The 54,423-nt window shown below is 32.4% G+C and carries 46 protein-coding genes and 1 other RNA gene (1 of these 47 running past the window's edge); 23 read left to right on the plus strand and 24 right to left on the minus strand.

Translation table 11 applies throughout. The annotated features are described in order from the left end of the window. Nucleotides 1-389 carry the 3' portion of a sensor histidine kinase gene (locus tag OD917_RS07035; RefSeq protein ID WP_263522843.1) on the plus strand. 721 nt of this gene lie to the left of the window's left edge, so only the last 389 of its 1,110 coding nucleotides appear in the window; its start codon lies beyond the left edge, outside the window; it ends in the stop codon at nucleotides 387-389. Nucleotides 390-482: 93 nt separating this feature from the next. Here OD917_RS07035 and OD917_RS07040 read toward each other — a convergent pair whose 3' ends face one another. Then, complete coding sequence (locus OD917_RS07040) at nucleotides 483-1,175, minus strand: SIMPL domain-containing protein (protein ID WP_263522844.1); 693 nt, start codon at nucleotides 1,173-1,175, stop codon at nucleotides 483-485. A 51-nt stretch (nucleotides 1,176-1,226) separates the two neighbouring features. Then, nucleotides 1,227-1,865, minus strand: a complete 639-nt coding sequence (locus OD917_RS07045; RefSeq protein ID WP_263522846.1) for a rhomboid family intramembrane serine protease — start codon at nucleotides 1,863-1,865, stop codon at nucleotides 1,227-1,229. A 111-nt stretch (nucleotides 1,866-1,976) separates the two neighbouring features. Between OD917_RS07045 and OD917_RS07050 the strand changes: the two genes are divergently transcribed. Both OD917_RS07050 and OD917_RS07055 read left to right on the plus strand, forming a co-directional pair. Further along, the gene (locus OD917_RS07050) at nucleotides 1,977-2,849 is read left to right on the plus strand and encodes a lysophospholipid acyltransferase family protein (protein ID WP_263522847.1); all 873 of its coding nucleotides are present in this window, start codon (nucleotides 1,977-1,979) and stop codon (nucleotides 2,847-2,849) included. A gap of 204 nt (nucleotides 2,850-3,053) precedes the next feature. Further along, complete coding sequence (locus tag OD917_RS07055) at nucleotides 3,054-4,538, plus strand: glycosyl hydrolase (protein WP_263522848.1); 1,485 nt, start codon at nucleotides 3,054-3,056, stop codon at nucleotides 4,536-4,538. A gap of 66 nt (nucleotides 4,539-4,604) precedes the next feature. Here the strand turns inward: OD917_RS07055 and glmM are convergent, their stop codons facing one another. After that, nucleotides 4,605-5,993: a phosphoglucosamine mutase gene (gene glmM, locus OD917_RS07060; RefSeq protein WP_263522849.1), complete on the minus strand. Its 1,389-nt coding sequence runs from the start codon at nucleotides 5,991-5,993 to the stop codon at nucleotides 4,605-4,607. A gap of 207 nt (nucleotides 5,994-6,200) precedes the next feature. Between glmM and OD917_RS07065 the strand changes: the two genes are divergently transcribed. The 9 genes from OD917_RS07065 to OD917_RS07105 all read left to right on the plus strand — a co-directional run bounded on the left by OD917_RS07065 (nucleotide 6,201) and on the right by OD917_RS07105 (nucleotide 22,172). Then, the gene (locus OD917_RS07065) at nucleotides 6,201-6,785 is read left to right on the plus strand and encodes an acyl carrier protein phosphodiesterase (protein ID WP_263522850.1); all 585 of its coding nucleotides are present in this window, start codon (nucleotides 6,201-6,203) and stop codon (nucleotides 6,783-6,785) included. Between the two features lie 32 nt (nucleotides 6,786-6,817). Further along, nucleotides 6,818-8,500, plus strand: a complete 1,683-nt coding sequence (gene ggt, locus OD917_RS07070; protein WP_263522851.1) for a gamma-glutamyltransferase — start codon at nucleotides 6,818-6,820, stop codon at nucleotides 8,498-8,500. A gap of 72 nt (nucleotides 8,501-8,572) precedes the next feature. Further along, the gene (locus OD917_RS07075) at nucleotides 8,573-10,357 is read left to right on the plus strand and encodes a chloride channel protein (RefSeq protein WP_263522852.1); all 1,785 of its coding nucleotides are present in this window, start codon (nucleotides 8,573-8,575) and stop codon (nucleotides 10,355-10,357) included. Nucleotides 10,358-10,456: 99 nt separating this feature from the next. Further along, nucleotides 10,457-11,425, plus strand: a complete 969-nt coding sequence (locus tag OD917_RS07080) for a tetratricopeptide repeat protein (RefSeq protein ID WP_263522853.1) — start codon at nucleotides 10,457-10,459, stop codon at nucleotides 11,423-11,425. Between the two features lie 129 nt (nucleotides 11,426-11,554). Continuing rightward, nucleotides 11,555-14,386, plus strand: a complete 2,832-nt coding sequence (uvrA, locus tag OD917_RS07085; protein ID WP_263522854.1) for an excinuclease ABC subunit UvrA — start codon at nucleotides 11,555-11,557, stop codon at nucleotides 14,384-14,386. Nucleotides 14,387-14,398: 12 nt separating this feature from the next. After that, nucleotides 14,399-15,472 (plus strand): hypothetical protein, encoded by a 1,074-nt coding sequence (locus OD917_RS07090; protein WP_263522855.1) that lies wholly within the window; start codon nucleotides 14,399-14,401, stop codon nucleotides 15,470-15,472. Nucleotides 15,473-15,822: 350 nt separating this feature from the next. Next, nucleotides 15,823-16,551: a TIGR00730 family Rossman fold protein gene (locus tag OD917_RS07095; protein ID WP_111283468.1), complete on the plus strand. Its 729-nt coding sequence runs from the start codon at nucleotides 15,823-15,825 to the stop codon at nucleotides 16,549-16,551. 269 nt (nucleotides 16,552-16,820) lie between these two features. After that, on the plus strand, nucleotides 16,821-19,568 hold the full coding sequence (locus OD917_RS07100; protein ID WP_263522856.1) for an aminopeptidase: 2,748 nt from the start codon (nucleotides 16,821-16,823) through the stop codon (nucleotides 19,566-19,568). A gap of 189 nt (nucleotides 19,569-19,757) precedes the next feature. Then, nucleotides 19,758-22,172: a thiamine pyrophosphate-dependent enzyme gene (locus tag OD917_RS07105; RefSeq protein ID WP_263522891.1), complete on the plus strand. Its 2,415-nt coding sequence runs from the start codon at nucleotides 19,758-19,760 to the stop codon at nucleotides 22,170-22,172. A gap of 204 nt (nucleotides 22,173-22,376) precedes the next feature. On the opposite strand, the gene kdsB is transcribed toward OD917_RS07105, so the two are convergent. From kdsB to OD917_RS07125, 4 genes are all read right to left on the minus strand, one after another. Next, complete coding sequence (gene kdsB / locus OD917_RS07110) at nucleotides 22,377-23,111, minus strand: 3-deoxy-manno-octulosonate cytidylyltransferase (RefSeq protein ID WP_263522857.1); 735 nt, start codon at nucleotides 23,109-23,111, stop codon at nucleotides 22,377-22,379. A 144-nt stretch (nucleotides 23,112-23,255) separates the two neighbouring features. Next, entirely contained in the window at nucleotides 23,256-24,068 is an 813-nt protein-coding gene (locus OD917_RS07115; protein ID WP_263522858.1) for a class I SAM-dependent methyltransferase, read from the minus strand. A 303-nt stretch (nucleotides 24,069-24,371) separates the two neighbouring features. Next, nucleotides 24,372-25,202: a 4,5-DOPA dioxygenase extradiol gene (ygiD, locus tag OD917_RS07120; protein WP_263522859.1), complete on the minus strand. Its 831-nt coding sequence runs from the start codon at nucleotides 25,200-25,202 to the stop codon at nucleotides 24,372-24,374. A 210-nt stretch (nucleotides 25,203-25,412) separates the two neighbouring features. Further along, complete coding sequence (locus OD917_RS07125; protein ID WP_263522860.1) at nucleotides 25,413-26,822, minus strand: ATP-dependent RecD-like DNA helicase; 1,410 nt, start codon at nucleotides 26,820-26,822, stop codon at nucleotides 25,413-25,415. 340 nt (nucleotides 26,823-27,162) lie between these two features. On the opposite strand from OD917_RS07125, the gene OD917_RS07130 reads away from it, so the two are divergent. From OD917_RS07130 to OD917_RS07140, 3 genes are all read left to right on the plus strand, one after another. Beyond that, nucleotides 27,163-27,984: a DUF3822 family protein gene (locus OD917_RS07130; RefSeq protein ID WP_263522861.1), complete on the plus strand. Its 822-nt coding sequence runs from the start codon at nucleotides 27,163-27,165 to the stop codon at nucleotides 27,982-27,984. After that, the gene (locus tag OD917_RS07135) at nucleotides 27,981-28,586 is read left to right on the plus strand and encodes an RsmD family RNA methyltransferase (protein ID WP_263522862.1); all 606 of its coding nucleotides are present in this window, start codon (nucleotides 27,981-27,983) and stop codon (nucleotides 28,584-28,586) included. Before OD917_RS07130 ends, OD917_RS07135 begins: the two co-directional genes overlap by 4 nt. 139 nt (nucleotides 28,587-28,725) lie before the next feature. Further along, the gene (locus OD917_RS07140; protein ID WP_263522863.1) at nucleotides 28,726-29,157 is read left to right on the plus strand and encodes a hypothetical protein; all 432 of its coding nucleotides are present in this window, start codon (nucleotides 28,726-28,728) and stop codon (nucleotides 29,155-29,157) included. A 50-nt stretch (nucleotides 29,158-29,207) separates the two neighbouring features. Here OD917_RS07140 and OD917_RS07145 read toward each other — a convergent pair whose 3' ends face one another. From OD917_RS07145 to OD917_RS07160, 4 genes are all read right to left on the minus strand, one after another. Beyond that, complete coding sequence (locus OD917_RS07145; RefSeq protein WP_263522864.1) at nucleotides 29,208-29,891, minus strand: hypothetical protein; 684 nt, start codon at nucleotides 29,889-29,891, stop codon at nucleotides 29,208-29,210. Nucleotides 29,892-30,156: 265 nt separating this feature from the next. After that, a complete protein-coding gene (locus OD917_RS07150; RefSeq protein WP_263522865.1) occupies nucleotides 30,157-30,822 on the minus strand; it encodes a hypothetical protein in 666 nt (221 codons plus the stop codon). A gap of 64 nt (nucleotides 30,823-30,886) precedes the next feature. Further along, nucleotides 30,887-31,555: a hypothetical protein gene (locus tag OD917_RS07155; RefSeq protein WP_129747660.1), complete on the minus strand. Its 669-nt coding sequence runs from the start codon at nucleotides 31,553-31,555 to the stop codon at nucleotides 30,887-30,889. 72 nt (nucleotides 31,556-31,627) lie between these two features. Continuing rightward, nucleotides 31,628-33,742 (minus strand): TonB-dependent receptor domain-containing protein, encoded by a 2,115-nt coding sequence (locus tag OD917_RS07160; protein ID WP_263522866.1) that lies wholly within the window; start codon nucleotides 33,740-33,742, stop codon nucleotides 31,628-31,630. A 139-nt stretch (nucleotides 33,743-33,881) separates the two neighbouring features. Here OD917_RS07160 and OD917_RS07165 point away from each other — a divergent pair, with 139 nt between their 5' ends. Further along, nucleotides 33,882-35,240 carry a sensor histidine kinase gene (locus OD917_RS07165; RefSeq protein WP_263522867.1) on the plus strand — a complete coding sequence of 453 codons (1,359 nt, stop codon included), beginning with the start codon at nucleotides 33,882-33,884 and terminating at the stop codon, nucleotides 35,238-35,240. A gap of 10 nt (nucleotides 35,241-35,250) precedes the next feature. Then, nucleotides 35,251-35,940: a response regulator transcription factor gene (locus OD917_RS07170; RefSeq protein ID WP_263522868.1), complete on the plus strand. Its 690-nt coding sequence runs from the start codon at nucleotides 35,251-35,253 to the stop codon at nucleotides 35,938-35,940. Nucleotides 35,941-35,972: 32 nt separating this feature from the next. Here OD917_RS07170 and OD917_RS07175 read toward each other — a convergent pair whose 3' ends face one another. Continuing rightward, complete coding sequence (locus OD917_RS07175; protein WP_263522869.1) at nucleotides 35,973-36,521, minus strand: hypothetical protein; 549 nt, start codon at nucleotides 36,519-36,521, stop codon at nucleotides 35,973-35,975. A 176-nt stretch (nucleotides 36,522-36,697) separates the two neighbouring features. Between OD917_RS07175 and OD917_RS07180 the strand changes: the two genes are divergently transcribed. After that, nucleotides 36,698-36,892, plus strand: coding sequence for a hypothetical protein (locus OD917_RS07180; protein WP_223680352.1), 195 nt, complete (start codon nucleotides 36,698-36,700; stop codon nucleotides 36,890-36,892). A gap of 140 nt (nucleotides 36,893-37,032) precedes the next feature. On the opposite strand, the gene OD917_RS07185 is transcribed toward OD917_RS07180, so the two are convergent. The 3 genes from OD917_RS07185 to rnpB all read right to left on the minus strand — a co-directional run bounded on the left by OD917_RS07185 (nucleotide 37,033) and on the right by rnpB (nucleotide 39,687). Then, entirely contained in the window at nucleotides 37,033-37,953 is a 921-nt protein-coding gene (locus OD917_RS07185; protein ID WP_263522870.1) for a ketopantoate reductase family protein, read from the minus strand. A gap of 122 nt (nucleotides 37,954-38,075) precedes the next feature. Continuing rightward, nucleotides 38,076-39,326, minus strand: a complete 1,251-nt coding sequence (locus tag OD917_RS07190; protein ID WP_263522871.1) for a cation:dicarboxylate symporter family transporter — start codon at nucleotides 39,324-39,326, stop codon at nucleotides 38,076-38,078. A gap of 32 nt (nucleotides 39,327-39,358) precedes the next feature. Then, nucleotides 39,359-39,687, minus strand: an RNA gene (gene rnpB, locus OD917_RS07195) — RNase P RNA component class A. Between the two features lie 126 nt (nucleotides 39,688-39,813). On the opposite strand from rnpB, the gene OD917_RS07200 reads away from it, so the two are divergent. Next, entirely contained in the window at nucleotides 39,814-40,107 is a 294-nt protein-coding gene (locus OD917_RS07200) for a hypothetical protein (protein ID WP_008467915.1), read from the plus strand. Between the two features lie 107 nt (nucleotides 40,108-40,214). Here OD917_RS07200 and OD917_RS07205 read toward each other — a convergent pair whose 3' ends face one another. The 3 genes from OD917_RS07205 to OD917_RS07215 all read right to left on the minus strand — a co-directional run bounded on the left by OD917_RS07205 (nucleotide 40,215) and on the right by OD917_RS07215 (nucleotide 42,374). Next, nucleotides 40,215-40,583, minus strand: coding sequence for a LysM peptidoglycan-binding domain-containing protein (locus OD917_RS07205; RefSeq protein WP_263522872.1), 369 nt, complete (start codon nucleotides 40,581-40,583; stop codon nucleotides 40,215-40,217). Nucleotides 40,584-40,590: 7 nt separating this feature from the next. Beyond that, on the minus strand, nucleotides 40,591-41,070 hold the full coding sequence (locus OD917_RS07210; RefSeq protein WP_263522873.1) for a BON domain-containing protein: 480 nt from the start codon (nucleotides 41,068-41,070) through the stop codon (nucleotides 40,591-40,593). A gap of 116 nt (nucleotides 41,071-41,186) precedes the next feature. Beyond that, nucleotides 41,187-42,374, minus strand: coding sequence for a YwqG family protein (locus OD917_RS07215; protein WP_263522874.1), 1,188 nt, complete (start codon nucleotides 42,372-42,374; stop codon nucleotides 41,187-41,189). A gap of 220 nt (nucleotides 42,375-42,594) precedes the next feature. On the opposite strand from OD917_RS07215, the gene dnaX reads away from it, so the two are divergent. After that, nucleotides 42,595-43,680 (plus strand): DNA polymerase III subunit gamma/tau, encoded by a 1,086-nt coding sequence (gene dnaX, locus OD917_RS07220; RefSeq protein ID WP_263522875.1) that lies wholly within the window; start codon nucleotides 42,595-42,597, stop codon nucleotides 43,678-43,680. A gap of 326 nt (nucleotides 43,681-44,006) precedes the next feature. After that, nucleotides 44,007-44,351, plus strand: coding sequence for a DNA polymerase III (locus tag OD917_RS07225; RefSeq protein WP_263522876.1), 345 nt, complete (start codon nucleotides 44,007-44,009; stop codon nucleotides 44,349-44,351). Between the two features lie 3 nt (nucleotides 44,352-44,354). Here the strand turns inward: OD917_RS07225 and OD917_RS07230 are convergent, their stop codons facing one another. The 6 genes from OD917_RS07230 to OD917_RS07255 all read right to left on the minus strand — a co-directional run bounded on the left by OD917_RS07230 (nucleotide 44,355) and on the right by OD917_RS07255 (nucleotide 49,777). Continuing rightward, a complete protein-coding gene (locus tag OD917_RS07230; protein WP_263522877.1) occupies nucleotides 44,355-44,933 on the minus strand; it encodes an NAD(P)H-dependent oxidoreductase in 579 nt (192 codons plus the stop codon). Nucleotides 44,934-45,123: 190 nt separating this feature from the next. Continuing rightward, nucleotides 45,124-45,684 (minus strand): Crp/Fnr family transcriptional regulator, encoded by a 561-nt coding sequence (locus OD917_RS07235; RefSeq protein ID WP_263522878.1) that lies wholly within the window; start codon nucleotides 45,682-45,684, stop codon nucleotides 45,124-45,126. A gap of 3 nt (nucleotides 45,685-45,687) precedes the next feature. Continuing rightward, nucleotides 45,688-46,263 (minus strand): TMEM175 family protein, encoded by a 576-nt coding sequence (locus OD917_RS07240; RefSeq protein ID WP_263522879.1) that lies wholly within the window; start codon nucleotides 46,261-46,263, stop codon nucleotides 45,688-45,690. A 19-nt stretch (nucleotides 46,264-46,282) separates the two neighbouring features. Beyond that, nucleotides 46,283-47,173, minus strand: a complete 891-nt coding sequence (locus tag OD917_RS07245) for a Ppx/GppA phosphatase family protein (protein WP_263522880.1) — start codon at nucleotides 47,171-47,173, stop codon at nucleotides 46,283-46,285. Between the two features lie 34 nt (nucleotides 47,174-47,207). After that, nucleotides 47,208-49,286, minus strand: a complete 2,079-nt coding sequence (ppk1, locus tag OD917_RS07250) for a polyphosphate kinase 1 (protein ID WP_263522881.1) — start codon at nucleotides 49,284-49,286, stop codon at nucleotides 47,208-47,210. A gap of 5 nt (nucleotides 49,287-49,291) precedes the next feature. Next, on the minus strand, nucleotides 49,292-49,777 hold the full coding sequence (locus OD917_RS07255) for a SixA phosphatase family protein (RefSeq protein WP_263522882.1): 486 nt from the start codon (nucleotides 49,775-49,777) through the stop codon (nucleotides 49,292-49,294). A gap of 499 nt (nucleotides 49,778-50,276) precedes the next feature. Here OD917_RS07255 and OD917_RS07260 point away from each other — a divergent pair, with 499 nt between their 5' ends. Together OD917_RS07260 and OD917_RS07265 are read left to right on the plus strand one after the other, a co-directional pair. Beyond that, complete coding sequence (locus OD917_RS07260; protein ID WP_263522883.1) at nucleotides 50,277-50,828, plus strand: hypothetical protein; 552 nt, start codon at nucleotides 50,277-50,279, stop codon at nucleotides 50,826-50,828. A 16-nt stretch (nucleotides 50,829-50,844) separates the two neighbouring features. Next, a partial coding sequence (locus OD917_RS07265; protein ID WP_263522884.1) for a SprB repeat-containing protein occupies nucleotides 50,845-54,423 on the plus strand: 3,579 nt, incomplete at its 3' end.

Genomic DNA, 54,423 nt, shown 5'->3' on the forward strand with positions numbered 1-54,423 from the left:
GAATCTTATTCGAATCTTCTGATCTTATTGAAGCTGAAGTTGACCAAAACATGATTAGTACCATTTTACGTAATTTACTAAGTAACGCTATTAAATTTACCGACAAGAATGGCGAAGTTAAAATTAAGCTTCAAAAAATAAACCATAAAATAGAAATCTCTATTAGAGATAACGGAATTGGAGTTCCTGAAAATATAAAAGAAAAATTATTCAAAATCAACGGAAAAGTTCTTCAAAAAGGAACAGAAAACGAGCTCGGAAGCGGACTCGGATTATTACTTTGCAAAGAGTTTGTAAATATTCATGAAGGCGAAATCTGGGTAGAAAGCAAAATAGGAAAAGGAAGTGTTTTTAAATTTACGCTTCCGATAAAAGTTATTAAATTATAAAATTCTAAATTCAAATCTAAAACATAAAAAAAAATCCAAATCCCAACATAAAATTGGAATTTGGATTTTTAAATATTGGTATTTTATAAACGTTTAGTCTAATACAAAACTTACACTAACATTTGCTGTTATTTCGATTTCGCCAATTGCAAGAGTTTCGTTTGAAGCTCCTCCCATTGAATCTGCTTCTTTCATTCTCATTGCAGCGTACATTGGCTGTGGGTGATAAACTTGAGAATTATCAGAAATTGTAAAAGCTTTACCCACTTTTTGTCCTAATACAGACACATATTCTTCTGCTTTTGTTTTAGCATCTTTCATTGCTAATTTTCTAGCTTCAGATTCATATTGAGCCATTTTAGATGATTCGAAAGAAACTCTGTCAATTCTATTAATTCCTTGCTGAACAAGACCTTCCATCAACTCATCGTATTTAGCTAAATCTTTAACTACAATTTCTACAGTTTGAGTAGCGTTATAAGATGTTTTCTTTTTCTCATAATCATACTGTGGATTTAAAGCAACTTGTTTTGTTTTAAAATCTGCTGTTGGAATATTCATTTTTTTAATGAATTTCAAAACAGCATCCATCTTTTCGTCGTTTTGTTTTTTAACGTCTTTAGCATTATTCCCTTTTGTTTCAACAGAAGCTGAAATACAAACCTGATCAGGGGCTACTTTTACTTTTCCTTCTCCATTAACGTTAATTAGAGGTACTTGTTTGATTTCTTGGCCGTAAGACATAGTCATAAACATGATTGTTAAAAATAATACTAGTTTTTTCATTTTTGTTAAATTTTAATATTTAATAAAAGCTTTTCAAAAGTTATGCCAGCATTACAATTTTCCCAATTTTGCCATTCCAAAAAGTATGACAATCGGGATTGCAAGCAAAATTACCATCATTGTATGGTCTGTAAACAATGATGGCATTTTTATTAAAGTAATTAAATAACCGCCTATAGCACCTCCAAAGTGCGCCGTGTGTCCAATATTATCATTTTTAGCTTTCATTCCGTAAATTGAGTATAATAAATACACAATTCCAAAAATGTAAGCTGGCATCGGAATTACAAAAAATATTCCGAGCATCATATTAGGTTCAAGTAAGATTGCCGAATATAAAACTCCAGTTACAGCACCAGAAGCGCCAACTGCACGATAACTATAATCGTTTTTATGGAATAACATCGTAAGAAGACTTCCAAAAATTAAGCTTCCGAAATAGACCAAAACAAAAGAAAACGTCCCGAGCCAATCTAAAACAACTGGCGCAAAAAAGTAGAGTGTTAGCATATTGAATATTAAATGCATCATGTCTACATGTAAAAATCCTGAAGACAACATTCGTAATTGCTCGCCAGAACGAATACTTCCTACATGAAATTCATATTTTCGAAAAAAAGAAAGATCATTAAATCCTTTGTAACTAATAACAGCGTTTGCAACGATAATACCTGCTAAAATGATATTCATAAATAATAATTATTGTGAATTGTAAATATAATCATTCTTAAAGATAAGTTAGCAAGAAAGCAAAATATCCCTCCCTAATCATTTTTCATTTATATTTGTAAAAAAAATTACATGCAATTTCTTGTTTATATTTTAGCCTATCCTATACTCTGGCTTATCTCTATATTACCTTTTCGTTTATTTTACTTATTCTCAAATTTTGTATATCTCTTGGTGTACAGAGTAATAGGATATCGTAAAAAAGTGGTTCGTGAGAATCTGGCACTTACATTACCTCATTTAAGTGATTCTGAAAGAAAAGATATCGAAAAGAAATTCTATAAGCATATGTGCGATATGTTTTTAGAAATGATCAAGACGATGAGTATGTCTCCTGCGGAAATGGAAAGAAGATTTCACGTAACCAACATAGATCTTGTGCTTGACTATGCTAAAAAAGGTAAAAGTGTAATTCTTGTAGCTTCGCATTATGCAAGTTATGAATGGCTTTTGACAATTAACCCTAAAATTGGTTTCAAAGGAATTGCGGTTTATAAAAAATTAGCCAATTTGTATTTTGATAAATTGGTTCGAAAAATCCGTTCAAAATACAATACAGAAATGATAGAGACCAGAAAAGCAATTCCAACAATGGCGCAAAATCAACGTAACGGGGTTTTAGCGATGTATGGTTTAGCAAGTGATCAATCTCCAAAATTGGACAGAATTTTTCACTCTATGGAATTTATGGGAGTTGAAGTTCCTGTGCATACGGGAGCCGAAATGCTGGCAAAAAAATACGACTTAGCCGTTATTATGGTAAAAGTAAAAAAGGTAAAAAGAGGATTTTATGAGGCTACTTTTCTTTCGCTTGCCGATAATCCGAAAGAATATCCAGATTTTCAGATTACCGAAATGTATTTAAAAGAGGTCGAAAAACAAATTCTTGAAGCTCCAGAATTTTATTTATGGACACACAAAAGATGGAAACATCGTATTCAATAATTTTAAAATAATACAACAAAAAGTCCGAAAAACAACTTGTGTTTTTCGGACTTTTTGCTTTATAATGATCTAAATCAGCATTTCTAAGCCTTCAATAGCAGATTTGATGTGTTTTTGTAAAGATTTTTTTGAATGGATAAAAAAAAGAAACAATTTAAATTTGGAATTCTCTAATTATCTTAAAAAAACAAAAAATCATTAACCATGATCAAAAACTTACGATTAACAATTCTATTATTGTTTCTGTTTTTTACTGTTTCTGCTCAAAGTCCAAAACGAGGAATTGCTTATGGAGGTCATTCTAAAGCAGATCTTCTTGCATTAAAACCTGGACTTACTTGGTGGTACAATTGGTCGCCAGAACCTGAAGCGGCTGTAAATCCTGATTACGAATCATTAGGAGTTGAATTTGTTCCGATGGCGTGGGGAAAAGTCAATGATGTCGATGTTCAAGCTTTTATCAATAAAATAAAACCTGGAGCAAAATATCTTCTTGCATTTAACGAACCAAATTTTAATGACGGTGCAAGATTAACGCCTCAGGAAGCTGTAAATGCTTGGGTAAATATTGAGAAAATTGCTGCTGCTAAAAATCTCGAAATCATAAGTGCTTCACCAGCATATAATGGTCCAAGTAATTATGGCGGAATTTCAGATCCCGTCGTTTGGCACAACCAGTTTTTTCAATTGTGTCCAACTTGCAAAGTAGATTATATTGCTTTTCATACTTATGATGCTACTTCGGGTTCTGTGATTGGCGTTACCAGTCTTCTGAAAAAATTCAATAGACCACTTTGGATCACTGAATTTGCAAATAGAGTTATTCAAAGTGCAGCGGATAAAACAGCTTTTATGAAAGATATTGTAACCAATTTTGAAAACGATCCTGATATCTTTCGTTATTCTTGGTTTTCTGGCAGAGTAAATCCAACTTGGACAGATATGTTAGAAGGACAATTACTAAGTCCTACAAGCGGTGTTTTAAGACCAATTGGTACAGAATATATTAATGTTCCTTATACCACGAAAAAAATGAATGTTCCGGGTCGCGTTACAGCAAACAAACATTACAGAAGAAAAGGTACTGGTCTACAAGCAACAACAGACTCTAACACTGGACAAAATGTTTGTTACATCAATGAAGGAGATTGGAATGAATTTATGCTGAATGTCGCGAATGCAGGAACCTACAATCTAACTTTTAGAGTCGCTTCTCCTGTTCTTGATGGAAAGTTTGATATTCTAGTAAACGATGTTGTGGTAAAAGCAGACGAAACTTTTCCGCCAACAGGAGACTGGCAGACTTTTGCTGATAAAGTAGTAAATGGAGTTGCATTGCCAAAAGGAGAAGTTTATCTGAAAATCAAATTCAAATCAAATGATTTCAATTTTAATTTTATAGATATCGCTGTTGCTAATCTGGGCGTTAAAGATAATGATTTAGAAAAAGAGAGTTTTACAATTTATCCAAATCCTGTAAAAACACAATCAACTTTGCATATTAAGTCAAGCACAACAGAACCTTTAACCATCAAAATAATTGACATGAAAGGCGATGTTTGTTTTTCTTCTTCAGATTATTCAACAAATGAAGATATTAAAATTGGAGAAAAATTAGCAAAAGGAGTTTACATTGTAAATGCGTCATACGGAAATATTAAGAAGTCAGTCAAAATAATTAAGAACTAACTTTAAAAAAAATGCCTCTTTCGAAATTTCAAAAGAGGCATTTTTTATTTTTAAATGCTGAAAATCTTAAATTCCAGCAATTACTTTAATTTCCTCAATAATTCGAAGAGCTAATTTATCTGCCGCATCTTGAGAAGGCGCTTCAGTATAAATACGAATAATTGGTTCTGTGTTTGATTTTCTTAAATGGACCCATTCTGTAGCAAAATCAATTTTTACACCGTCAATTGTCGAAATATCTTCGTTTTTATATTTCTCTGTCATTTGAGTTAAAATGGCATCAACATCAATTTGAGGTGTTAATTCAATTTTATTTTTACTCATGTAATATTCTGGATAAGAAGCTCTCAAAGCAGAAACTGACATTTTTTTATTCGCTAAATGCGTTAAAAACAAAGCAACTCCTACTAAACTGTCTCTTCCGTAGTGTAATTCAGGATAGATAATTCCACCATTTCCTTCACCACCAATAATAGCATTGTTTTTCTTCATTAATTCTACCACATTCACTTCTCCTACCGCACTTGCTTCGTAGCTTCCGCCGTGCGCTTGAGTCACATCTCTTAAAGCACGAGAAGATGACATATTAGAAACTGTATTTCCTGGAGTTTTGCTCAAAACGTAATCTGCGCAAGCAACCAAAGTATATTCTTCACCAAACATTTCTCCGTCTTCGCTAATAAAAGCCAAGCGATCAACATCTGGATCTACTACGATACCAAAATCTGCTTTTTCTTTTACAACAAGCTCAGAAATATCAGTCAAATGCTCTTTTAATGGCTCTGGGTTATGAGGGAAATGTCCGTTTGGTTCACAATACAATTCTACCACTTCAACTCCCATTAATTTTAGAAGTTTAGGAATAATAATTCCTCCTGAAGAATTTACACCGTCAACAACCACTTTAAATTTAGCTTCTTTAACAGCTTCGATATCAACTAAAGGCAAGTTTAAAACTTCGTCAATATGAATATCCATGTAAGCGTCATTCGAAATAATTTCGCCTAAACTATCTACATCAGAAAAATCGAAAGCTTCAGCTTCAGCAATTTCAAGAATCTTTGCTCCGTCTGCACCGCTTAAAAATTCGCCTCTTGCATTTAATAATTTTAAAGCATTCCATTGTTTTGGATTGTGAGATGCTGTTAAGATGATTCCTCCGTCAGCTTTTTCCAAAGGAACAGCAACTTCTACAGTTGGTGTTGTAGAAAGTCCAAGATCAATAACATCGATTCCTAAACCAATTAAAGTATTCACAACTAAATTATGAATCATTGGTCCTGAGATTCTTGCATCACGGCCAATTACAACAGTCAATTTATCTTTAGCAATATTATTTTTTAAGAAAGTTCCATAAGCCGATGCAAACTTTACTGCATCAACAGGAGTTAGATTATCTCCTACTTTTCCTCCGATCGTTCCGCGGATTCCAGAAATAGATTTTATTAGAGTCATTTTTGTGAGTTAGGGTTATTTTTTTACAAATATAAAAAAGTTACTGAGTTCCTAAGGTGCTATGTTTCTAAGATTTTAATTTTTACCTATAAGAAACTACTTGCAACTCGTGATTTTTATAACAAAATGATTTAAAAAAGTTTTTATACATTTACTAAAATAACTTAGAAACTTATCTGTTAAGTATCTTAGAAATAATAAAAAAAAATGAATTTCTTAGCCCATATATACCTTTCTGGAGAAAATGATTTAATTAAAATCGGGAATTTTATGGCAGATGGAATTCGCGGAAAACAATTTGAACATTTTCCTGAAGATGTGCAAAAAGGAATTTTACTGCATCGATTTATTGACACTTATACCGACTCTCACGATATTTTTAGAACCAGTACAAAACGTTTACACGAAAGATACCATCACTACGCCGGAGTTATTGTAGACATTGTTTATGATCATTTTTTGGCAAAAAACTGGACCAATTATTCCGATGAGAAATTAGAAAGTTTTATCAACCGATTTTACAATTCGCTTCATGATAATTACGATATTCTAACTGAAAAAACTCAAGGTTTAATGCCGTATATGATCGAAAGAAACTGGCTTTTGAGTTATCGTACAACGGAAGGAATTCATCAAATTCTTACTCAAATGGATCGAAGGTCTAAAAATATTTCTCAAATGCAGTACGCAATTGAAGAGTTGAATGAATTTTACGACGAATTTGAACAAGAATTTACTTCATTCTTTGAAGACATAAAAATACATGCCAAAGAAAAATTACTTTCTCTTTAACTGTTTTTGTTTTCACTTAAATCTATTTGCTTATGAAAAAAATTACGCTTTTAATAGCACTTGTATACATAAATATTTCTCAAGCGCAACAGACAAATCCGACTGGTTTGGTTGTTACAAAAGCAATGGTAGTTTCTGCTCGAGAAGAAGCTTCAAAAATTGGATCTGACATTATGAAAAAAGGCGGAAATGCTTTTGATGCAATGGTTGGAACCGAATTAGCGCTTGCAGTTGCTTTTCCGTTTGCGGGAAATATTGGCGGCGGCGGATTTATGGTTTACAGAAAAGCCAATGGTGAAGTTGGATCTATAGATTATAGAGAAAAAGCGCCATTGGCAGCCACAAAAGACATGTTTTTGGATAAAGATGGAAATGTTATAAAAGGAAAAAGCACCGAAACGGCTCTTGCTATTGGCGTTCCTGGAACTATTGCAGGTATTTTTGCTGTACATAAAAAATACGGAACAATGCCTATTTCTAAAATTTTGGAGCCTGTTATTGCTTTAGCAGAAAGAGGTGTCGTTGTAACGAAAAAACAAGAAAAAAGTTTAAAAGATTACCACGAAAGCATTGTAAAAATAAACGGTGAAAATTCGCTTTTATCTGGAAATTTCAAAGAAAGTGATACGATCAAATATCCTGCTCTTGCCAAAACTTTAAGAAGAATTCAGAAAAAAGGAAGAAATGAATTCTACAAAGGTGAAACTGCAAAAATCTTAGTTGATTATCTTCAGAAAAAAGGCGGTATTATCACTATGCAAGATTTAGCTAAATATGAGGCAAAATGGAGAAAACCGCTTCAATTTACTTATAAAGGTTTAAAAATAACTTCGATGTCTCCTCCAAGCAGTGGCGGAATTTGTTTAGCACAGATTTTAAAGATGCTTGAACCATACGATTTAGCAAAAATGGGACATAATTCTCCAGATGCCATTCAAGTTATTGTTGAGGCAGAAAGAAGAGCTTACGCAGACAGAAGTTTCTTTTTGGGCGATCCAGATTTTGTCAAAATTCCGATAAAAGAATTATTAGCAGAAGATTATTTACGAAACAGAATGGCAAGTTTTAATCCTGAAAAAGCAACTCTTTCTTCAGAAATAAAAGAAGGAAAAGTAAATTATGCAGAAAGCACCGAAACGACGCATTATTCTATTGTAGATCAATTCGGAAATGCAATTGCAGCAACTACAACCTTAAATGATGGTTATGGTTCTAAATATTATTGCGACGAATTAGGTTTCTTTTTAAATAACGAAATGGACGATTTCAGCGCTAAACCAGGCTCGCCAAATATGTTTGGCTTGGTTGGAAATGAAGCCAACAGCATTGCTCCGCAAAAACGAATGCTAAGTTCGATGACGCCAACTATTGTAGAGAAAGATGGTAAATTATTTATGGTTGTTGGAACTCCAGGCGGATCAACGATTATAACTTCGGTTTTACAGACGATCTTAAATGTTTACGAATACAATTTAAGTATGCAAGAAGCTGTAAACGCGCCTCGCTTTCATCATCAATGGTTACCTGATTTAATTACATTCGAACCAAACACTTTCGAAACCAAAACAATCGATCAGCTAAAAGCTAAAAGCTATTTAATTAACGAAAAGCCAACTCCAATTATTGGAAAAGTAGATGCTATTTTGGTTTTACCAGATAAAAAATTAGAAGGAGGAGCCGATTTTCGAGGAGATGATACCGCTGTTGGGTTTTAATCCTTTTTGGTTTTTATTTTTTTTATCTAAGATTATAACCTAATTTTGTAAGTCAGATAATTTTAAAACGGAATGCTAAAAAAATATTTCAGAAGACTAGAAAGCATAATTGCCTTGGCTCAATCATTAATGACTCCAAAGCAGTTTCTTTTTTTATCAAGCGTTTTAATAGGAATATCTTGTTCGCTAGCAGTAATCGTTCTTAAAACATTCGCACACAGCGTCTTCTCTTTTGCCACATACATCAACGGAATCCTAAAATTGAGTTTCATTAACAGTATTCTTCCAATTATTGGTATTTTATTGACCGTATTTGTTGTAAAAAAAGTACTTAACGGAACCATTCAAAAAGGAACTTCACAAATACTTTATGCGGTTGCAAAAAAAGCAAGTATTATTCCGAAAAAGCAAATGTATGCGCAGATTGTCACAAGTTCATTAACGGTTGGTTTAGGGGGATCTGCCGGTTTAGAGAGTCCGATCGTGATAACTGGAGCTGCATTTGGCTCTAATTTTGCTCAAAATTATAAACTGCAATACAAAGACAGAACTTTATTAATTGGCTGCGGTGTTGCAGCGGGAATTGCGGCTGCATTTAACGCTCCCATTGCAGGAGTTCTTTTTGCAATTGAAGTTTTATTGGTAGATGTCAGTATTTCTGCCTTTACTCCTATTATGATTTCTGCTGCTACAGGCGCTTTGGTTTCTGCTATTGTTTTAGATGAAAGCATCCTTTTGAGTTTTAAACAGCAAGAAACTTTTAATTTTCATAATATTCCTTTCTATGTTATATTAGGAGTTCTTACTGGCTTGGTTGCGATTTATTATTCGAGAAATTTTCAGAGAGTCGAACACTATTTTGCCAAACAGCAAATTAATCCATACAGAAAAGCTTTAATAGGTTCGTCACTTTTAGCATTATTAATATTTATTTTCCCGACATTGTTTGGTGAAGGTTACGAAAGCATTAGAACACTTGCAGAAACAGATCCTGGAAAATTGCTAGACAATACTTTGTTTGCTGATTTTAGAAACAGCCAATGGGTTTTACTTTTATTTGTTGGAGCTACAGCGATGGTTAAAGTTTTTGCTTCAGGATTAACAATCGGAAGCGGTGGAAACGGAGGAAACTTTGCTCCTTCTCTATTCTTAGGATCCTATTTGGGATATTTCTTTTCTAAGCTAGTAACGCTTATTGGTTTATCTAAACTTCCAATTACCAATTTTACAATGGTCGGAATGGCTGGAATTTTGAGCGGTTTATTTCATGCTCCTTTGACAGCGATATTCTTAATTGCTGAAATTACTGGAGGTTACGGATTAATGATTCCGCTTATGATTGTTTCTTCAATCAGTTTTGCGATTTCTAAACGTTACGAAAAATATTCGCTTGACGTAAAAGGATTAGCAAAAAAAGGACATGCATTTACTAGCAATAAAGATTCTAATATTTTATCGACTTTAGATATTGACTCTATTATTCAATGCGATTATTTAACAGTGCATCCTGAAGAAAATTTAAGCAAATTGGTTGATCTTATTTCGCATTCTAACCAAGTTGTTTTTGCCGTTGTAAATAACGATAAAGATTTAGTTGGGGTCGTTCATTTTAATGATATTCGAGAAATTATTTTCAATGCTTACCGCGTAAAATACACACAGATAAAAGACGTAATGAAAGCACCATCAGCAACAATTTCTTCTCTTGACAGCATGGAAATTGTGATGAAGAAATTTGAAAATTCGAAATCTGCTTTTCTTCCTGTTTTAAGAGACGGAAAATATCATGGCTTTATTTCCAAATCGATCGCATTAGAAGCTTATAGAACAAAACTGCGTTCTATGACTATTGAATAAAATTCTTTTGAAATAAATTTTATAAATATATTCATACTAAATATTATATTTGGTTTACTGTATAGAACCCAAAAACTATAACTAAAACCACAAAACAGTATGAAAAACTATCTATTCCTATTTTTATTTCTAGCTGGACTCAAAAATGTATCCGCACAAGATACTGCCAAACTTAATACAAAAGAAATCTTCAAGGAAATTAGCGATGAAGCTTGTAAATGTATCGATTCAATTCCAACCTCAGACAGAGTTAGAGATTCCATAACTGCAGACATTCATTCCTGTATCTATGCAAAAGTTGGAGCTTATCAAATAGGACAAAAACTCTCAAGTTTAGATTTATCAAAGGCTTTAGAAGATCCGCAAGGGAATAAAAATATAAATGTTTCTATGGATTATGATCCAAATTCACAAGAATTTCAAGAAACTTATTATGAAATTGAGCGATATTTAATGGAGAATTGCAATTCTTTAAAAGACAAAATAACAACAAGTGATAAAGTAAATAAAAATTCAATTTCTGAAAACAAAGAAGCGCTAAAGTACTATTATTTAGGAATTGAGGAATCGAAAAAAGAAAATTATAAAGAAGCTATCGAATATTATAAAAAAGCAGTAAAAATAGATCCTAATTTTGCATTCGCTTATGACAATATGGGAATTTCTTACCGAAAATTAGAAAAATATGACTTAGCAATTGATGCTTATGAAAAATCGCTAAAAATAGATCCCAACGGAATGATGCCACTTCAAAACATTGCAGTAGCGTACTCCTATAAAAAAGACTATAAAAATGCCGTAAAAGCATATGAAAGAATAGCCAAAATAGAACCAAACAATCCTGAAGTTTACTACGGAATTGGTCAAATATATGCCTTTAATTTAAGTGACACAGAAAAAGGATTAGACAATATGTGTAAAGCTTATAATATTTATGTAGAACAAAAATCAGCATATAGAAGTGATGCCGAAAAAATAATTCAAATGATTTATGCTCAAATGAAAAAAGACGGTAAAGAAGCTGCATTTGAGAAAATATTAGAAGCAAATAATATTAGTTCAAAGTAATTTTAACTTTAAAATGAAAACGCTAGTTTAAAACTAGCGTTTTTTTTGTTACTATTTGTAACATAAACTTTTGCTATCGAGCACTAAAAGAACAAATCAAAGTGGTAACTTTGCGTTTTGCTCAAAATTATGTTAGATAAAGACAATACTATTGAAGTTCTTGGTGCAAGAGTTCATAATCTAAAAAATATCGATATCTCTATTCCGCGTGAAAAACTGGTCGTAATTACTGGTTTATCAGGTTCTGGAAAATCATCTTTGGCATTTGATACGATTTATGCAGAAGGTCAGCGTCGTTATGTTGAAACTTTTTCAGCTTACGCAAGACAATTCCTTGGAGGATTAGAACGTCCGGATGTTGATAAAATCGATGGGCTTTCTCCTGTAATCGCGATTGAACAAAAAACGACAAGTAAAAGTCCTCGTTCGACAGTTGGGACTATTACAGAGATTTACGATTTCCTAAGACTTTTATACGCGCGTGGCGCTGATGCATACAGCTATAACACTGGAGAAAAAATGGTTTCTTATTCTGATGAACAAATCAAAGATTTGATTATTGAGGATTACAAGGGAAAACGAATCAATATTTTAGCTCCAGTTATTAAAGCCAGAAAAGGTCATTATGCTGAACTTTTCCAGCAAATTACCAAACAAGGCTTTTTGAAAGTTCGCGTAAACGGAGAAGTTCAGGATTTGGTTTCTGGAATGAAATTAGACCGTTATAAAACCCACGATATTGAGATTGTTGTCGATAGAATGGTAATTGAAGATAATCCTGATACTCAAAAAAGATTATCTGAAAGCATCAATACAGCAATGCATCATGGTGAAGATGTTTTGATGATTTTAGATCAAGATTCTAATGAAGTGCGTTATTTCAGTAGAAATTTAATGTGTCCAACAACTGGAATCTCGTACCAAAATCCAGAACCGAATTTATTTTCTTTTAACTCCCCAAAAGGAGCTTGTCCGCATTGTAATGGATTGGGAACGGTTCACGAAATTAACGTTAAAAAGATTATTCCGAATCCGAAATTATCTATAAAAGCTGGTGGTTTTGCTCCGCTTGGCGAATACAAATCGTCTTGGATTTTCAAACAATTGGAAACCATTGGAGAAAAATTCGGATTTAAAATAACTGATCCGATTGAGAAAATTCCAGAAGAAGCAATGCAAATGATTTTGTATGGCGGAAAAGATAAATTTTCTATCAACTCAAAAGATCTTGGCGTTACAAGAGAATATAAAATCGATTTTGAAGGAATTTCTAATTTCATCAAAAATCAATATGACGAAAGCGCTACAACAAGCATAAAACGTTGGGCAAAAGATTTCATGGACGAAATTAACTGTCCTGTTTGCGATGGTTCTCGTCTTAAAAAAGAAGCTTTATTTTTTAGAGTAAATGAAAAAAATATCACCGAATTGTGTGATATGGATATTTCTGACTTAACAGCTTGGTTTTTAGATTTAAATAATCATTTAACTGATAAACAGCTTTTAATTGCTTCTGAAGTTGTAAAAGAAATTAAAGACCGATTGAACTTCCTGATGAATGTTGGTTTGAATTATTTGGCTTTAAGCCGAAGCTCAAAATCTCTTTCTGGTGGTGAGGCACAACGTATTCGTCTGGCAACACAAATTGGTTCTCAATTAGTTGGAGTTTTATATATTTTAGACGAACCAAGTATTGGTTTACACCAAAGAGACAATGAAAAATTGATTCAGTCTTTAGAGCAATTACGTGACATTGGAAACTCTGTAATTGTGGTAGAACATGATAAAGACATGATCGAAACTGCCGATTATGTGATTGATATTGGTCCAAAAGCTGGAAAATACGGAGGAGAAATCATTAGCATTGGAACTCCAAAAGAAACTTTGGCTTCAAATACAATTACCGCTCAATATTTGAATGGTAAAATGAAATTTGACATTCCGAAGAAAAGAAGAAAAGGAAATGGTAAATTCTTGAAACTAACTGGAGCAACAGGAAACAATCTTAAAAACGTTTCGATTGAAATTCCGTTAGGGCAATTAACTTGCGTTACAGGAGTTTCTGGAAGCGGGAAATCAACTTTGATTAATGAAACGTTGTATCCAATCTTAAATGCGTATTATTTCAATGGCGTAAAAAAACCGCAGCCTTATAAAAAGATTGAAGGTTTAGAGCATATCGACAAAGTAATTGATATTGACCAAAGTCCGATTGGTAGAACGCCTCGTTCGAATCCAGCAACTTATACTGAGGTTTTCACCGAAATCAGAAATCTATTTACGATGACTTCCGAAAGTATGATTCGTGGTTATAAAGCGGGTCGTTTCAGTTTTAACGTAAAAGGAGGACGTTGCGAAACCTGTGAAGGTTCTGGTGTAAGAACTATCGAAATGAACTTTTTACCAGATGTTTATGTAGAATGTGAAACTTGTCAAGGAAAACGTTTCAACAGAGAAACTTTAGAAATCAGATATAAAGGAAAATCTATTTCTGATGTTTTGGATATGACGGTTGATGAAGCAGTTCCTTTCTTTGAAAATATTCCGAAGATTTACAGAAAAATCAAAACGATTCAAGATGTTGGGTTGGGATATATTACGCTTGGACAACAAAGTACAACCCTTTCTGGTGGTGAAGCGCAGCGTATAAAACTAGCGGGAGAATTGTCTAAAAAAGATACAGGAAATACATTTTATATTCTGGATGAACCAACTACGGGATTGCATTTCGAAGACATTCGCGTTTTGATGGAAGTAATCAATAAACTGGTTGATAAAGGAAATACAATTCTTGTGATCGAGCATAATATGGACGTTATAAAACTTGCCGATTATATTATTGATATTGGCCCTGAAGGCGGAAAAGGCGGTGGACAATTGGTTGCTAAAGGAACTCCAGAAGAAGTGGCTCAGAATAAAAAGAGCTATACGGCTAAGTTTTTGAAAAAAGAGTTAGAGTAATATTTTAAATATATGAAGAAAATCATTTTCCTTTTGTTATTGGTAAATCACGCTATATTTAGTCAGCAAATAGAAACTTTTAATGACCCTAAAAATTATTATCAAGTTGCAATCAGTGATTTTAAAATTAATCCAACACTACATGTTTTTCCAACTAACCAAAAAGATCTTGATTTAAAAAAAGGAAAACCTATTAAAAATATTAGCTGCTATTATTATGATAATACTGCAAAAACATATTATATCGAATTTACGCCTGATGGTAAAATAACGAAGAATGAAGATTTTTATCGAAACCACAAAATCATATTTAATTACTCTAAAGAAGTCATTACTAGACAGCACTATGAAATTAGAAACGACAAATCAGAAAGATTATCTTCTATAGATAGTATTGTTTATGATCACAACAATAATATTATAAGAAAATCATTAACTAATTATGATTTAAAACAAAAAATTTATGAAATAAATGTTACTGATTATGAATATTTAGAAAAAAATAAATTAGCAAAAATGTATCAATATAGCATCGCAGAAAATATGCCATACCTTGCTGGAAATTTATCTATTTATGAGTACAAAATGAGTATCATTACAGAAAAAAAATATCATTTTGAAAATAATAATCATAGCTCGAAAAAATTTAAAAAGGATTCAATAACAATTAATCCCAATTTCAGTAAAAATGTTTATTACCTAAACAAAAAAGGGGAAATTTCAAAATTTGATCATTTTTACACAGATAAAAGTATAGACAAATCAACTAATCTAAAATATGACGATTTCAGTAAAATCATTTCAATTACTTCTACTTATTTTGATGAACCTGATACTCAAACTTTTAAATTTGATATTAATAATAATCTTACGGAATTGACTTATGATGGAGCAATTCGAAAATGCAAATACGATAAAAATAATAATCTCATATCTGATATATTAACCGATAAGGAGACTAATCAAAATATTTTCGCTATACAGCAAAAATATCAATATGACACAAACAATAACTGGACTTCAATTGTAATTTTTAAAAATGGATCTTTTGATACCAAAATGACTCGAAAAATAAATTATTATTAAAACAGTGTTTTTTCATCGCACAGATCACTGATATTCAGAACAAATCGATAAAACAAACTTTATCTCTCCACTTTTACAATCTAATAATTTCGTATTTCTATAACAATTCTAGAAAAAAGCGTTAATTTAGTATCCGCTTTTTTTTTAAAATTCAAGCTTTTTAAAGAAAACATGTTTCAATTAAACCAATTGTTTATTTGAGACCAACTGCTCTAGCCCTGATGGGAGCGGCATCCTTTTGTGCTGGGGTTCAGCACAAAAGATATAGCGGACAGCAGGAACTAGCTCCTTCAACTACGCTCAGGATGACAAAAAAGACATAAATAAAATAATAAATTAAAATACCTAAAATGAGATTAGAAGATTTTGATAATGATGAAGATAAAGTAATTCAGGACCGTTTGAAACAAAAAACGTGGAATGAAATTAGAACCAATGATAGCTGGGCAATTTTTAAAATTATGTCGGAGTTTGTAAATGGTTATGAAGCAATGGGGCGTATTGGTCCTTGCGTTTCGATTTTTGGATCTGCAAGAACAAAACCAGATGATAAGTATTATAAATTAGCTGAAAAAATCGCTTATAAAATCAGTAAAGCAGGTTACGGTGTGATTACAGGAGGTGGTCCCGGAATTATGGAAGCTGGAAATAAAGGCGCGCATTTGGGCGGCGGGACTTCAGTTGGTTTAAATATCGAGCTTCCGTTTGAGCAGCATTTTAACCCATATATTGATCACGATAAAAACTTGAATTTCGATTATTTCTTTGTGAGAAAAGTAATGTTCGTTAAATATTCGCAAGGTTTTGTGGTTATGCCAGGTGGTTTTGGAACTTTAGACGAAATGTTTGAAGCCATTACTTTGATTCAGACTAAGAAAATTGGAAAATTCCCAATTATTTTGGTAGGAGTTGAATTCTGGTCTGGATTGATTGACTGGGTTAAAACAGTTTTGGTTGAAAAAATGCATACAGTAAGCCCAGAAGATTTGAATTTATTTAAAATCGTTGACACTGAAGATGAAGTTGTAGATGTATTAGATAAATTCTATAAAAAATACGATTTAAGTCCGAATTTCTAAATTTAATTATCTCAGGTGAGATTGTATTTCGCTATGAACATAATACCATTTATCGTTAAATTACGTAAAGTATCGTAAAAATTGAAAGCTGTTTTTTAAAACAGCTTTTTTTATGCTATTTTTACAGAAAACCGAAGTCACAATATGTCCGTAAATTAAGTATCTCTACTAATTTTTTAAGCCATTATTTGAAAGCACTTTATAAAATTATTTGCCTCATTTTAGTTTTATTCTGTTCGATAAAACTTTCTGCACAACATCTTTCTAAGATGGAAGTGGCGGTAAATCTTGAGCTTAAAACACTGAATATAAAACAGGACATTACGTATCATAACACTTCTAACGATTCCTTAATTTCCATTACTTTAAACGATTGGAATAACGCCTTTGCTGATAAAAATACGCCTCTAGCTAAACGTTTTTCTGACGAATTTTATAGGGGTTTTCATTTAGCAAAAGCTGTAGATAGAGGAAAAACTACCATAATAAATCTGACAGATTCCAATTTTATGGCTCTTGAATGGGAAAGAAGTGCCGAAAATCCAGATTATATTATTGTGAGATTGAATCGTAAACTTCCTCCAGGTGAAAAAATCGATTTACATCTCAATTATATCTCAAAAATTCCAAATGACAAATTCACTCGTTTTGGTTTTGGTCAAAATGGCGGTATGGCTTTAAAAAACTGGTTTTTAACTCCAGCTAGATTTGAAAATCATCGTTTCATAAAGTATAATAATTTTAATTTAGATGATATAGCTAATGCTATAACTGACTATGAAGTTGAAATTAAAATTCCGAATCAATATTCTATTGTAACTGATTTAAATTCGGTTTCAAAAGATATCACAAACCAAGATTACAGCATTTATTCTTTCGAAGGCAAAAATAGAACCGATTTTAGTCTTTACATTGAAAAAGAAAATACTTTTAGAACTTATGATAACGGATTATTGGAAGTTTCGACCAATTTGAAAAATAAAAAAATTGACGAAATTCAGAAAGCCATAATTATAGACCGAGTAGTTTCTTTTGCAAACAATTTTATTGGTAAATATCCACATCAAAAAATAACCGTTTCACAAGCTGATTACGATCGAAATCCATTTTACGGACTAAATCAGCTTCCTTCATTTATTAGTCCGTTTTCAGATGATTTTATCTTTGAGATTCAGTTTTTAAAAACATTTTTGAATAATTATCTCAAAAATAGCTTGACTTTAGACCCTAGAAAAGACAATTGGGTTTATGATGGAATCCAGATTTATACTATGATGAAATACATGGAAGAACATCATAAGGATGAAAAAATGCTGGGAAAACTTTCAAATATGAAACTCTTTAAAAGATACAACATCACCAATTTGACTTTTAATGAGCAATATAGTTATTATTATATGCTGATGGCACGTAAAAATTTAGATCAGCCTCTTGGAGATCCAAAAAATACGTTAATAAAATTTAACGAACAGATTGCCAGTAAATATCGAGCAGGTTTAAGTTTGAGTTATTTAGATGATTATCTTAATCATGATATTGTGCCCAAAAGCGTAAAAGAATTTTACAATCTCAATCAGTTTGGACAGTCAAATCGATATGACTTTGAAAAAATCTTAACTCAAAAAAGCCCGAAAAATATTGATTGGTTCTTTAAAACTATCATCAATTCGAGAGATATTATTGATTATAAATTTTCAAACGTTTCAAGAACTGCAGACAGCGTTACATTTTCAGTCAAAAATAAAACTGGCATCTATGCTCCTATTCCAATTTACGGAATTAAAAAGAAAGAGGTTGTATTTAAAGAATGGATTGAGCCTACTAAAAAAGACTCTGTTTATGAATTCAACAGGAAAAATGCAGACAAAATTGTAATTAATTACGATAACGAAGTTCCAGAATATAACCAGAGAAACAACTGGAGATCTTTAAAACATCTTGCGCTGAATCGTGCTGTGAAATTTAATTTTGCTAAAGATTTGGAAGACCCGGATTACAATCAGATTTTATACATTCCAACATTAAATTACAATTACTATGACGGTTTTACACCTGGAATTCGTTTTCATAATAAAACTATTTTAGACAAACCTTTTAATTTTGACATTAATCCTGCATATTCTATAAAAGCTGGTACAATTTCTGGTTCATCGGCATTTTCATGGAATCAATATTACAGAAACAGCACCTTATTTAATGTTCGATATTCCATCAGTCAGAATTATTTTCATTATGCGCCAGATGCTACTTATTTGAGATTAAACCCAATGGTAGTATTTCGCATTCGCGAAAAAGATTTTAGAGACAATAGAAAACAGACTTTTCTATTTCGCCAAGTAATAGTAAACCGTGAGGCCAGTTCATATATTACTGATAATTCTGAACCAAATTATTCTGTTTTTAATGCTAGATATGTTAATAGCAAAACAGAATTGATTGATCATTTTAGCTATATGAATGATTTACAATTTTCAAGCGGATTCGGAAAAATTTCAGGTGAAGTTGAATACAGAAGATTATTTCAAAATAATCGAAAGCTAAATTTACGCTTATACGCTGGTGCTTTCGTGTATAATAAGACAAATTCAGATTATTTCAGTTTTGCTTTAGACCGCCCAACCGATTACTTATTTGATTATAATTTATTTGGAAGATCTGAAACAACCGGCTTTTTCAGCCAGCAATATGTAATTGCTGAGGGAGGCTTTAAATCACAATTAGAACCATCTTATGCTAACCAATGGATGACAACTTTAAATGTTAGTTATGCCGTTTGGAACTGGGTTGAACTTTATGGAGACGTTGGTTTTTTAAAGAATAAACATCAAAGCGAGTTTTTTGCTTACGATAGCGGAGTGCGTTTAAACTTAGTTCCAGATTACTTTGAACTCTACTTTCCGGTATATTCTAATAACGGATGGGAAATATCACAACCTAGATACAATGAAAAAATACGATTTATAATCACTTTTTCGCCAAAAACTTTAGTCACACTTTTTACCCGAAAATGGTTTTAATCAAATAAATTTTAAACAAAAACTTGCGAAATTATCAATAAAATTAAATTTTACATAAAAATCACTTAAAAAAAATACGTAGTTTTTTGAATTTGAATACAAATAATTAAATTATATTTAGTTTAAAGAATTATGATTATTGATTGTTTTTAAGTAATTTCGCGACATAAACAATGACCTTTCAAAATGATGATAAAAGAAAAAAGCAATACTACACTGACATTTGAAGATTTCAAAACTGAGGTATTGAATGACTATAGAATCGCTGTAACAAGCCGTGAATGTAGCCTTTTAGGTCGAAAAGAAGTATTAACAGGAAAAGCTAAATTTGGAATTTTTGGCGATGGAAAAGAAGTTCCACAGCTAGCAATGGCAAAAGCTTTTAAGAATGGAGACTTCCGTTCTGGATACTATCGCGATCAAACTTTTATGATGGCTATTGGCGAATTGGATGCAAAACAATTTTTCGCTGGTTTGTACGGTCATACTGATTTAGCTTTCGATCCTATGTCTGCGGGAAGACAAATGGGCGGACACTTTGTAACGCACAGTTTAAACGAAGACGGTTCTTGGAAAGACTTAACAAAACAAAAAAATTCTAGTTCAGATATATCTCCAACTGCTGGGCAAATGCCTAGATTATTAGGTTTAGCACAAGCATCAAAAATATATAGAGAAGTTGACGGAATCACAATCAAAGACAAGTTTTCTGTTAACGGAAATGAAGTAGCTTGGGGAACTATTGGTAACGCAAGCACTTCTGAAGGTTTATTTTTTGAAACTATAAACGCTGCAGGTGTTCTACAGGTTCCAATGGTTATGAGTGTTTGGGATGATGAATACGGAATTTCTGTTCATGCTAAACATCAAACAACTAAAGAAAACATCTCTGAAATTTTAAAAGGATATCAACGCGATGAAGATTCTAAAGGTTATGAAATCTTTAGAGTTAAAGGCTGGGACTATGCCGAATTGGTTTCGACATACGAAAGAGCTGGAGCAATTGCACGCGAAGAGCATATTCCTGTTTTAATTCACGTTAACGAATTAACTCAACCACAAGGTCACTCTACTTCTGGTTCTCACGAACGTTATAAAAGTGCAGAAAGACTGGCTTGGGAAAAAGATTTTGACTGTATTCGCCAAATGCGTCTTTGGATGATTGCAATTAATATTGCTTCGCCAGAAGAATTAGCAGAACTTGATTTCCAATTAAAGAAAGAAGTTCTAGAAGCTAAAAAATATGCTTGGGATGCTTTCATTAATCCAATTATAGAAGAACAAAAAAAACTTCTTAATTTATTAGAACAAATTGCTGAAGCAAGCATTGATCATAAAGATAGAATCAAAAAATTAATCTCTGAATTGGCTGCAATTAAAGCGCCTTTAAAAAAGGAATTATTGGTTTATGCTAGAAAGATTCTTCGTTTTATTGAAGTTCCAAATAGCAAAGTTATTTTATCAAACTGGATAACTGGATTCCTGAATGAAACTCAAGAAAAATTCAGCAGCAATCAGCATTCAGAATCGGCTAAAAATGTATTTTCAGTAGAAAAAGTACTTCCAAAATATTCAGAAAATGCAAAACCAGATTTGGATGGAAGAATGATTTTGCGTGATAATTTTGATGCTTTATTCGCGAAATATCCTGAAACTTTAATTTTCGGTGAAGATGTTGGAAACATCGGAGACGTAAATCAAGGTCTTGAAGGTATGCAGGAAAAATACGGAGAACTTCGTGTTGCCGATGTGGGAATTCGTGAAGCGACTATTATTGGTCAAGGAATCGGAATGGCTTTAAGAGGTTTACGTCCGATTGCTGAAATCCAGTATTTAGATTATCTATTGTACGCTATTCAAATCATGAGTGATGATTTAGCCACTTTACAATATAGAACTGTTGGAAAACAGAAAGCGCCATTAATCATTAGAACCCGCGGACACCGTTTAGAAGGAATCTGGCATTCTGGTTCTCCAATGGGAATGATTATCAACGCAATTCGCGGAATTCACGTTTTGGTTCCAAGAGACATGACACAAGCTGCTGGTTTTTATAACACTTTGTTAGAATGTGACGAACCTGCTTTGGTGATCGAATGCTTGAACGGATATCGTTTAAAAGAGAAAACGCCTCTAAATTTTGGTGAATTTAAAACGCCAATTGGAGTTGTAGAAACTTTAAGAGAAGGTTCTGATATTACTTTAGTTTCTTACGGATCAACTTTAAGATTGGTTATCCAAGCGGCTAATGAATTAGCAGAAAAAGGAATTGAGTGTGAAGTTATCGATGTTCAATCTTTACTTCCTTTTGATATTAGCAAAGACATCGTAAAAAGTATTGCTAAAACAAACCGTCTTTTAGTAATTGATGAAGATGTTCCTGGAGGAGCTTCAGCATTTATTTTGCAACAGATTTTAGAAGAACAAGATGCATACAAACATTTGGATAGCAAGCCACAGACTTTAGCTGCTAAAGCACACAGACCTGCTTACGGAACTGATGGTGATTATTTCTCTAAACCTTCTGCAGAAGATATTTACGAGAAAATTTACGATATGATGAACGAAGTTAATCCTTCAAAATATCCTGCTTTATACCAGTAAAATAAGATTTTTAGATATTAAAAAAGCTCCAAGAATTTGGAGCTTTTTTTGTTTTTACCCAAAGTGTTCACACAGTTTTGTCATTTCGACGAAGGAGAAATCTCCATAAGCAGCTCGACAAAGATTGATCAGCATTGTGGAGTTTCTCGCGGAGATTTCTCCTTCGTCGAAATGACAAGATTGTGGATAATGTTATTCAAATAATTAAATATCCTTCAACATCGCTCTCGCTCTTTCCAAGTCCTCAGCCGTATCAATACCAATTCCAACATGAGATGTCTCAACCATTTTGATGCGTTTTCCGAACTCTAAATAACGTAATTGCTCTAACTTCTCAGAAGCTTCTAAAGATTTCATTGGAAGGCTATAAAAGTCTAATAAAGCCTGTTTTCTGAAAGCATAAATTCCGATATGCTGAAAATATCGTACTCCAACATTTTTCTCTCTAGGATACGGAATTACAGAGCGTGAAAAGTATAATGCAAACTGTGACTGATCTACCACAACTTTTACATTATTTGGATTATTGATTTCGTCTTCATTTGTAATTTCGCGCATTAACGAAGCCAAATCAATTTTCTTATCAGGATCATTTTTAAAGACCGATAAAACTTGCGCCAAAGGTTCTGCTTCTGTAAAAGGTTCATCACCTTGAACATTTACTACAATGTCAACATCAAGATTCGCAACTGCTTCTGCAATACGGTCGCTTCCAGATTCGTGCTCTTTGATGCTCATAATTGCTTTTCCGCCATTAGAAACAATTTCATCGAAAATCAGATCAGAATCGGTTACTACAAAAACATCATCAAACAATTTTGTAGAAACTGCTGCTTCGTAGGTTCTTAGAATTACTGTTTTTCCACCTAAATCCTGCATTAGTTTTGCAGGAAAACGTGTTGAAGCATATCTGGCTGGAATTACCGCTATTATTTTCATTTTTATATTTTACTGAGTTTAAAAAACTTAAAATTTAGTAATTTAATTTTCACTGGTTTTTAAGTGTTTGCAAATATGCAAAAATTACTTTTAAATTTTCTGTTTTTCTATTTCTGTAAAGGATGAAAATCATGTTCAAGAATATTAAACCAAAACTGTAACACGAAGATAAGTTGCTGGAATTAATGTAGAATTTTGATCATTACTTTGGTTTTGGCTATTAACTAATCCTTCAAGTTTAGCATACAAATCTGAAGTTTTACCATTTTGTTCAGCAGCTTCAAAAGCATTCATAGTTGGACCATAGTACGTTTTTAATCGATTTAGCCACTCCGAAGGTGGGAATGCTGCTTTAAATGTAAAGGTATCTTTCTCAAAAGAAATATTTTCTTTAGGAACACCCGCATTTGTAAATCTTTCGATGACGTTATCCTCAATACCCCAAAGCATTGGACTTACAAAACCCTCAGGAGGCGGAGGAGTAAATTCAGCACTAATTTTCAAGATTTGTGCAATCAACGTTGGATCTCCCGGTATCCAATTACCCATAATAATTTTACCTCCAGGCCGTGTGACACGAACCATTTCTTTGGCAACATCAAAAGGTTTTGGAGCAAACATTGCTCCGAAAATGCTCATTGTAACATCGTAAGATTGATTCTTCAATTCATTCAAATCGGTTGCGTCACCTTCTTGAAATACAACATTATCCAACCCTTCTTTTTTTGCTCGAAGATTACCAGCTTCAACTAAATTTCTTGCTATATCAACACCTAAAACATTGGCTCCTAATTTTGCCGAAGGTATTGCGGTAGTACCATCGCCACAGCCGAGATCTAAAACGTTACTATTTTCTTTAATTCCAATTTTGGCAACCAATTCCGCACCACTTTCTCTCATAGATTCTGCAACACGCGTAAAATCGCCTTTTTCCCATAATGCTTTGTTTGGATTCATCTTAGTTTTATCAGTGATTATAGTGCTGATGCCGCACTCTTACTTAATTTGTAAACATCTTCTATCGTTTTTTAAATTATCACCAGTTAATCCACAAAAGGCATTTAAAAAACTACTTAAAAAGAAGAAAGAAACCAAACAATCAACTGATAAACAATTACTTATGTAAAAATAAACAAATTTAAATGAAACATTTTACTATCGCATCAATTTATTTTTCAAACAAATTGTGTAGATTATAACTTTTAGGCCATTATCAAATAAATTGGAAACGATTGGGAAACGATTTAAAAACAAATACTATTACAATATTTTTACCGAAGTCATACTCAACGAACCTGCCAAAAGTTTATCGTTAAACAATTCCAATTCATCCTTTTGATCTTTTAAACCTAAAGTATATAATAATGGCAGATAATGTTCTGGTGTTGGAACTGCTAATTGAATGGCTTTATTCATTTTTTCGAAATCAATTAATGGCTGGAAATTCCCATCTAATAAATAATTATTTACGGTTTCTCTTGCTTCAATTGCCCAGTCGTAACCATAATTGTCTTTGTCAAAATTTCTAAAATCGACCATTCTAAGATTATGGACAATATTACCGCTTCCGATAATTAAAACGCCTTTGTAGCGAAGTGCTTGCAGTTTCTGAGCCAATTCGAAATGATATTGTCCCGATTTGGTGTAATCTATACTCAGCTGAATAACAGGAACATCAGCATTTGGATATAAATGTTTAATTACGCTCCAAGCGCCATGATCTAATCCCCAATGTTCGTCTAATTCGACCATGACTGGATCTAAAATCTTCTTAGTTTCAGCTGCCAATTCTGGACTTCCTTTTGCGGGATATTGCACATCAAAAAGTGCTTGCGGAAAACCTCCAAAATCATGAATCGTTCTTGGCATTTCCATCGAAGTAACTTTTGTTCCTTTTGTAAACCAATGCGCAGAAACACATAAAATAGCATTTGGCTGCGGAAGTGTTTTTGCCAAATCTCGAAATCCAGTCACAAATTGATTTTCTTCAATAGCATTCATGGGACTGCCGTGTCCTAAAAACAGAACTGGCATTTTATCGGTATTCGAAAACTTAGATGAGATCGAATGTAAATCGTTTAGTGTTGTCATTGTTTAGATTTTTTTTTGCCACAGATTAGAATGATTAAAAAGATTTTTATTGCACTTTAAAATTTTTCACGCAGATTTTGCAGATTGAGCTGATATCAATTTAAAAAACGATTTCAAAAAATCTGCTCAATCTGCAAAATCTGCGTGAAACAAAAATGCGTTTTACTTTGTAATAAATCTGTGGAAATCATTTTAATCTGTGGCTAAAATTTATTCCTCAAAACTCTCGTCTTTAAATCCTATCAAATATAGCTTATTTTTGGCACGTGTCATGGCGGTATAAAGCCATCTAATATAATCAGTATCAATGCCGTTGGGCAGAAATGGCTGTTCGATAAAAACCGTATTCCACTGCCCGCCTTGCGATTTATGACAGGTTATCGCGTAAGAGAATTTCACCTGCAAACCGTTAAAATATTCGTTTTCTTTTACCTTCTGAAATCTTTTATATTTAGTCGGTTCATCTTCATAATCTTTCATCACCTCTTCATACAAACGATTAGATTCTTCATAGGTTAATGAAGGCGATTCGCTTGTTAAAGTATCTAAAATTAAAACCGTTTCAAAAGGCTTTTGCTCTGGATAATCGACCATTCTGATTTTTACTTTCGCAAACTTAAATCCGTACAATTCTCTTATTCCGAAAAGTTCTAAAACCTCAATAATATCTCCGTTGGCAATAAATCCAGCTTCATCAGTTTCTTTCAGCCAGAAATAATTGTTTTTTACGACCATTAAAAAATCACCAACTGAAAGTTCACTTTCTTTAAATAAAATTCGGCTTCTTATTTGTTCATTGTATTGATTCGCTCTTTTATTTGAACGAACAATAAATGCGGTATCTTCAATACTATAATTGCTATACGCGGTATTAATCGCGTCCTGAATATCATAACCATCAGTCAATCGAACGATATCTTTAAACTTCTTTACATTGAATTTAAATTCGGTTATAAAACTTTCTTTCAGCAATTCACGCAATTCTGTAGCATTGTATAAAATCCCTGAACTTTCTTCCTGACGCATTACTTCGTCCAACTCGATATGTTCGATTTCTTTATCGTAATGCACACCAAGAGTCTGAATATCAAGCGCTGGACTAATATCTAAATTCACAGGAGGCAACTGTGCCGTATCTCCCAAAAGTATCATTTTACAATTTTGGCCTGAATATACATAATTAATCAAGTCGTCCAAAAGCGAACCGCTGTCCAATGTGCTGTCTGAAATCATCGAAGCCTCGTCGACGATAAAAATGGTATTTTTATGCTTGTTTACTTGTTTGGTAAAAGCGACTCCTCCGCCAGAAGATTTCTTTGGAAAATAAATCTTTTTATGAATTGTAAATGCTGGATTATTCGAATAATTGGCAATTACTTTTGCGGCGCGTCCCGTTGGTGCAAGCAAAACGTATTTTTTGTTGATGTCGGCTAAATTATTCACAATAGTCGAAATAACGGTCGTTTTTCCAGTTCCAGCATATCCTTTCAAAACGAAAATTGTATCATTTTGAGGTTCGGTTAAAAAAATCGCAATTTTCTGAAAAAAAATATCCTGTTTGTAAGTTGGGGCAAAAGGAAATCGTTTTTGTAAGATACCGTAAAACTGTGCAGAATTCATAAAGTAATATTGAAACACAAAGGTCGTTTTTTTTAATGGCAATGACAAAATTCAATTTCAATGGCAATTTGAATGACAATCTCAATGACAAAAGCAATTTCAATTTCAAAATTAAAAGCAAGTTTTAAAACTCAAATTCATCTACAACCTTAAACAGCTCATAATAAACAAAATGATAATATTCTGCTAACTTTCTTGTAATATTAAATTTTGAAATTGCAACTTAATTAAGTCCTTTTCATTGATATTGAAATTGACATTGTTATTTTTTTTATTTGTAAGTTTGTGGTCGCTTAAATTCTTTCTTGATTTAAAACAGGTAACGAATTGTAAATCAACTATGTCATTACAAAATACTAACATTACTTCAAAAAATTACAGAAAACTTTCTATTCAGGTTTCACTGACTGGATTTTCATATTGCTGTTTTGATACTTTAAACAATATTATAATTTCTTTCAAAGAAATAAAATTTGACACGTCAACTAAAACTGCAAAAATTGAAGATTTATTCAACGAAGCATTCAAGAATAATCCTGAATTGAAAGAGACTTACGACGAAGTAATGGTTATTCATAATAACAATCTTTCGACTTTTGTACCAACTGCTTTGTTTGATGAAAACTATTTAGGAAGTTATCTGCAATACACTACAAAAGTATTTGAAACGGATTTTTTCACTTTCGATCAAATTCCAAATTATCAAATGAATTCTGTTTATATTCCATACATAAACATCAATAATTTTTTGATTGACAATGTGGGATCGTTTGATTATAAACATGCTAATACTATTTTGGTGGAAAAAATTCTGGACAATTCTCGTAATAATGACGATAAAAAAATGATAGTGAATTTTAACCCTGATAATTTCGAAATTATTGTGGTGCAAAATCAAAAGCTTCTGTTATTCAATTCTTTTGAATATCAAACACCAGAAGATTTCATTTATTATATTTTGTTTACAGCAGAACAATTAAGTTTAAATCCAGAAAGTTTTAAATTAGAATTATTGGGAACAATTACAGAAAATGACCCTTATTTTGAAATTGCTTACAAATATGTTCGCCATATTTCTTTTCTAGACGTTGCTAAACTTAAGGAAAAGAATAATTTTACAACTGCTCAAAATCAAAAACATTATATCTTATTTCAATCATGAGAATCATTTCAGGAAAATACAAAGGACGCAGAATTTTTCCGCCAAAAAATCTACCTGTGAGGCCAACAACTGATATGAGTAAAGAAGCATTATTTAATGTTTTGAATAACCATTTTAGTTTTGACAGCTTAAAGGTTTTAGATTTATTTTCGGGAACAGGAAACATTAGTTACGAATTCGCTTCACGCGGAAGCGCACCAATTACCTCTGTTGATGGCGATTTTGGATGCGTTAAATTCATTAAACAAGTTTCATCAGAATACGATTTTGATATTGCTGCAACTAAAAGCGATGTTTTTAAATTCTTAGAAAATTCTAAAACGACTTACGATATTATTTTCGCAGATCCGCCTTACGGATTAGATCAGGCAACTTTTGAAAAAATTGTTTCGACCGTTTTTGAAAGAGGTTTACTTGAAGATGATGGAATGATGATTATTGAGCATTCAAAATATACAAAACTTGAGCACATGAGTAATTTCTCGTTTCAGAAAAGTTACGGCGGCTCTTATTTTAGTTTTTTTGAACTAAATTCAACCGACGATGATGAAGAATTGCCTCATGATAATTCTATAAAAGAATCTGAAGAAGACGAAGGATAGTCTTCCCATATAATAAAAAAAAGCCCTTGTAAATTACAAGGGCTTTTTGCATAATTAAATTGTCTTAAACTATCATAAATAAATCTTTTAGAGACTCTTTGAGAAAGTCTATTCTGCTTTTTTTGTAAAAAATTTTTTTATGAAAAAACTAATTTTACTTTTTACATTTATTTCTTTGGCTTCATGTTCGCATGATGCGGATGTTCATGATTACAAAGAAGAAAAAAATTATCAGGGTCCAAGATACATGGATCCTCCGGCTTGGATTCAGGGAACTTGGATGGATGATAAACAAAGAGCATTTAAATTCACTCAAGACGATTTATTGTACAAATATCCTATGCAGAATTTTATTTCTACAAGTGATGAAATCTATGATTATGAAAGTAAATATTGGAAAGAATATGAACAATATCAAAATCCAAATGTACAAGAGGTCGAATTAATTGATTATTATAGTCTAAAATATAATTGTTATGGAGCTCCTAGCAAAAAATTCATGTTTACAAGAATCTCAGAGAATCAAATTGAATCAACCGGTTTTATGCCAGGAATTTATACTAAACAATAAAATAAAAAAAACAGAATCCTCTCGAAAAGTCAAGAGGATTCTGTTTTTTTTTACTTCTTTCTATTAAACTTATTGAGATCTAGAAAGAAATAAACTCCCAATCCAAAATTATCATGTTCACTGTAATCGAAATTATTATATGGAAGTTTTGACAATGGTTTTCCTAAATTTAGTCTGTTGTAGTTGACACTTACAGCGATTGAGTTATAACTCCTTTCAGAAAGAAAAAATTCATATCCAAATTCAATTCCGAAATATACCTGCCAATTCGTAATTGAAATGTCTTGGGTAAAAGAACTTGAAGGATTGAAATAATTTGAGCTGCTAAAATTACCAGTTGCATTTATTCGTGCTACATTCAATTTTGGCATTATATAATATTCTAAACCAGAAGAGCTATACTCTTCATTATTTGAAAATACATTGTAAAATTTTAATCCTATAGCCGAATTGATAGCAGATGATCTTGTCGTCAATTTTTCAAGGACGTAATTATCATAATCATAGTTCTCTTGAAATCTATTTCTATTATTAAAATAACTAAAAGAAATTTGAAATGCAATTGGGAGATCATTATAATCTAAACCACCTTGGATCTCTTTGATTTTTTCTTGATTTTCATTGAAATAGATCGAATAATTTCCAAATCCTCTTATTGCCTGTGCATTTACTCCAAAAAATGCAAATATGCATAAAACTAAGAACATATATGGTTTTAGCTGAAAAAGAAGCATATTTAATAAATTAAATTTATTAGTAATATTTTTTATTTATTTCCATTATTTTTTATTCTGAAGTAATACGATACACCAAGTCCGACATTAATCTTATTAGCATTGAAACTAAATGCAATGGCATCTGAACTAAAAAGTAGAAATTCTACCTCCAAAGTAAGACCAAAAAGAATGCTGCCGATCGGCAACTCTCCCTTTTCGTTTATACTATTTACCATTTGTAATAATTACACTTGTATTACCCCTTTATATAATTTTATAGAATTTACTCATTTTGAGATTGTTTTTTTTTGAATGCGAAATAATATACTATTCCTCCTCCAAAACCAATTCTACCATAATCAATCTGATTAGTTGGAAGTTTATTCAATGACTTGTTCAATTGTATATTGCAGAAATCAAAATGTAATGCTATAGAGTCGAATTCAGACACTGGAATCTCTATACCTGCGCCAATGCCAAAACTATGTTGCCATCGAGCCGCTTTACCTTTGTCATAAATATTATTTGACGAATTACTTGTATCAATAAAACGATATTCCCCACTGCCAAAAACCTTAGACATATTGAGTTTTGGAGTAATATAAAAGCAAGACCAGTCACCGTTGCCATTTATTTTGGTTCCAAAACTGATATTTAAGGCTGATGCAGAAGCTTTAATTATTTCAGAATTTTGAACATCATTCTCATAATAATAACTCAAATCATCCTTTATTCTCATCATATAGTAGCTTAATGCTACTTCTTGCCTAATTAAGGGGTGAATTCTAAATTCTACACCACCTCCAAAATTTAAAACCGTTTTTGTATTAATTTTTTCGCCGGCATGATACCCCATTAAACTCCCAAAACCTCTTATTTCCTGTGCATTTAAAGAAAAAGATGAGATTATCATTAAAATGAAAAAAGACTTACTTTTTAAAAATTTCATATTGATGCATTTAATTTTTTCAAGCCAAATACACAAATACCATTCCGAAAAAGAAAGAATTAACCTACTTTTTTATTCCAAAATAATAACTAATTCCTGCTCCAGCTAATAAAGTGCCATAATCTGTATTGTTGTAAGGAAGTCTATTTAAAGTTTTTCCCATATTAATTTTATTTACTGTAACACTTAGAGCTATAGCATCTGAATTAAATATTGGAAATTCCATTCCAAGAGTTAAACCAAAAGAATGCTGCCAATCTGCTCTGTGTCCTTTTTGAATTAAATTATTCTGTGGATCGTCATAATCTATAAATTGATAATTCCCATTCGCAACAATTCTTGACATGTTTAATTTTGGGATTATGTAATATGAGCAGGCAGCGGTATCAAAAGTTTCTCCGCTGTACCAAAAGTATATTTTAGGCCCTACAGTAAAGTTTAGCATATAAACATCTCCATATAGTTTTTCTAAAGTATTAGTGTCAAAATCATAAAACTCTTGATCGTTGAGTCCCATAAGAGAATAACTAAGGCTTACTTCTGGTTTAAATAAAGGATGGAACTCAAATTCTGCTCCTCCACCAATATCGACAATTGCACCTTTTTTAAAATCATTGTTAACACTATAAGCTGTAACATTTCCAAATCCTCTAATAGCTTGCGCGTTTACAATTGAAAATGACAACATTACTAAAACTGAAAAAATTTCCTTTTTAAATTTATAAAACTTCATTATTTGTGTATTTAATTTTTTAAATTAAATACACAAATACTATTCCAAAAAAGAAAGAATTAACCTACTTTTTTATTTGATTCTATTTTCACTTTCATTAACGCTTTTTTCTTTAAACTCGGAATCCTTTACTTTCCCAAAAGAATAACGAATTGCAATTGAAATCTCATTTGCATCGACCCAATATTTAAACTTCGCATTTATATCGTTCACTGTAAAACCATCGGTGTAACTCGTGGTTTTAAAAATATCATTATAATTTAAAGTACAATTCCAGTTTTTGCCAAATGCTTTTACCATCGACAAATCGACTATAAAATTGGCTTTTCGTTCAAAAATTCCATCATTTTGTTTGGTCAATCCCCAAAAAGATAAAACGAAAGTAAAATCTTTAGGCAGTTTGAATGTATTGTTAGAGTAATAATATAAATATGGTTTCGAAGGATGCAAAACCGCTGTGTCGTCTTCAACCTTACTTTTTACAAAAACAAAATTATTGGTTGTTGTCCAGAATTTATAGGTAAATGGAAGTGCTAAATCTATTGTAAAACCAGTTTCTCGTTTAAAATTTACATCGTTAATAGTTAGCACATTTGTTTCTTCATTAAAGATAAAACTTGGATTGGTCACGTTTTTGGTTTGAAAATAACTCAATTTTAAAGTTTTGTCGCGGTATTGAAATGAACTCGAAACTTCATCGACAAATGCTGGACCTAAATTTAAACTGCTTCCGTACAAAAAATACGGATTGATATAAGTTGCAATTTGGCTTAATGAAGAATATTTTGGCCTCACAATGCTTTTCGCATAATTTACATTGATGCTTTTTGTACTGTCTATAGAAAATGTAAGATCGGCTTTAGGAAATAAATTAGTGTAATTCTTATCGATTGAAGTTGAAACTTCTGTTCTAAACTTTGAATACACATCGGTATTCTCTGTCCTTAATCCTAATGAGAAGTCTATTTTTTTGAGTTTTCCCGAAAACTGAATATATGCTGCCAAGTTTTCTTCTTTAAAATCATAATTTGAAACTTCATTTTCCTTTTTTTCAAAATCCAAAATCGTTGCATCAGATTTTGATTTCGCTTTCAAATACAATCCGCCGTATTCCAGATTCATTTCATTTTTAAACTTTTTCTCCACATCAATTCTTCCCGAAAAGACATCAACATTAAATTTCTGATCACGGTTTTGCGATAATTCAAAATTGGTTTCATTATAATTATTGGAAACTAAACTTTCTAAGTGCTGATTAAAATTTGAATATTGAAAACCAGTAAAAAACTGTGTATCAATCGATTTAATCTTTTTAGAATAATTCATAAAAGCATTTACAAAATTCTTTTTACTTGCATTATCACTTAGAGTAAAAACATTGTTTTCCTGATTTTGATTTTTATTATAAGTAAAAGTATTGATGTCGAAAGTATCATTTTGCAGTTTTCCATTTACATTAATTGAAAAATAATCTTCCTCTTTCATTTTGTAAAAGATGCCACCGCCAAAAACATATTGATTGCGTTTTGTATTTGCCATTACATCATAATTAGAAACAATCGAAGCTTTTGGAATCTCATATTCTAAAGTATGATTTTCCCAAGGATTCAATTTATTATAATTGAAATTGGCTTTCCACTCTAATTTACCTTTTTTAAAACTGGAATTAAAACCTAAATAATTATTATAGTTTCTTTTAAAAGATGCTACTTCAGAAATTTCTGTTCTAAAGCTGTCTTTTTTACTCAATTTTCTTGTAATTAAAATCACTGCACGGCCTTCAGCTTCATATTTTGAAGATGGGTTTTTAATAATTTCGACTGTTTTAATATCGGCAACTGTCAAAGCATTCAAATCGTTTATGGTTGCTTTTTGTCCGTCGATATAAATCAGCGGATTTCCTTTTCCAACAATCGAAATACTTTCACGATCTGTACTTACCTGAACCGATGGAAGTTTTGAAAGCAAATCAACAGGATTTGGAATTGTGCTGTAAACCGAATTGGCAACATCTACTTTTATATTTCCATTTGAGTTCGTAAATGTTTTTTTCTCCTGGCTGATTACAACTTCATTTAATTGATTTGAAATCGAATCTTTTGGAGTTTCATTTTGAGCATTTGCCATAAATGAAAGTAAAAAAAGTAAAATTGCAACGAGCAGTTTTAATGGCAGATAAATATTCATTTTAAAATTAATAATGGTTAGCATTGCTGCAAAAATGCTTTGAAAACCTACTTCTGAAAGTTAATCGTAGGTTAATGCAAGGTTAATCTGCTATTTGTTTCCTAAAAGCTGTATTTTTGAAACAGATTTTCTGACGGATATGAAACAAAAAATCAATTTACTAATCGCATTTTCTATTGTCGCATTAATTGTGCTAATGACTGTTCAATGTTATTTGGTAAAAACCACTTATGACTACAAAGTGGCTCAGTTTCATACACAAATCAAAAACGAAATTGCTCAGATCACCAATGATTACAGTGATATCGATTCTGTTTTAGTTTCTAAAAAAGAAGCGTTATACAAAAGCCTTTCTGAAAATTATATGAAAGGTAAAAACACTAAATTGAACGTAAAAAATGGTGTTTTAAAAAATGATTTTCAAAGCGCTTTAACGAAGGAAATTCAGCGAAGATTTGAAAGAGATTTACCAAATTTCAAAATTGATTTTGCAATTGTACTCAACAAATTTATTCTTTACAAAAGCACTCAAAGAGTAGATACTATTTTCTCTGAAAAGCCATTTATAAAAAACAAACTATATGGAAATCTAGCTTCGTTAAATCATGCTTTTTTAGTTCGAAATTATGTTGGAACAACAAACGGAACTTTTGAAAATCAGGAATATCAATTATTGACAGAAGATTCGATGTACGTTTCGGTTATCGATTGGGAAATAATCATTTTAAGACGAATGACAATTATTTTGATTTTATCCCTTATCTCCATTACAACCTTGATTAGTCTTTTTATAATTGCGATAAAGGGATTAATAAAACAAAAAAAAGTGAGTGACGTTAAAACCGATTTTATCAATAATATAACGCACGAACTTAAAACGCCTTTGGCAACTTTAGGAATTTCGACAAAGATTTTAGAGCAAAAAAAAATTCGTGATAACGATGAAAATTTCAATGCAATTGTCAATACCATTTCACGCCAAAACAATCGCCTTCAAAATTTGATTGATCAAGTTATGGCAAATTCTTTGGCTGAAAATGAAATTGAATTGCAAAAAGAAAAAATCGAAATAGAAAATTTTATGATTTCTATTATAAATGATTTTAAAATTACTTTTCCTAAAATCGTTCTAAAAACCGATTTTCAAACAGAGAAAACTATTTTGATTTTAGACAAATTTCATTTGACAACAGCTTTTTTAAATGTCTTAGAAAATGCTGTAAAATACGGTTCAAATACGATTACAGTGAAAACAAAAATCGTAGAAAATCAATTTTCTATTAGCATTGAAGATGACGGAATTGGTATTGCTAAAAACAAACAATCTCTTCTTTTTGAGAAATTTTATCGTGTAGAACAAGGAAATCTTCATAATACAAAAGGCTTAGGATTAGGATTGTACTATGTTAACCAAATCGTAAAAGCGCATCAGGGTTCTGTTAGCGTTATTAGCGATTTAGGAAAAGGAACTCAGTTTACTATTTTATTAAAAGTTTAATTCCCTTATTTTGAAAAGATTACTTTTAGCCGAAGACGATTTTGATTTTGCTGCAATTTTAAAACAATATTTAGAACTGCATCAATTTGAAGTAATCTGGGCAGAAAATGGCGAAATAGCTTTAGACTATTTTAAAAACCAGACTTTTGATATTTGTATTTTTGATGTAATGATGCCCAAAGTGGACGGATTTTCATTAGCAGAAAAAATAATTACCATCAATCCCGAAATTCCATTTATTTTTCTAACTGCAAGAAAGTTAAAAGAAGACAAAATCATTGGCTTGAAATTAGGCGCAGACGATTATATTGCGAAACCTTTTGAAGTTGATGAACTGGTTCTTCGTTTACAGAATATTCTAAAAAGAATTGAGCAAAAAAGAAGTTTAGAAGGAAATAATATAATTGAAATTGGCTCGTATATTTTCGACAACGAACGTTTGACGCTTAATAATAAAAATCACGTTCAACAGCTAACAGAGAAAGAAGCTACACTTATTGAGTATTTATATCTCAACCATAATCAATTATTAAAAAGAGATCAAATTTTAATGTCTGTATGGAAAAAAGATGATTATTTCTCAGGCCGAAGTATGGATGTTTTTATCAGCAGGCTCAGAAAATATTTTAATTCTGATCCAAATATTAAAATTGAAAGTGTTCGAAATATTGGATTGGAATTTAAAATAGAAAAACCTTGACGAATCAAGGTTTTTCTATTTTTATAGGAGAATTATTTTCCAATTACCCAGCCTAAAGTGAAGTTAAATGGAAGTGCTAATTTTGTTTCGCATTTACTGAAATTTACGCCTGCGCCAATATTAAATTCTAAATTAAATCGTCCTTTATACGTGCGTTGTAATCCCCAAACAGCAGCTACTGTAGATGAGGGAACATATGAAAAATACTCTGTATCACCTGAAAGAGGTTTGAAAAAATAAGAAGCATTTAATGCTAAATAATTTCCAGAGTTACGTTCTGTTCTTTTGTCTTTATTTGCTCTTTTTTCTAAGTTATAATAATGACGAAACTGCTCCGTAATTATGGGAACAACATATACATCTGATTTATCATAATAGTCGCTATATTTATATCCAAAACCCAGACTTGCTTCAGAATAAAGTGTGTTTTTTTCTGAAAATCCATGTTCATAAACAAAACCAGGAAATAGTAAGTTGATTTTAAATTGATTCTTAGCAACAGAAACAGGAGCTTCTTCTTGCGCTTGAGCTACGCTAAATGGAACAATAAATAAGAGTAATAAAAAGTAGTTTTTTGTCATTATATCAATTGGTTAGTTGAGGCAAAAATAACAATTAAACCATGCGAAAATCTTAAACGCAGTTTTATTTTCCTACAATTATCTCCTTGAAATCATATAATCTTCATAAACAATTGTATAACAACACATAAGCCTTTAGAGTATAACTTTGTTAGAAACTTTTAAATCTAACAATCATGAACCTAAAAAGATTTTTCGGAGGATTACTGACGATTCTCGGAATTGTAGGACTTATTTATACGGCCGTGATTTTTGCTGACACATCAGGCGGAACCAGAGATATAAAATCATTAATTATTTATGGAATATTAGGAATCGTATTTTTTACTTCTGGAATTAGTTTGGTACGTACAACAAAAGACGAATCTTAGACCTAAATATTAGAAACACATAGAGATGTAAACTTAAATTTGAAAAGTCGTTTCACTTAAATTGGTAATCAAATTGCCAAGCCTGAAAGCAAGCTTTTCAACTAATTTAGTTTTATGTTTCTATGTGTTTTGAATTTGTATTATTTCATTAAAATTGCAGCAATTTTTTCGTAAAGCGGTGTTTTTAATCCGTACTTTTTTCCTTCGTTTACTACAAATTGCGTAAGCGAAATTACTTCGGTATTCTTTCCTGCAAGCAAATCCCTGTGCATAGATGATGTTGCTTCTTTTGGAGATTTTTCCAATTTTACGACAGATTGAGCGACAATATCATGCGGAAGTTTTAGGCCTTTTGCTCTCGCTACATCTTCAATTTCGTGAAGCAGTTCTATGTATGTCACTTTTGATTCAGAATTGCTTAAAATCTGTCCAATATTCTGATTCAGGTAAGAAGTTGCTGAAGCTAATGCTGAAATAAAAATGAACTTTTCCCAAACAGTTTCTTCTATATTCTCGACCAGATAACTTTCTATTTTTGCTTTTTCAAAAATAATATGCAATTCTTCTAATACGGCAAAAGGAGTCGTTTTTGATCCAAAAAATACTTTTTCGTAAAAACCAATCTTACGGATTGTTCCTGGCGAAAAAATCATCGAAACAATATAAACACAACCCTGAAGCACTTCGTTTTTAGGAAATATTCTTTTAATTCTTTCTTGGGCATCAACACCATTATATAATGGCAGAAATACTGTTTCCGTTTTTACACAATTTTTTAAAGAAGTTAAACTTTCTTCAATATCGTATGTTTTGGTAGCGCAGATCAAATAATCTAAAATTCCAATCTCTTCTGGATTATTAGAAACCAAATCTGGAAAAACAACTGTTTCTGTTTCGTCCGTAACAATTTTCAATCCGCTTTCTGTAATGGCTTTTTGTGTTTCGCCTCGTGCAATAAAAATAATCTCGACATTATCATTTTTTTGATATGCTTTCGCTAAAAGTCCACCAAAGTAGCCTCCAACACCACCAAGCCCTAAAATTCCTATTCTTGTTTTCATGATAATTTAATTAATGCCACGAAGGCGCTAAGTCGTAAAGTTTTTTTTTTAAATCTAGTGAGGTAATTTTAAGTCTAAAGGAAAAACAAAAACGTACCGCCTTTATGTCTTCGCGACTAAATTTATTCCTCCAAAACTGGATTCAAGTTTAATTCTGTAAAATCTCTTTCTGTTTTCGAAATGATGATTGTCGCCACAGTATTTCCAATCAAATTGGTAATTGCTCTGGCTTCGCTCATAAATTTATCAACTCCCAATAAGAACGCCAAACCTTCAACTGGTATTTTATGCAACGCTGTTAAAGTCGAAGCTAAAACAATAAATCCACTTCCTGTAACTCCAGCCGCACCTTTCGAAGTAATCATCAAAATTCCGATTACAGTTAGAATTTCGAAAAAACTTAAATGCACATCATACAATTGCGCAATGAAAAGCACAGACATCGAAAGATAAATTGAAGTTCCATCGAGATTAAAAGAATAACCCGTTGGAATCACCAATCCCACAACCGATTTACTACAGCCCATTCTTTCCAGTTTGACCATTATACTTGGCAAAGCCGCTTCAGAAGATGAAGTTCCTAAAACCAATAAAAGTTCTTCTTTTATATATTTTAAAATCGAAAGAATACTGATTTTATAATATCTCAAAATACTTCCCAAAACAAAAAATACAAAAAGTGCCATCGTCAAATAAACGCAAAGCATCAATTTTCCAAGCGGAATTAAAGTTGCTAAACCAAATTTACCAATTGTATAAGCCATTCCGCCAAAAGCTCCAATTGGCGCTAGATACATTACATATTTTAAAGCCGTAAAAACAACTTTTGAAAATCGCTCTAAAACCAAAATGGTCTGTTCTCTTTTTTGATAAAAATTCAAGGCAATTCCGCAGACAATTGCAGCGAGCAAAACCTGTAGTGTAAAATTAGACAAGAAAAATTGCAACCATGAAAAATGTTCGGAAGCGCCTTTTGTATATTGGCTAGCATCCCCAAAAGTTAAACCTGATTTGTCAATTTTTCCTGGTTTAAAAATATAAGCAACTGCAACACCAATTGCTAGTGCAACTGTTGAAACAACTTCAAAATAAGCCAAAGCTTTAACGCCTATTCTTCCCACTTTCTTTAGATTTCCCATTCCAGAAATTCCTAAAACAATAGTCAAGAAAATAATTGGGCCAATAAAAAGCGAAATCAGCTGAATGAACTTCTTCCCTAGAAATTCCATTTTTACCCCATTTTCTGGCGAAAAATGTCCAAGTAAAATACCAGCAATAATGGCAATTAAAACCCAAAAAGTAAGATTGGTCAATACCGAATGGGAAAGACTTTTCTTGGTTTTAGAAGAAGGATTTGGAGTGATTATATTCATGAAAAAATGGTTAGATAGTTTCACAAATATATAAAAAATGCAGACCTGTAAGCCGGATTCTGTTCTTGTCTGGTTTTGCAACAAAACAATACCTTATCATTTATCTAGATCCACCATTACTGATGGACTCAATCTACCTACCCTTCGGCAACGAACGAGAAGCCCTTAAATGCCGATATACTTGGTATTTCACCGCATAGAGTTTACCTGGTTTCACTACAGCATTACCTGTACATACTTTCTGCTGCACTTGTCCTAATCCCTTTCGGAACCGACGGGCGTTACCCGCTATGCTTCTCTATGGTGTCCGGACTTTCCTCCCCTCCGATAAAATCGGAGCGACGATAAGGCGGTCTGCGCTGCAAAAGTAGCGATTTATGAACTAACAATAATGATTTTAAATTTCAGATTTTATGACTTTCACTCTAACTTTTTAATTTTAAAATAGTTATCTTTAGAAATCTATTATTAATAAATTCAGTTTATCATGAAAAGAATGTATCATTACGCAACTGTTTCAAAAGCTTTAGATCAATTGAATGAAAAAGGATTTACGTGCGATTTTAATCGAAATGCTGATGCGATTAAAAAGAATCCTGAGAAATTTGAAATTGTACATGTGTATCGATACGAGGGCGAGTCAGACCCGGCAGATGAGGCAGTTGTATACGGAATTAAATCGACTTCTGGTAAAAAAGGAGTTTATGTTGCTGGCTTTTCAGCCGATTCAGATCAGGAGACAGCAAAATTTTTATTTGATTTAAGTATTAGAGGACGTTAGAGATCAAGTAAAAAAATGAGGACAAAAAAATTATTCAATAATCTATGCCATTCCTAGAAACGGAATTCAAACCTTTCTAGGAATGACATAAAATAAGAATAAAAACCTCACGAAGGTATTTTCAACTTCCAACCTGGCTGAATCAAATCAGGATTTGAAATAATATCTTTATTCGCTTCGAAGATATCCTGCCAAGAAACTCCGTAAGCTTTTCCAATTTTCGAAAGAGAATCACCAATTTCAACAGTATATTCTCTAGAAACACCTTCTTCAACTTCAATATTCATTACCACATCTGCCGATCTGTATTCAGGATCTATTTTTTCGTAAGCATTCCACAACTTTTCTTTATCCGTTGCCGATTTTGCTATACCATCGATATACAATACATTATCTTGTTCTCTAATCTGCAAATTTTCAATTCCTAATTCAGAAGCCAAATTTGCTACCTCTCTATATTTATCTTGTAAACTCATAATGCGCTTATTTAATGATCAATTGATTATCTACTTTTTTCGGCTTCAACTCCTGAATACTTTGCATCAAAGACTGTAATTTATCTTTCTTGATTTCTCCAGAAAGCGTAACAACTCCGCCCACAACAGTCGCGCTCACACCATCATAAGCATCAACTACTTTGCTAACCGATTTATCTAAATCTGTATCTGAATTAATTACAACGGTGGCTGCCGCTGGTTCTTGATTTGCCCTTTTAATTTCGCAGGTATTCACAACAGATTTTACACCTTTTGTTGCTCGTACACTTTTTTCGATATTTTTTTTGAAGTTTTCATCATCACAAGTTCCAGTGATTGTGGCAACACCTTCATGAACCGTAACTTGAATTTCTGGAGTATCGCTTAATTTTTCGCTGATTGCTTTTTCAATGTCTGCATCTTTTGGAGCACAAGCCATTAAAGAAATCGCAAGCCCCATTCCTAATAAAACCGATCTTATTTTCATAACAATATGTTTAATAATTAACTATTTTAAAATTAAATAGATTAACTATCAAAAGATTATATGATGTTGTTGTGGGTTTTATATGTTTTCCAGTAAAAGAATAAATAATTTTGGCATTAAGAACAATCCCAATAACTTTCAATACTTTTTTCTCCACAATGAAGACATATGTAATAATAAATATTCCCAGCGTCTCCAATCATTATTCCATGATCTGACCAGTGAATAGCACCATTTTTATATTTTAACTCTTCATCTGTATCGTCACTTGAGAGCTGAAATAAAAACTCTTTAATTCTGCCGCAGCTACATTTTGGATAAACCACGTTTTGAATAAAACTAGGATATCCGTCAAGTTTTGTATGAGGTTTGGTAACATATTTTTCTATCTGGTTATCACCTAACTTAAATCTAAAATTTGCATCGAGTTTTGCTAAATCCCGACTATCATATTCATCGTAATAAGGATAATCAAAAGTTTTTGTTGGTTTCAAATAGCAATCTGGAACTTCTAGTTCGATATTACTTGAACTGTTTTTATTTTTCACAAAAAGTCTATTTTTCTCACAATCAACTTTTGAATAATAATGGAACATTTTATGATCCGAAATATCATTTGTACGCGTACTTTTACAATCTTCATTTGGACAGCGGAAAAGCTGAAAAATATTTGTATCTCTGGGAAAATAAAATTCAGGAAAATCTTTTCTATAAAGTTGGAAAACAAAGTTTAAAGAGCTTTTACAAACATCACATTTCGGATATTCAGAAAAAGATTCCATGTTAGGATATCCACCAAATTTACTTTCTTTCCAGCTTATTTCATGTACTGATTTATGAGGTTGTAATAAAGTCGTACTCCTTTTATATTTTTCAATAACTGATAAAAAAGAAGAATCTTCAATCGAAAAATTTTGCGGCTCCATAATTTCATTTTCTTTTTGAGAATCCTGATAAAGTGACTTCTCAGGAAAGTTCAACAATTCAGCTTCAAAATTTGAGTAATAATTAGTCCCATACAGAAATACCGCAAGCAAAGGAAAAATTAGAATTATACTAATATATCTCACTCTTTCTTTATTTACATTTTTCTTATGTGTTTCGAAGATAGAAGTCTGATTCTTAAAAATTAGTTGCACCAATATTCCAATCATTACAACCAAAATTGCAAAAATGACATAATAAAAAATTTTTGTTATGCCAAGACCGTGATTTATCTGAAAATCATAAATCCAAAATAGCAGTAATAATATCGATACAATTCTAATTGTCTCCATTAGTCTTACTATATGTTTTCCTTTCATAAATTTTTAAAAATTTCTTTCGATACAAAAATAGTAAACTTTTTACTACAAATTATACAATACAGGAATTTTAGAATAAAATTTAAAAAGCCTTTTTATATAAAATATAACGTTAATAACTCAAACTCAAACCACTCAAAAATCAACCGAAAGATTTATGATTTTCAGATTTGTGATTTGGTAATTTTCAGCCTATATTTGCTATCGAATAAAAAAGAATATGGAACAATTTGTAGTATCGGCACGTAAATATCGCCCGCAGACCTTTAAGGATGTTGTGGGGCAAAAAGCCATTACAAACACTTTGTTGAATGCTATTGAAACCAATCACTTAGCTTCTGCTCTTTTATTTACAGGACCACGTGGAGTTGGTAAAACTACTTGCGCTCGTATTTTGGCTCGAAAAATAAATCAGCCTGGATATGACGATCCTACTGAAGATTTTGCATTTAACGTTTTTGAGCTGGATGCTGCTTCAAACAACTCGGTTGATGATATTCGTAACCTTATCGATCAGGTTAGAATCCCGCCACAAACTGGACAATACAAAGTATATATCATTGACGAGGTCCACATGTTGTCTTCGGCTGCTTTTAATGCTTTTCTTAAAACGTTAGAAGAACCGCCAAAACATGCTATTTTTATTTTAGCAACAACAGAAAAACACAAAATCCTCCCAACGATTTTATCTCGCTGTCAGATTTTTGATTTCAAAAGAATTACAGTAAAAGATGCTAAAGAACATTTAGCTGATGTTGCTGAAAGTCAAGGAATCAATTTTGAAGATGATGCACTGCACATTATTGCTCAAAAAGCAGATGGTGCAATGCGTGATGCGTTATCAATTTTTGACCGTGTCGTTTCTTATTGCGGAACAAACTTAACTCGTCAAGCCGTAACCGAAAACCTAAACGTTTTAGATTACGAAACTTACATTACTGTTACCGATTTAATTCTAGAAAATAAAATTCCAGATCTTTTAGTAGCATACAATGATATTCTTGCTAAAGGTTTTGACGGACATCATTTTATTGCTGGTCTTGCATCGCATTTTAGAGATTTGTTAGTGAGTAAAACTCCTTCGACTATTGCTTTATTAGAAGTTGGAGAACAAGCTCAGCAAATGTATGCGGTTCAATCTCAAAAATGTTCTCAGGAATTTTTATTGAAAGGAATTGATCTTGCAAATGACTGCGATTTAAAATACAAATTAAGTCAGAATCAACGACTTTTAGTAGAATTATGCTTGATGCAATTGGCCTCTATCAATTTTGATGGAGAAAAAAAAAAGCTGAGCAATTCATAATTCCGCCGACTTATTATAAAAATGGAAGCTTTTCTATTGTTGAAGTTGTAAGTCCAAGCAAAGAAAATCCAAATACAAAATCAGAAACAAGTTCGGAAGAAAATACAAATAGCAATGCTAATGCTGCTGTTGCAAATACTCCAAACACAGTTCAAACTCCAATAGTTCAGACTCAGGAGACTCCTAAAGTAGATACTAGTGGCGCTCCAAAAGTTTCTGCTTTTTCTCTTGCCAGTATCCGTAAGAAAAAAGAATTAGAAGCAAGCAGTAAATCGTATGTTAAGCCATCTTCTGTTTTACCGACCGAAGAATTTAACGAAACCGATATGCGTCTTCATTGGAATAAATATGCGGAACGTTTAGGTCAAAAAGGCTTTAAGATTATGGAATCGATTCTATTAATTAGTGATCCTATTCTGAACGGAACAACAATTTCTTATGAACTGCCGAACGAAGGATCGAAACTAGAATTCGAAAGTCAGATGAATGGTTTATTGGGGCATTTAAAAGGGCATTTACATAATCATGATATTACAATTGAAGTAATTGTAAATGAACAGGCTGAAACGAAACGAACTTACAATAATCAAGATCGATATAATCGTTTCTTAGAAATCAATCCAAATATCGAGCTTTTGCGTTCAACATTTGGATTGGATTTAAAAGACTAATTTCTATTTGTTTTTGAACCCGAAATTATAAACTTTATCTAGCCATTTTTTTCGTTGTTCTTCATTAGAACCTTTTATAATTCCGATATAACTTACTTTAACTGGCTTTACTCCGCAGAATTCTAAAGTAGATTTCTTTAATTGATTGACACTAGGTCTTCCAAAGAACAGGCGATAATACCAGCTTGGCTGATCTAAAGTTGTAATAATGTGTGCTGTTTTACCTTTTAGCAATTTGTCCCACCAAACAGAGTTTTCACGGTATTGAAATGCCATTCCAGGAAGAAATAAACGATCGATAAAACCTTTTGCAATTGCAGGAAGTCCGCCCCACCATACGGGATGAATCCAAACTAGATGTTCTGCATTTTGTATTTTTTGCCAAGCATCTAGAAGATCTGGCTCTAAATCTGTACGTTTTTGATATCCAAATTGAAGATTTGGATTGAATTTTAAATCGGCAATTGTAATGGTTTCCACTTGTGAACCTGAAGCAATGGCTCCATTTTTATAAGATTCTGCAATTCCGAAATTGAAGCTTTCAACGTTTGGATGTCCGTTTATAATCAGTATTTTTTTCATATCAATGTTTTTCCAAAAATACTATTAGTACATTTTCTTTTACTAGACAAATGTCCTGAAAAAATGTTTAGATTTATTTCTCTCGCTCCCGATAGCTATCGGGATTGCAGATTACGCAGATTCTTTTCTTAATTAAAAAGTTTAAAAAACAAATCTGCGTAATCTGCAAAATCTGCGGGAAACAAAAAAATTAAACAACCGCTTTCCTTATCCTGCTTAAATGTCTTGGAGTAATTCCTAAATAAGATGCCAAATACTGCAACGGGATTAACTGAATATACTTTTGATGATTCATACAAAGTTCTTCGTAACGTTGTGCTCCTGATAATTTCTGAAAAGAAATCATCCTTTTATGCAGATTTACAAATTCTAGCTCGGTCAATTTTCGGCCCGTTTCCTGCCAATTGAATCCCGATTTATAAAGCTTCTCCAATGCTTTTCTATCCAGAATCTGCAATTCTGTATCGGTTAAAGCTTGAATGTTTTCTTCTGCTTTTTCTTCAGTAATAAAGCTGGCAAAAGAAGCCATAAATTCATTTTCAAAAGCAAAACAATTGGTGATTTCGTCACCTTTATGATTTACAAAAAAGGAACGAAGAATTCCTTTTTTTATAAATACTATTTCATTACAAATTTGGTTTTCAGTCAACAAAAGTTCTCCTTTTTTTAAAGTACGAAATGTAATTAAATCATCTAAAAGACTTAATTCATCAGCAGAAAAATCTTGAATGGACTGAAAAACAGATTTCATAAATTATTCGTTAAAAACTCTTTCGATTCTTTTATCTGGAATGAGCCATAACATCGCTACAATAAAATATGCTGCGCCAGAAATCCATTCATTATAAAATGCAGAAACAATTCCAATTAAATATAATACTAAAGAAATTTTTCCTTTAAAATCTTTCTTAAGCACTTTTCTTAAAGCTGAATCGTCTCTTTCACTGCACATAATAGTGTATTGCAGAATAATATATGAAATAGCGCAAAGCAATAAAATAATACCATACATTGTCATAGCGGGCTTCTCAAAATTGTGTTCTCCCATCCATCCAGTAGAAACAGGAATTAGCGAAAGCCAAAACAAAAAGTGCAGGTTACTCCATAATACTTTTCCGTTAACTTTTGATAATCCATGAAGTAAATAGTGGTGATTATTCCAGTAAATTCCAACATAAATAAAACTCAAAACATAACTTAAAAACTTTGGAATTAGCGGTTTTAAATCGGCAAATTGATGCCCCTCAGGCACTTTAATTTCCAAAATCATAATCGTGATAATGATTGCCAAAACGCCATCACTAAAAGCTTCAAGTCTCCCTTTATTCATTTATAAAAAAATATGAAAATTAAATTTTACCGTAATACATCGCTTTTACAATACCATCAGAAAGTCCAATTTTTGGAACATAAATCTGGCGTGCTCCGCTCCATTTCATCGCATTTAAATAGATGCGAGTTGCATGGATAATTACGTCGGCGCGGTCAGAATTCAGACCTAATTCGGCAATTCTTTGTTCGTAAGTCAAAGAGTTTAAAAATGCGTACTGCGAGTTAACATAAATATACGAAAGCGGTTTTTCCTGCTGTTTTCCAGACATTTTAAACAATTTGTTGATGTTTCCTCCAGAACCTATTAACGTTACCTCATCGTAATCTGATGTGTTGGTTTTAATCCATTTTTCGATTTCATCCCAAACTACATCGTGAACCATATTATTCAACAAACGAACCGTTCCCGCTTTGAAAGATCTTGAAGTAATCATTTTTCCGTCAGAGAACAAAGTAAATTCAGTACTACCACCACCAACGTCAACAAAAAGATAAGTTTCGTCAGATTTAATTAAATGATGTAAGTCTGTTGAAGCGATAATTGCGGCTTCTTTTTTACCATCAATAATCTCGATTTTTATGTCGGCTTTTTTCTTAATTAAAGCCACAACTTCTTTAGCATTATAGGCTTCGCGCATTGCAGAAGTTGCAAATGCCATATAACGCTCTACTTTATGTACTTTCATCAAAAGATTGAATGCTTTCATTGCATCAACCATTCGATCGATATTTTCTTGTGAAATTTCTCCAACTGTAAAGGCGTCTTGCCCTAAACGAATTGGCACACGAACAAGGGAACTTTTATTAAACTGTGGTTCTTTCCCTTCTTGTTCTACAACGTTAGCTATCAAAAGCCTCATGGCATTCGAACCGATATCTATTGCTGCAAACTTCCTTATATTAATCATGCTCACTTTATGATTTGAAATTGGTTTTAAATTATTAATTTACTTTTTGAGGAACCTCTTCTAGTACTGCTATTTTATTCTGATAATATTTATAGGTTTCAAATTGTGCTCTAAAAGGGGCATGATTGTTCTTTGGCTTATATTTATTATCTAATTTATATGAATGGTATCTTACTTTTACATTTCCTTTCCAGGCAATGTTGAAATTATCAATTAATTCTTTTTTAATTTCAAGGTCATAAATTGGACAGGTTACCTCAACTCTTCCATCTAAATTTCTTGTCATGAAATCGGCAGACGAGATATAAACTTCGGTTAAACCGGCATTTCCAAAAATATAAACTCTTGAATGCTCTAAATAATTATCGACGATACTTATCGCTTCGATATTTTCGCTCATTCCTGGAATTCCCGGAATTAAAGAGCATATTCCTCTTACTTGAAGTTGGATTTTTACTCCTGCGTTACTTGCTTCATATAATTTATCGATCATTTTAAAATCGGATAAACTATTCATTTTTAATTTTATGTGCGTTTTTCTACCAGCCAAAGCATGAAGAATTTCGCGGTCAATCAGCTTTATAAATTTGCTTCTTGTATAATGTGGTGATACAATTAAATGTTTGTATCTGTGAACTCTATAATTGATATCAAAAAATTCGAATATTTTTGATGTATCTTTTAAAATACCTTGATGACAAGTTAAAAGTGTTACATCGGTATAAATTTTAGCTGTCGATTCGTTGAAGTTTCCAGTAGAAATAAATCCATAACGACGATTTTTACCTTCTTCCAATCTTTCTATAACACAAATTTTACTGTGTACTTTAAGGCCTTTTATTCCAAAAATAAGTTCAATCCCTTCGGTCTGCATTTGTTCTGCGTACGAAATATTTGAAGCTTCATCAAAACGGGCTTGAAGTTCGATTTGAACCACTACTCTTTTTCCGTTTTTGGCAGCATTAATAAGCGAGCTGATAATTTGCGAATTCTTTGCCAAACGATATAAAGTAATTTTAATACTAGTTACTTTTGGATCTAAAGCGGCTTCTCGCAAAAATTTTGTCAGATATGAAAATGATTGGTATGGTGCGTGAACTAAATAATCTTTTTTAGAGATTTTTTCTAAAATACTTCCATCAAGACTTAAACCTGGAACTGGCAAGGGTTCATTTGGTTTATATAATAAATCATAACGTCCTAAATTTGGAAACCCCATATAATCACGGCGGTTATGATATCTTCCACCTGGTATTATACTATCTGTTTCTACAATTTTCATTTTATCTAGGAAGAAATGTAGCGTATCGTCTTCAATTAAACTATCATAAATAAAACGAACAGGCTCTCCAATTCTACGGTCTTTTACCGATGAAGCAATTTTTTCGAGCATACTTTTACTCAAATCACTATCGATGTCTAATTGAGCATCACGAGTAATTTTGATCATGTGGGCAGAAACGCTTTTATAATCAAAAATATTAAAGATGTTTTTGAGTTTGAAACGGATAACATCGTCAATTAAAATCACATATTGTTTTTCGTCTTCTGAAGGAAGAACTACAAAACGATTTATGGTTTTTGGAATTTCGATTAAAGCATAACGAACTTCTTCATTTGCCAATTCTAAACGAACTGCTAAATATCCTAGAGTATCCTTTAATACTGGAAAAACTGCTAGATCATTCAAAATGATAGTAACCAATTCTGGACTTAATTTTTGATTGTAAAAATCCTTTAAAAAACATTCCTGTTTTGGTGTTATCTGAGTTTCGTTTATAATAAAGATATTTTCGGCTTCAAGTTCTGCTTCAATATTTCCTAGAATACGTAAACTTTCAGATTGTTGCTGAATTACAATTTCGGTAATATCCTTAATTAATTGATGAGCAGAAATACCGCCCAAATATTTTTCACCAGAAATACCAGAGAGACTCAATCGTCGAATGGCTGCGTACCGAACTCTAAAAAATTCATCTAAATTGTTTGAAAAAATTCCAACAAAACGCAGTCTGTCTAAAAGAGGAACCGTATTATCTCCAGCTTCCTGAAGAACTCTTGCATTAAACGCTAACCAGCTTTTTTCTCTATCGATATATTTCTGTTCGTACACTGTTATTATTTTAAATCTTTGGGGAAAATAGTTTTATGTGTTTTGCCTTTATTGATAGCATCCCAACTGTCAGAGTCAAATTGCAATGACACAAACCCCGAAGTTGGAACATTTTCTATAAAAACATCCCCAAATTTATTAACAAAATTTGTAATAGCCTCGTTATGTCCGAAAAGAATAACGCTTTCAAAACTATTATCACACGATTTGATAACTTTTTCCAATTGTTTTTCGTCAAAAGTGTAAAGATCGTCTCTGTAAACGATACTTTCTATGGGGTAAGAAATGTTTTGAGCAAAAATCAAAGCCGTTTCTGAAGCTCTTGCGGCAGTACTGCTCCATATAATATAAGTCTTTGGAAGATATTTAGAGATATTTAATGAAACATCATGCGCATCTAAAATTCCTCTCTTCATTAAAGGACGATCGAAATCTTTTAAAGGTGCTTCCCAACTTGATTTGGCATGACGTATTAAAATGAGATTTTTCATAAGCATCAAATTTTTAAAACCCTGATTTGGAGGTTCATTTTTTAAATAAGTTCTAATTTACAAAAGATATTTTAAACCTTTTCTATTTTTTATTTCTGTTAACATTATATATAAATTTTAACAAGAATTAATTATTCGTAAAACATAAAAAGTTAAAAAAAAATTAATCTTAAAAATTTGTGTTTTATGTACTTCATCTATGAAATGAGCATTTGATCGATATTTTACAATTTCGTAAAATTTTAACCAAATACTTGATTATTAATTATTTAGCCTATTTAAAAAGTTTCCAATATCGCTAAAAAGTCAAAATTTTAAGACGATAATTTTTGCATTTCAAAGTTAAAAAAAATCGTTTTCGACGGAAATTTTAATAAAAAACGAACACTTTAACGAGTTTTTAGGTTAGTTACAGATAAAAAAATATAATTAGAAAAACTCTAATATAACTTTGATTCTGTTAAAATTTCATAAATACTTTAAAACAAAATCTTAAGTTATGAAAACTAAATCTACTCTTGAAAAAGCAGTAAAATTTGTAAACAATTGTAAGTATATTTTTTTCTCGAAAAGAAATATTTTCAAAAAAAGCATTTTTTTCCTGCTGTTTTTTTTGATAACAACTTTTTCATTTGCTCAAAGTGAAAATGTGGATTCGTACTTAACAAACTTAGAAAACTCTGGTCAGAATTCTAAGCTTAGCCACGTCAAGCATCTTCTGTATGATTTACAGTCGGCAGTTTATTCTTCGTCGGGGGAAATAAACGTTTATGGCGATCAGCCTACTGTCTTATTTACAGATATGAACTCAATCAATACCCTAAATACTTCTGTGTCTTTAAAAAACGATATTGAAATTGCCACGATTAAAATAGAGAAATCATCAGATTTAAATAAATCTATCGATCTAAATTCTTTCTCTGGCTTTGAAAAGCTACAATACATTTTCATCATTTCAGAAATTGAAACCAGTCCTTCTGTGATTAATAATCTGATTAAAAATGACTCTTCAAAATATATTCTTATTTATAAAATCTCTATAGGCGGATAATTTAAAACCCATTACTATGAAAAAATTCTACTCTCAACATTTTGCGGTTTTTTATTTCTTTTTGATGCTTGTTATGGGCATTACTGAAGGAAACTCGCAAGTTATAAAACCGTTTAAAGAAAGAACTTCTTCTTATTCTCCTACAAAAACAATCTATAAAATTAAAGGGAATTTTACGATGATGGGGAATACTAACTTGACTTTACAGAATTATGCTGTTGACAGAACCAATGGAACAAATGCAATGGTTTATGTTGATAAGGATAGTGATAATCAAACGCATAACTCTTCTTCTGCAACTTTAGATTTGCTAAACGATAGCGGAACAAAATTAACAAACTGCTACAATATCGTTTATGCTGGATTGTATTGGACAGGAAGGGTTTCTGATGCAAATAATAGTCCTAACTCTTTTTCTGTTACTAAGAATGGGGTAACCAAAACTTTAGATAAACGAAAAATTTTATTTAAAGGTCCGCTTGATAGCAGTTATGATGAATTTACAGCTACGGATATTTATTTTCCAACAAATGCCGATAACAATATGTTTACTGCCTATGCAGAAGTTACAGACTATGTAAGAACAAACGGAGTTGGTGAATACTTTGCTGCTAATATTGCAGCGACTGAAGGATCTGATGGCGGTTCAATTGGAAAATATGCAGGATGGGGTTTGGTAGTTGTTTATGAAAACTCTAATATGAAAAACAGAGATATTACTGTTTTTGATGGTCATGCCTTTGTACAAAATTCAGTAACTGCAAATTACAGCATTCCAGTTTCTGGATTTAACTCTGTAGCATCTGGACCAGTTGGAATTAAACTTGGGGTTATGGCTGGTGAAGGTGATGTGAATTATGACGGAGATTATTTTCAAATTCAAAAATTAAATACCAACAATTATCTTAGTTTAAGCCGAACAGGAAATACCACAAATAATTTCTTTAATTCATCGATCAGTACTGGAGGAAATTCCCGAAACCCTAATTTGGTTAATAATTCAGGAATTGATATTAGTATGTTTGATCTCCCAAACAGTGCTAAAGATATTATTGGAAACAATCAAACTTCGACCACTTTTAAGTACGGATCAACAATTGACACCTATACCATCTTCTCTATTGTCATGGCAGTCGATGCTTATGTTCCAGAAATAGAAGGTGTCCTTACTGCCACAACAATTAACGGAAGTGCTGCTGGTGCAGGTCCATATACCGTTTTGCCTGGTCAGGAACTTGGTTATAAAATTCAAATAAAAAACAGAGGATCCGAAGCAATACAAAATAGTAAAATTGTTATTCCGATTCCGTACAACGCTACATTTGTAAGTGGAAGTTTAGCAAAAACAGTAAATTTCAGTCCTGCTCCTACTCCAAATGCTTTGACGTATGAACCTACAATTGGTGCAAATGGGTCTATTGTTTGGGATATAGGAACATTACCACTTCCTTCTGATCCAAATACTGTTTTAGCAGAATTGACATTCAAATTAAAATCTACAGAAAACTGTGCTTTACTTAAAAATTCAAATTGCAGCAATGTGATTCAAGTAAACGGTTCGTTGAGTGGAAAAGGCGTTAATTCTGGCGTAACCGTAACTGATAAAGCTTTAATCTTAGGCTATACATCATCTGGAAGCTGCACAGGAACTGCGATTTCTGCTCCACTTCAGACCACAATAAATTCTACGAATTATACTAATGCGAATTGTCAGGCTACTTCGCCTACTATTGCTTTTACTTTTTGTAATGGTGCATCTTCAATACCAATTACAGATGTGACAGGTTCGTTTCCTCCTGGCTCTACATTTTACAATGCATACCCTGTAGTTGCTGGAACAACAACACAATATACAATTAACAATCCGTTCCCTGCTACAGTTGGTACATCTACATATTATGCAATTCCTCCTGGAGCTACCGGCGGATGTTATTTCCAATTTACTATAACTATTGAAAGCATTACAACAATGCCGACAGTTACTACTCCTTTAAATTATTGTGTGGGTGATACTGCAGTTCCATTAACTGCTGTACCAAGTAAACCGGAATATACATTATATTATTATCTAACTGCGAATTCAACAGGACAGCAAACGTTAACTCCTTCCACTGATACTGCAGGGCAATTTACATATTATGTAGCCGAAGGAAAAACAAATGCTTGCATTGGTCCTAAAAAAGCTATTGTAGTTAATATAAATGCAAAACCTACAGTAACAATAACTAATCCGCTTCCTATTTGTGCACCAGCTACTTCGTTAGATTTGACTGCTGCAAGCGTTACTGCTGGAAGTTCATCAGGATTAACTTATACCTATTGGACAGATTCGGCAGCGACAATTCCGTATGCAAATTATGCGACTGCTATTCCTGGTACATATTACATTAAAGGAACAAACGCTTCTAATTGTTACGATATAAAACCAGTTGTTGTTACAAAAAGTACTGTAACTGTAACCGAAGTAATAGCTTCTCATCTAGATGTAACTTGTTTTAATCAATCTACAGGGGCTATTACAGTAAACAATGCTTCTGGTGGCGTTGCTCCTTATAGCTATTCATGGAAAAAAAATGGATCTGCTTATGCTGGCACTTCTCAAACTTTAAGCAATTTAGGATTTGGAAGTTACGAGGTTACTGCAACTGATGCAAATGGATGTCAAGGAAAATTGACAATCAATATTTCACAGCCCTCCGCTGCTCTGGCTTTAGGAGCTTCATCTAAAACAGATGCTTCATGCTATGGAGCAAGCACTGGAACTGTGACTGCGGGAACTGTAACAAACTCTGTTGGAACTGTATCTTATTCTTGGAAAAACAGCGCAAACGCAGAAGTCGGAACAACTGCTTCTGTTTCAAACCTTCCTGCCGGAACCTATACTTTAACCGTGACGGATTCATGCTCTTCTCAGACAAATTCTGTTACAGTTGGACAGCCTTCTGCAGCTTTAGCTTTGGGAGCTTCCTCTAAAACAGACGCTTCATGCTACGGCGCAAGCACTGGAACTGTGACTGCGGGGACTGTAACAAACTCTGTTGGAACTGTTATTTACTCTTGGAAAAACAGCGCTAATGCAGAAGTTGGAAACACAGCTTCAGTTTCAAACCTTCCTGCCGGAACCTATACTTTAACTGTGACGGATTCATGCTCTTCTCAGACAAATTCTGTTACTATTGGACAGCCTTCTGCTGCTCTGGCTTTGGGAGCTTCCTCTAAAACGGATGCTTCATGCTACGGAGCAAGCACCGGAACTGTGACTGCGGGGACTGTAACAAACTCTGTGGGAACTGTAGCCTATTCTTGGAAAAACAGCGCTAATATTGAAGTCGGAACAGCAGCTTCCGTTTCAAACCTGCCTGCCGGAACATATACTTTAACCGTAACGGATTCATGCTCTTCTCAGACAAATTCTGTGACTGTTGGACAGCCTTCTGCAGCTTTAGCTTTAGGGGCTTCATCTAAAACGGATGCTTCATGCTACGGAGCAAGCACTGGAACTGTGACTGCAGGGACTGTAACAAACTCTGTGGGAACTGTAGCCTATTCTTGGAAAAACAGCGCTAACGCAGAAGTGGGAACAACTGCTTCTGTT

The sequence above is a fragment of the Flavobacterium sp. SH_e genome, from assembly GCF_025717045.1.
Classification (GTDB): Bacteria; Bacteroidota; Bacteroidia; order Flavobacteriales; family Flavobacteriaceae; genus Flavobacterium.

Bases quoted from the DNA above. Each gene is read 5' to 3' on its own strand.
- OD917_RS07235 (WP_263522878.1), bottom strand. From the start codon at position 45,684: ATGAAATCTGTTTTTCAGTCCATTCAAGATTTTTCTGCTGATGAATTA.
- OD917_RS07075 (WP_263522852.1), top strand. From the start codon at position 8,573: ATGCTAAAAAAATATTTCAGAAGACTAGAAAGCATAATTGCCTTGGCT.
- OD917_RS07050 (WP_263522847.1), top strand. From the start codon at position 1,977: ATGCAATTTCTTGTTTATATTTTAGCCTATCCTATACTCTGGCTTATC.
- OD917_RS07205 (WP_263522872.1), bottom strand. From the start codon at position 40,583: ATGAGTTTACAAGATAAATATAGAGAGGTAGCAAATTTGGCTTCTGAA.
- uvrA (WP_263522854.1), top strand. From the start codon at position 11,555: ATGTTAGATAAAGACAATACTATTGAAGTTCTTGGTGCAAGAGTTCAT.
- OD917_RS07100 (WP_263522856.1), top strand. From the start codon at position 16,821: ATGGAAGTGGCGGTAAATCTTGAGCTTAAAACACTGAATATAAAACAG.
- OD917_RS07175 (WP_263522869.1), bottom strand. From the start codon at position 36,521: ATGACAAAAAACTACTTTTTATTACTCTTATTTATTGTTCCATTTAGC.
- OD917_RS07230 (WP_263522877.1), bottom strand. From the start codon at position 44,933: ATGAAAAAAATACTGATTATAAACGGACATCCAAACGTTGAAAGCTTC.
- OD917_RS07095 (WP_111283468.1), top strand. From the start codon at position 15,823: ATGAGATTAGAAGATTTTGATAATGATGAAGATAAAGTAATTCAGGAC.
- OD917_RS07150 (WP_263522865.1), bottom strand. From the start codon at position 30,822: ATGAAATTTTTAAAAAGTAAGTCTTTTTTCATTTTAATGATAATCTCA.
- OD917_RS07055 (WP_263522848.1), top strand. From the start codon at position 3,054: ATGATCAAAAACTTACGATTAACAATTCTATTATTGTTTCTGTTTTTT.
- dnaX (WP_263522875.1), top strand. From the start codon at position 42,595: ATGGAACAATTTGTAGTATCGGCACGTAAATATCGCCCGCAGACCTTT.
- OD917_RS07115 (WP_263522858.1), bottom strand. From the start codon at position 24,068: ATGAATCCAAACAAAGCATTATGGGAAAAAGGCGATTTTACGCGTGTT.
- OD917_RS07040 (WP_263522844.1), bottom strand. From the start codon at position 1,175: ATGAAAAAACTAGTATTATTTTTAACAATCATGTTTATGACTATGTCT.
- OD917_RS07180 (WP_223680352.1), top strand. From the start codon at position 36,698: ATGAACCTAAAAAGATTTTTCGGAGGATTACTGACGATTCTCGGAATT.
- ggt (WP_263522851.1), top strand. From the start codon at position 6,818: ATGAAAAAAATTACGCTTTTAATAGCACTTGTATACATAAATATTTCT.
- OD917_RS07255 (WP_263522882.1), bottom strand. From the start codon at position 49,777: ATGAAAAATCTCATTTTAATACGTCATGCCAAATCAAGTTGGGAAGCA.
- OD917_RS07190 (WP_263522871.1), bottom strand. From the start codon at position 39,326: ATGAATATAATCACTCCAAATCCTTCTTCTAAAACCAAGAAAAGTCTT.
- OD917_RS07130 (WP_263522861.1), top strand. From the start codon at position 27,163: ATGTCATTACAAAATACTAACATTACTTCAAAAAATTACAGAAAACTT.
- OD917_RS07125 (WP_263522860.1), bottom strand. From the start codon at position 26,822: ATGAATTCTGCACAGTTTTACGGTATCTTACAAAAACGATTTCCTTTT.
- OD917_RS07080 (WP_263522853.1), top strand. From the start codon at position 10,457: ATGAAAAACTATCTATTCCTATTTTTATTTCTAGCTGGACTCAAAAAT.
- OD917_RS07090 (WP_263522855.1), top strand. From the start codon at position 14,399: ATGAAGAAAATCATTTTCCTTTTGTTATTGGTAAATCACGCTATATTT.
- OD917_RS07155 (WP_129747660.1), bottom strand. From the start codon at position 31,555: ATGAAGTTTTATAAATTTAAAAAGGAAATTTTTTCAGTTTTAGTAATG.
- glmM (WP_263522849.1), bottom strand. From the start codon at position 5,993: ATGACTCTAATAAAATCTATTTCTGGAATCCGCGGAACGATCGGAGGA.
- OD917_RS07200 (WP_008467915.1), top strand. From the start codon at position 39,814: ATGAAAAGAATGTATCATTACGCAACTGTTTCAAAAGCTTTAGATCAA.
- OD917_RS07065 (WP_263522850.1), top strand. From the start codon at position 6,201: ATGAATTTCTTAGCCCATATATACCTTTCTGGAGAAAATGATTTAATT.
- kdsB (WP_263522857.1), bottom strand. From the start codon at position 23,111: ATGAAAATAATAGCGGTAATTCCAGCCAGATATGCTTCAACACGTTTT.
- ygiD (WP_263522859.1), bottom strand. From the start codon at position 25,202: ATGACAACACTAAACGATTTACATTCGATCTCATCTAAGTTTTCGAAT.
- OD917_RS07185 (WP_263522870.1), bottom strand. From the start codon at position 37,953: ATGAAAACAAGAATAGGAATTTTAGGGCTTGGTGGTGTTGGAGGCTAC.
- OD917_RS07135 (WP_263522862.1), top strand. From the start codon at position 27,981: ATGAGAATCATTTCAGGAAAATACAAAGGACGCAGAATTTTTCCGCCA.
- OD917_RS07165 (WP_263522867.1), top strand. From the start codon at position 33,882: ATGAAACAAAAAATCAATTTACTAATCGCATTTTCTATTGTCGCATTA.
- OD917_RS07140 (WP_263522863.1), top strand. From the start codon at position 28,726: ATGAAAAAACTAATTTTACTTTTTACATTTATTTCTTTGGCTTCATGT.
- OD917_RS07240 (WP_263522879.1), bottom strand. From the start codon at position 46,263: ATGAATAAAGGGAGACTTGAAGCTTTTAGTGATGGCGTTTTGGCAATC.
- OD917_RS07105 (WP_263522891.1), top strand. From the start codon at position 19,758: ATGATAAAAGAAAAAAGCAATACTACACTGACATTTGAAGATTTCAAA.
- OD917_RS07145 (WP_263522864.1), bottom strand. From the start codon at position 29,891: ATGCTTCTTTTTCAGCTAAAACCATATATGTTCTTAGTTTTATGCATA.
- OD917_RS07045 (WP_263522846.1), bottom strand. From the start codon at position 1,865: ATGAATATCATTTTAGCAGGTATTATCGTTGCAAACGCTGTTATTAGT.
- OD917_RS07215 (WP_263522874.1), bottom strand. From the start codon at position 42,374: ATGAAAGGAAAACATATAGTAAGACTAATGGAGACAATTAGAATTGTA.
- OD917_RS07225 (WP_263522876.1), top strand. From the start codon at position 44,007: ATGCGTCTTCATTGGAATAAATATGCGGAACGTTTAGGTCAAAAAGGC.
- OD917_RS07245 (WP_263522880.1), bottom strand. From the start codon at position 47,173: ATGATTAATATAAGGAAGTTTGCAGCAATAGATATCGGTTCGAATGCC.
- OD917_RS07260 (WP_263522883.1), top strand. From the start codon at position 50,277: ATGAAAACTAAATCTACTCTTGAAAAAGCAGTAAAATTTGTAAACAAT.
- OD917_RS07160 (WP_263522866.1), bottom strand. From the start codon at position 33,742: ATGAATATTTATCTGCCATTAAAACTGCTCGTTGCAATTTTACTTTTT.
- OD917_RS07210 (WP_263522873.1), bottom strand. From the start codon at position 41,070: ATGAAAATAAGATCGGTTTTATTAGGAATGGGGCTTGCGATTTCTTTA.